Raw genomic sequence first — 57,671 nt, forward strand, 5'->3', positions numbered from 1 at the left:
ATTTTCAAAAATGCTTGACAGAATAATTCTTGTTATGGATATTGTATGATTGATTTATGATAATGTCTTAGTGTACCACAATTGATTATGTCCTATTTATTTTGAATAAATACATAGTTAATACTTGACAAAATAATATACCTGGTATACAATTTAATTAGGTGATCACATGAAGAATTATAAAAACATTATTAAACAATACTTTACATCCATGAAATTATTTGAAAAAATCGAAAAAACGCCTAAAGATTTTGGAACAGAAGATTTGTTATATGCATCTGAAATCCATACCATTGTTGCTATAGGAAAAAATCCTGAATCAAATATGACAGAGATTGCGAGGATTATGGATATAACAAAGGGAGGAGTTCAAAAATTTGTTAAGAAACTGTTAGCAAAAGACTTGATATATAAGACCCAACTACCTGACAATAAGAAAGAAGTTATTTATGGTCTGACCACGAGGGGGAAGATAGCATTTAAAGGGCATGAAGCTTTTGAAAAAAAGCGTTTTGGAGAAATTTATGGACTTATGGATTCCATGGAAGAAGAAGAACTTCAAGTATTGGAGAATTTTTTAACAAAATTAAATGAAATATTACGTGCCGGCGAGTGAGCCGGCAAAAAAACAACATATTGTATACCAGGTATATAAAAAGGAGGATTATATGTTACAAAAAAACGACTGGTGGGAAGTTATTACCACATATAACAAAAGTATTTTTCCATTACAATGGATTGCTTTGATAGTTATTTTATCTATTACAGCATATCTTATGTTTGGCAAAGAGAAGAAAGCTAATATCATGATAAAAACCTGCTTAACGGCAATGAACGTATTTATAGGTATAAGATTCTTTTTCTTTAGCGAAGGTTTTCCTTTAGGGCTTAGAGTCAGTCAAGGAGTATTATTTTTACTTATTGCTTTTCTACTGGGAATAGATCTAAAACTAAATAAATTACAATTTCAATTTCCTAAAGATGGATGGAAGCGAAGATTCTTTATAGGTGGCATTATTGCTATATTAGTTTATCCTTTTGTTGGTGGATTGCTTGGGAAAGAGATGTCTTATTGGATTATACCAGGAACACTTCCATGTCCTACAACAACATATGCTTTACTGCTTTTTATTACAGCAAAAAAGCGAAATAACAAATTTTTATTCTTTTTACTATTATTATGGGCAGTGCCATTTCCACCACTTGTACAAATACCAAAATACCAAGTATATGAGGATGGAATTATGTTAGTGATAGGTTTAATTGGCTTAATGGTTTTGGTAAAAGATATAATTACAAAAAATGACAGCTCTGAGTTATTGCAAAATAGTATAAATTTAAAAGCATATAAAAGGATTTTTGAAATTAAAAAAGATGCTGTGCTAGCAACCTCGTCAAATGAAGGTATCGTGAATATTGTGCCTATTCATTCAAAACATGTAATTGCTCATAGTAAAGTATTGATCAGTGACCAGTTTATGAACAAAACGAAGACTAATATAATCAATAATCCATATGCAACTTTATCAATTATAGATACTGGAAAAATTTATAAAATGAGCGGTAAATGTCTTTACAAAACTTCTGGATTCTTATACAAAATGGCAATTAGAGGAGCAAAAAAATATGCAAGGGAAAATGCACAGAATAAAAATATCAAGATAAATTGTAAAGGAATTATTCTAATAAAGGTTGATAAATTTGAAAAAGAGATTATTTAGGAGGGGTATTTTAATGAAAGAAAAAGAAGAGATTATTGAGTATATTAACTCTTGCGATAAATGTTTTGCGTCATTTAAGAGTAATATGAAGTATCCAGAAATTATATTTGTTAAATGGATTAAGATATATAACAATATAGTGGCTTTAGGTGTAAGTAAAAAGGATATAAAATCCTTTGACAATGCATCAAATAGTAATATTTCAGTTACTATATGGAATATATTAAAAGGTTATCAATTAAAAGGAGAAAGAATATTAGAAGATAAAGAAAAAAATACTTATGAAGTTGTAAAATTCAGGAAAGATTTAAAAATAGATGATGATAAAAATACTGAGATTGAGTTAGTTCTTTGTGATATTAAAGAAATATATCATGTGACCCCAGGAAAGTTTGCAGGAAAATTAATAACTATTTATTAGGATTTATTAAGGGGATAAATAAAATTATTAACAACACACACAATTGGCATGTGGAGTGTGTAGTAAGAATACAAAGGAAAGAACTATGAATTAGATACACTTAAATAATAACATGTCAGTAATTCCAAGTTATTTATAAATGATAACTAAAATAAAAGAAGTTGAGTGTTAGTATATAATAATACTACTCAACTTCTTTTAAAAATACTAACTTAAATCTTAAATATATTTATCACTAAGGTTCTATGTATCAGACTTAACATTCTCCGATGTATTAGAAGAAATATCTTTAGAATTATCCTTTGGAAGTATAAGATTTAGAAGTATAGCAACTAGTGTAGTTACGACAACAGAAGATTTTCCAAATATAGATATAAACCATGATGGAAATAGAGCAAGGGAATCAGGAACTTGTACGATTCCCATACCTAAAGCAACAGAAAGTCCAATAACTGCACAATTTCTCATGTTAAGATTACTGGCAGCAATCATTTTGATTCCTGTCATTGTTATTATGGCAAAAACTGATATAGTAGCGCCACCTAGAACACACTGAGGAATTGTTGTTAGTATAGATGCAAATTTTGGAATAAGTCCTGTTAAAATAACAATAAAAGATGCAAAAATGAATATCCATTTATTTATAACTTTGGTCACAGTGACTATACCGACATTTTGGCTATAGGTTGCAGTTGGCATACATCCAAATAGAGCAGAAATAATACCTGTAAAACCAGAACCTATAATTCCGTGAGACAGTTCTTTATCAGTAGGAAGTCTGTCCATACCACCGCCTGTTGTAGCAGATAAGTCACCAATAGCTTGAACAGAGTTTACAACATACATAATAACCATAGATATGATTGCTGTAGTGTTAAAATTGATACCAAAATGCATAAACCTAGGAGCTTGAAATAGACTTGCTTCCCGAACAGCATTAAAAGATACCATTCCAAGGAATATAGAAATTACATAACCCACAATCATACCTATTAGAATAGAGGCAAGTTTAAAAGTTCCTTTAGTGAAATGATTGAAAAATATTACAACTGCAAGAGTTATCATTGCAACTAGCCAGTTCTGAGGAGAGCCAAAATTAGGTGAACCGACACCACCTGCTATATATTTAATGGCAACGGGGTAAAGGGATAAACCTATTGATAGTATAACTGTACCTGTAACAAGAGGGGGAAACAAATAGGAGAGTTTTTTTAGAAAAACACCAAATAATATTGCAACTAAACCACCTACTATTTGTGAACCAAATATTGTAGCTATGTTGAATTCACCAGCTATAGCTGTTAATGTAGGCACATATGCAAAACTTACTCCCATAATTATAGGTAGTCTTGAGCCAATAACCCCACCTATTGGAAAAATTTGAATTAATGTAGCTATTCCAGAAAAAAATAATGAAGCTTGAACTAATAAAACTTTATCACTAGGATTGAGTACTGCAACACCTGCAACAATAAGGGCTGGGGTAACACAGCCTACAATCATTGCAACAACATGCTGAAGTCCTAATGGTGCAACATTTTTAAAAGACGGTTTGCCATCAAAACTGAATAGAATTGATTTTTTGTTAGTTTTCATAATAATATCCTCCCCAATTTGAAAAAAAAAATAGATAAAAAATTAATTATAAAAGACTTATTTGTATATATAATTTTATTTATTATATAAATTATACAATAAATAAAAGGGAATATAAATGGTTTTGATTAATTATTTTGACTTTTAATGAAAAAAAGAAAGGAAGATTGAAGAAAATGCATTCGCAAAAGTTAACTTGAAGAAACTTTTTCCATTACATTTCATGATATGGTACGTGGATAGATTATACAATTTTAATTTTTGATATGCATTGTATGATTGTGATACAATTTAGATGCAAATAAAATGTATTATAGAATATTAGTTAGTACTTATAGAGGGAGGTTTTCAAATGATAAAAATATTAATAGTGGAAGATGAAAGAGCTATATCAGACCTTATAGAGATGAGTTTGTCATGTGAAGGATATGAGTGCACCTGCGCCTATGATGGGCGATATGCAGCCGACATTTTAGAGAAGAAAAACTTTGACTTAGTATTATTAGATATAATGTTACCTTATATAAATGGGTATGAAATTTTAGAATATAGTAAAACGCTTTCAATTCCTGTTATATTTTTGACAGCAAAAGACGAATTAGAAGATAAGGTTAAAGGACTTAGAGCGGGTGCTGAAGATTACATAACAAAACCATTTGAGATATCAGAATTAATAGCTAGGGTAGAGACAGTACTTAGAAGATATGATAAGGCAGATAGTATTTATCAAATAGATGATATAAGTATAAATTTGTACTCTATGCAAGTAATTAAAAGTGGCAAATACATACAGCTGACAGCAAAAGAATTTTATGTATTAGTAATGTTTGCGAGAAATCCAAATAAAGCACTTTATAGAAGACAGATATATAGCCAAGTATGGAATGAGGTTTATCTTGGTGATAGTAGAACTGTTGATTTACATGTACAAAGAGTGAGAAAGAAATTAGGACTTGAAGATAAAATAGTATCTGTTTATAAGGTAGGCTATAGATTGGAGGTTTAAGTCTTGAAATTTTCAATAAAAGTAGTTGTAGGAGTACTTTGGATAGTGATTACTTGTTTTACATTTGGAGGATCATTTATAATCGATACAAATTTTCAAATGCTCTTATCGGAACAAAGAAATATATCTAAAAACATAACTGAAACCATATACAATTTATTGAAAAACGATACTAAAGGTTATAATTCAAAGACTCTTGGAAGTATAAACAATACGTATAAAGATTTTGTAATTCAAGAGATAGCTGATTCTATAAATATAAATGTAGAGGGAAAAAAAATAAATTTTAATATATTTTCTAAAACTAATATCGATTTAGATTGGTGGAGCGGTGAAAATTTAAACAGTGAATGGCTAGATAAATTAGAAATAAACAAAAGAGCATATACATTTGAAAAAGTTGGAGAAAAAAATTATATAAAGACAATCAGACCATTTGTTTTTTTAGAGAATGTGTACTATATATTTATATATAAAGATATAACGCACATATTTAAAAATCAGAAACAGCAATATGAAGTTTTAATTAAAACAACGATATTACTGAGTTTTATTTCAGTGATGATGTCTGTTGTATTTTCTAAAGTATTGCTTCACCAAGTTGTTGAATTGAACAAAGTAACTGAAGAAATGGGAGAAGGTAATATTCAAAAACGAGTAAAAGTAAATGGAAATGATGAATTAGCAGAATTGGCTAGAAATTTTAATAAAATGGCGGATTCACTAAAAAATTATGTAGAAATGGTAGAAGAAGAATCTCAAAACAAAGAAAATTTTGTTTCAGCATTTTCTCATGAAGTAAAGACTCCACTTACTGCTATTATAGGATATGCAGATATGCTACGTACTAATCCAAATGATATCAATCGAATACAAAAAGGAGCAGAGTATATTTTTTCGGAAGGAAAGAGATTAGAACAGCTTTCAAAAAGACTTTTACAAATTATGGCTATAAAAAATCAAGAATTGAAATTTGTTGAAGTACAAATAAAAATGTGGATAGAATCAATTTCAGAGAATCTAAAATATTATCTTAATCAGAGAAATATAAAACTGGAACTGAATATAGAAAATGATTTTTTAGTAATAGAGCCAGAACTCGTCAATATGGTGATTGTAAATATAGTAGATAATGCACAAAAAGCAAGTAAGGATGGAGAAAAAATATTTATAAATGGAAAAATAGAGGGGCAATATTACACTCTAAAAATTAAAGATAGAGGAATAGGGATTGATTCTAAAATATTATCAAAAATAAAAGAACCATTTTACAAGGCTGATCCATCTAGGGTGAGAAATAAAAATGGTGCAGGCCTAGGTCTGTCTTTAAGTCAAGTTATAATTGAAAAGCATGATGCGAAAATGAATATATATAGTGAAATTAATATTGGAACTACAGTTGAATTGGTTTTTAATAGGAGGAAAAGTAAATGAAAAAAATTAGAAGTTATTTAATTGTATTTGTATTATTTACTATTACAGCTCTAAAGCCTCTATTGACATATTTCAATATGGAAAATTTATATGAGAAAATAATTTTAGAAGAAATTAATTTCAATAATATAGAAGTATCATCTAATGAAGATATAAAAGGGTTAGGTATAAAAGAGAGAATAAAGATATTATCAGATGCAATGAATGATTTAGATGTGAATTTGATAGGAATAGAGTATGACAACATAAGAGAAAATGAAAAAACATCTGTAAAAAACAAGTTGATGGAACAGATAATAGTACTAAAAACTCTAGGTATTCTTCCAAATGAAAAAACAATAAATGTAGATTTAGAAAATATAATTCTTGACAAAATGACATATACAAGTTTAGAAAAATCTGATAAACAAGTGAATGTTTGGGAAGCAATCATAGACAATTCAAAATATCATATAAGCTTAATTTTTGATGCAGATTACTATGTAATATATCAATTCATTTATTTTGAAAAAGATCATAAAGGAGATGGCTATGCTAACAATTCTATTTATAATTTTTTTGATTATTTAGGATTTAGTAAAGAAAATTTTGTTGGAAAAAAAACAAGAAACGCATATTCATCATGTTTTAGTAATACAGATGAAGAAAACAAATTTGAATATTACTATGTAAATCAATTAATAAAAGGAGCTGATAAGACAACTTTAGATATCGAAATATCATTGATTCAACTATGATACAAATAATATGCAATTATGAATAAAAAATGATACAAATTTTTGATAAACTAACTTTGAAAAGGCAAGTAACATTATAATTACCAAGATGAATATTTACCAGAAAGAGGTGTAATGTTTTCAAGTTAGATGATGGTACAAGTTTGTATAGTGGTATTTAAAATAAGTGTTATAATTTTTTAATTGGTAAAATATTGAAGGAGATTAAAGAATATGAAAAAAATAATGTCTGTAATAATTGCATCTGTTTTGGTGATTTTAACAATGAGTGGATGTGGTCAAAGTGAAAAAGTGGAAAAAGTGGAAAAAGTGGAAAAAGTAGAAAAAGATAATATCAAGGTAATTGATGGATATACAGTCAACTCTGAATATGATTCGGAAAGTATGAAAAGTATTACAGGAAAAGAGTATGTAGCAAGAAAAAATAAAGCCACCTTGGTTAACAAACAAAGTGGAATTGGCATTACCATGACAGAAAAAATTCTTACTGAAAGGGAAAAAGAAAACTTTAAAACTGATATTTTCATTATGCAAAGAGGAATAGCTATGAACTATACAACAGAAAAAGCTAAATCCCTGATTCTTACTGATGAAGTTCTAGAAAAAATGAGTGATGAGGAACAAGATAAACTTTGGGAAGAATTTCATAAAAATACTTTTGATTTATTCGCAGTGGTACAAGAAGATCAAACAGACGATGAAAGCAAAACGTTCATTGAAGATTTAAAGAAAAAATTTAGTAATGTAGAAAAGTTATTTGAATTTGATGGTCATACTTTTTATTTTACATATAATGATGATATAAGTGAATGTGAACTGACAGATGAAGAAAAGAAAGAATTAAACGGATTCATCGATGAATTTGATTATATCAAAGATAATATATGTATATTCAAAGAAGTAGAAGAAGAGGATTTTCTGACGAATGATAAAGAGCAATCAGATGTTTTTGCAGGTACTATGACAAACTTCACGGCTAATACAATTGATGGTGCTGAATTGAGCCAAGATGTTTTCAAAAATTATGATATAACGATGGTTAATGTTTGGTCAACGTGGTGTGGACATTGTGTGAAAGAAATGCCAGAAATTCAAAAGCTATACGAAAGTTTACCAAAAAATGTAAATGTTATTTCAATTTGTACAGATGGGCATAGTGAAAATGAACTTGTAAAAAGCATAATAGATGACGCTGGTGTTAAATTTCAGACTATTATAGGCAATGAGAATTTGGAAGATACTTTTTATAAGTATATAGATGCTTTACCAACGACTGTATTTGTAGATGCTAGTGGAAATGTAATTGGTGAAGTTCAAGTTGGTGTTCCTGGAGAAAATGTTGTGGACGGTTATACTAATCTTATAAATAATGCACTTAAACTTATTGGAAAATAAGGAGGTATATAATGAAACTGACTAAAAAAAAATATAAATTAAATGCAGTGGTTTTAATCACTGCATTTACATTTATATTAATTGGAATTATAAGAGAGGAACACTTAGTGGTGTTGAAAAAAGCTACAAATATTTGTCTTGAGTGTATTGGTATTGGATAATGAATAAAAGGAATAAAGACGTAAAAAAACAATCAAGAGTTAGACTTATTATACAGATATTAGCAGCGGCTATTTTTAATGGTTATTTGATAGGTTTTTTTAAAGGCAAGATTTTTAAAGGCAATAGTAAGGGAGTTTGTGTGCCTATTTTAAACTGTCATTCTTGTCCTGGAGCTGTTGGAGCTTGTCCAATTGGATCTTTGCAAGCAGTACTTGGTGGTAATAGGCATAATTTTTCATTTTATATTTTAGGATTTATCATGCTATTTGGCATACTATTTGGAAGGTTTATATGTGGCTTTTTATGTCCATTTGGTTTGATTCAAGATTTATTGTATAAAATACCAGTGCCTAAAGTAAAAATACTGAAAATATTTGATAAACTATTACGATATATAAAATATATTATATTAATAATTTTTGTTATATTTATGCCTATATTTATTACAAATAAATTTGGAATTGCGCCCCCTTATTTTTGTAAATGGATCTGTCCTGCTGGAGTGTTGGAGGGAGCGTGGCCTCTTATAACAGCCAATGAAAGTCTTAGAGCTAATCTTGGTTTTCTGTTTAATTGGAAACTTGGAGTTTTAATTGCGATAGTTGTTGCTGCTGTTTTTACATACAGACCATTCTGTAAATATTTGTGCCCACTTGGAGCTATGTATTCATTGTTCAACAAATTTAGCTTTTATCAAATGAATCTTGATAGTAAAAAGTGCACAAATTGCAAACTTTGTGAAGAAAAATGTAAAATGGGTGTAGAAATAACCAAAAATATTAACAGTACGGAGTGTATTCGATGTGGTGAATGTAAGAATATATGTCCTAACGGAGCGATTTCAAGTGGTTTTATGAAAAATAGTTATATTAATTTAGATCGATAAGTAAAGGAAGACACATACAAGACAACCACTAGAACAATCAAACACAATTACAAGAAATACTAAGGAACCAAATAAGACAATAATAATGTAATATATAAGATGTAATACAATAGCAAAAAAGCTCTTGTGAGGAATAAGCCCTTACAGGAGCTTTTTCACATTTACCAACATTGTATTAAATTAAAAATAATGAAAGAGGTGAAAGTAATGGATTTTTCAAAAGAGAAATTTAAGCATCTAGATCAGTTCTTTGCTAAGAATCCTGATATTTGCTTAAGAAGTATGAACTTGTTGGACGAACAAGTGGTTTCTACCTTATGCTTTGACAGATTAAAAAAACATAAAGACCAGCTTATGCTTTTATTAAAAGCTTGGCAGCGATTACTAAAAATATTACCTGAAAGTCAAGATGAAGTTACAGTCATTAAGAATTTACTTAATAATAATCTGCATTCAGCAGTGCAGATTGCGTCCATACCTAAGAAACACTTTTTAAAAGAGTATGGGGATCTCTTTAATGATTTAGAAGAAGCAAATGCCATGTATCACAATGCCCAAATGGTGAGAAGTCAAATTGCTGTCAAATACATGAGGTTGAAGCAGAACCATGAACCTCATATTGAGGCTACTAGATTTCACCAACAATTATAATAAGAAAGGAGTGTTAAAAAATGAGTCAAGATAACAATACTGATTTTTCAAGTTATGAAAAAATCTTTGGAGAGATAGATTTCAGAGAAGGCGATGATGCTAGATCTGTTCTATCACCAGCAGCTTATTTAGCTGATTTGCTACAATTATATGAAGATGAATTTGATGAAGAAGCCGATAGTAGCTTATGGAATCTGAGAAGAGAAGATATTCTTCATATACTTCTAGACGAAGAAAATACTTTTACTATGGTTCCTTATCTAGATATCGTTAATGAAATATTGGAAGGAAGAGTAGAAGGAGATACTTATGAGGTATTAAAAGGAGCTAAACATCCGATTAATCTTCCATTCAATCTAGAACATGAGAAGATAAAAAACTATTTAGCACATATGGATATAACACAGGAACAATTATATAAGCTCTTTTCTATAGATAGTAATGAGGAATTACGTAATGAGAGCAATAATATTATAGCAAGAGAATATTTAGGACTATCAGAGGAAGCTTATAATCATATCTGTAATAATACAACTGAATTAATATCACTCTATGGTATTACTCAAGGAGATATTGACGAAGAAGCAGATGACTTAGAAGGTGACAATATAGATAACCTTTTGAAAAAAGATGTCAATACTCTACTTGCGAATGTAAAGAGATTCATGAGAAAGACTAAGATTACATTTAAAGAATTACTAGAATTACTATATGGAAATCTTAGTGACAATGAATCAGAATATGCAGGAAGCTTCTACTTGAATAATAGTTTATCAGGTTATGCTGTATTAGACGAGAAACAAGAAAAACTTATAGGTTTTAAAAATAATGAGGATATGCAGATATGGTTAAAACGTGCATATCTTTTTATTTATCTAGCTAAGAAGACACAAATATCATTTGTAGAATTAGATATGATTCTTAGGAGTTGTTGCAATAATATACTTGATGAAAAAGCTATTCTACATATGGCATATATCCTGAAATTACATAAAGATTATGAGTTGCCCATGGATATGACATGTGGACTACTTGTATCCATGAATACTCTAGGAACAGGTAATGAAGAGCAGCCTATTGATTTATTTAATAGAATATACAATGGTGATATTACTGCCATTGATAAAAATTACATCCCAGTGACAGATACTCTTCACCCTGAGTACGAGAACAGTGAATATACTAGAATCCTACCAGTTAATGAAGATGATCTCATGAGTGATGATAATATAGATTTTAGAGTAAGATTGTGTAAAGCTCTTAAGATGACAGAGGAAGATGTGGCAACTTTTATAACATGTTTCACTGATAGATTAGGAATTGAAGGTTTAAAAGTAACAAAGGATATGTTATTAACTAATTTAACCCTTCTCAATAGAGTAGCCACAGTGACTGAGTTCCTTGATATATCCGTAAAAGAACTATGCTATATATTAGATGTTATAACTGATGATCCTATTATAAGAGTTCATAATGTATTTGACAGGTTAATTGCTTATAATCCTAGTGCTAGGGACTGTTACACAATCTTCTCAAGCAATGATGTAACAAATAATATTTGGCTAATACAACTTATAGTATCTATTACTAAATGGATGCAGGAGAACGATTTTACTGGTGAAGAATTACGTCAGATAACTTTGCGATTTCAAGCTATTGAAGAGGATGAGTTAGACAATGACGAAGAAACAGAAGAAATAAAAGCTCTGAAAGAAGAGAAAAAAGCTAAGATAGATTTCTTGAATAATCTTTATACTCAGTTTAAAGCCTTACTATTTGAACCACAAGTATTAACAACTGATAATCGTGATGATAGAACTTCAAGAGCTATTTATCGTTATATTATAGGGTGTGATAGTAAAGTTGTTTCTCATGAGAATAGAGGTCTTATTCTTTGCAGTAAAGATAAGGATATAGAGAAGGTTTCTGAAGTTGTATATGCCGCTGTTAATCATTTGGATCTTCTAGGGCTAGAGGATTTTATTAATACTGGTTTAGAAGAGAAGATTCTTAAAAAACTAAAAAATAATCTGGTTTATAGAGGTTATATTAATACAAAAGGTGATATCAATGAAAATACTTGCCCAGAGAAGGAAAAAAATTTCCAAATCACTACGGATTTTAGCAAAATGAGGGATGATGTTTTTGACATAATAGCTAATATTTATGAAGAAGCTTTAAGTGAAGAGGAATCTAGTGAAGATGTATTAATGTCATTATATACATCTGACTTTGAGAAAATGAATTTATCAGAAGGTGAGCAACAGGAACTATATGATAATTTACTGTTCAATAATTATATAGATGAAGATAGTAATGTCATAGACCCTGAGTTCTTTGGATTTGTGGAGAACAAGTTATTATTTATGGTTAATGCTGATATAGCAGATTATGCTAAAGAGGTATATCAAGTTATAAAAGACAATATGCAGAAGTTTACAGATAAGGATATTGTTCTGGATAGTACTATCTTTTCACATTTACCTATAAGCGAATTGGATACAGAAAAGCTTATGACTAATCTACTATTTAACGATTATATAGATGATGAGCATATTATTAGGGATAAAGAAGAATTGCTTAATAAATCTATTGAGGATTTTAACTTAGCTATTTCTTATTATCCTTATCGTTTTGAAATACTGGATGCCATAAAAAAACATATTATAGAGGTGAAAGACTATTTTTATAATGTGGATGATACTATGCTTAGAGGAGTATCAGGTTATATTGTTGCATCAGATATATACAAAAATTTAGAAGGAAGATACTTACGAAATGGAAAGATAACTTCAGAAGGTTATAATTTCTTCAGTCAGAACTCCAACATGGAATGCTTCGAGCTTGGTGATTATTTCACTAATATCGAGGAAGAAATCATTTTCAATCATATGAGTAAAATAGTAGAGGTAATTGACAGATACAGAGTTAAGCCTGCTGCTTTAGAAGAATTAGGATTGAATGAGATGGAGCAAGAAGAGCTTGTGGAAATGTTGGAAACCTGTGAGTATACCTATGATTATAAGCTTAATAGACAAGAGATAGATTATTTCTTAGATGTGAATAATGCACTTATTTTCAAAATAGAGAGATTTGATGATTACAATAAGGATATCTTCTTCTTATTACATGATATAGCTAAGGAAATAAAACAGGAAATAGATGATATTACTCAGATTCTTATAGATCAGGCAATAATCCAGGAGGAGACATTACTTACTGCTTTACAAGATGTATATGGTATTGGAGCAGATGAGATTAGTGTTGTTATGAATAATATCATTGGAACCCATAATAGTTTAGTGGAACAATTCATGGGTCCTGTAATAGAAGCTGTTAATGTAAATGATAAGCTTATGTTAGAACCTAACAGCACAAGATTTAACAACCTCTATCGTAGAGCGAAACAGATTGCTATATTGATAGGAAAATTAGGGCTTACTACAGATCAGATAGAAGTAGCTTTTCATGACCAACAATTAACAGAGAAATTTCCAGAGCATTTAATTTTGCTAGAGGGTATTGATACATTTGATGTCATCTTAGAAGGGGTAGGCTCTATAATATATCTCTTTACTAAAGATAATTATTATGCATATTCTGCTGATGATTATACCTATGTAAGGGATATGGCTGCTACAGTTAAGGTTATAGAGGAACAAGATGAAGAAGATGAGTTGTATCAAGGTTTAACAGATATAGATAGATTCTATTATGAGTATAGCGAGCAAGGTGTGAACCCATTCTGTGTTGATGCTGCTTTTGTAGATTCATCAGGTACAATTCACATCATATCAGGAACTAATTACTATTGTAAAACTACCAATTCTGATCTATGGGAAATAAAAGAGAGACAATGGGGAAAAGTAGAAAATAACTTTTCTGATATTGACAAGATTGATGGAGCTTACGTAGATGAACAAGGAAAAACCTACTTATTTTCAAAAGGTCAATATATTAGATATTTATTGGACGTAAATATTAATGACCAGATTCAATATATGGATGAAGGCTATCCAAAAGATATTAATAAAAATTGGAAGGAAGAGTTTGGTAAAGAAATTCATCCGTTTTTTCATAAGTCTATAGATGCATCAATGGTGGGAATAGACCATAAAAGATATTTATTCAAGGATGATGTATATGTATCTTCAGATGATTATGTACATCCAAAAATGATTTTAGACCGTTTTGGACATGTTAAAAATAATTTCAATAGAATGAGACATATTGATGCTGCTTTCACTATGGAAGACAGATACTACTTATTTGCTGGTGACCAAGTTATATGCTATAGGAATAATATAGAAAATAATGGAGTATATGTGGAAGAAGGTTATCCTCTTACTATTGATACATGGATGCCACAATTACCTTATAATTTTAAAAAGAGAATAGATGTAGCTATTAACACAGACGATGGCATCTGCCTATTATCAGATGGTAAATCCATTAATATAACCTGTGATGATAAAGGATTCCATGTATCAGGCAGCGAGGAAGAAACATCTAAACAGTGGGGTATTGTTAAGAATAATATAATTGGAAATAGTAAAGTAGATGCAGCATTTGTAGGATTAGATGGTAAGGCTTATGTGTTTAGTAAAGACCAGTATTATCGCTATTCAGGTGAAGATTATAAGGTTGTTGATTCTGGTTATCCAAGATTTATAGAATCTGATTGGGATTCACTATTAGAGGTAACAGCGGCATTTGTACTAGATGGCAAAACCTACTTATGTGGTATGACAGATGGTGAGTCCATGAAGTATGTTAGATATTCTACTAATGATTATACCGTAGTGGATGAAGGCTATCCAAAGACTTTAGATGATAACTGGTGGAATTTGCCTTTTGCTTTAACAAAAACTGATCTACCAGATAGATATTTTGATACTATTGATGCTGTTTTTACTGACCAACAAGGACGTACTTATTTATTCTCAAGTAACAGATATATTTATTTTGATAATCAATATAGATGGTGGTCAGAACCTGTCTTGATGTCAGATACTTGGGGGGATATGCCATTTGAACATGTTGATGCAGCTTTTACGGGCAAGGATGGAAAAGTATATATCTTCTCTAATGAACATTACATAAGTTATAAGATTGAGGATTATTCAAAAATAGATAGTAATGTACCAATTAGAATCATGGACTTTTGGGGTAATGTAAAAAATAATATTGCAGATACAGGATTAGTGGATGCTTCTATGACCGTGAAAATACCTGATAATGATGAACTTAAAGAGCGTATTTATGTATTCTCCGGTAATCAATATTATAGATATACTCTACCTTTTAATATGAACAGATATGTAGATGAGGGTTATCCTAAGAACATAGCTGAAGAGTTATCTGAAGAACCAGGGTTTGAGAATCTGGATATAGACTTCTCCAATGGAATAGATAGTGCTATGGCTAATGGTAGGAATATGTACTTCTTCAAAGATGGTACTTGCACTATACTTGTAGAATCTGTATCACAAGTTCTAGATAAAACATATTCACTTATGGAGGCTGAAATACCTACATGTGTATTTACTCATGAAGGAAACATCTATATGCGTACTCAAAAGGATGGTAACTATAAACACTGCAATGATTTAGAAAGCTTGGATGGTATAAAGCTAACGGAAATTTTACCACCATTGCTTAGACCATTAGATGATAATGGTGACGGTAAGCTTATAGAAGATAATAGGAGAATATCTTCCATTCTTGAGGGAACAGATGGTAATACATATGCTTTCTATGATTTTAATAATAAAGATTCTGAAGATGATGCGGGTAATATAGAAGAAGATAATATGTATCATACATGTTACAACTTCTTATCCAAGCAAGAGTATAGTATAGCAGAAGAATGGGGATATGTAGATAATAATATTATTAAGAATAATCATATAGATGCAGGATTAGTTGGTGTTGATGGTAATACCTATTTATTCAGTGGGGATCAATACGTTATATATAATCATGAGTCATCAAAAGAATATGGTTATATTGATAAAGTACCAAAACTCATAGAAGAACATTTTGGATTAAAAAATGTAAATATCGCTTATGTCATAGAGGATAAAACTTTCTTATTAGAAAAACCAGATGAACAAGGAAGATTTAGATATGTTCAGTATTCCGGTAAGGATTATAGCAAACCTGATACAGGATTCCCTAAAACTGTTGATGAACAATGGTGGAATATACCAATGCAGTTTGTTATAGAGGGCTTTGATCAAGTTGATGCAGTATATGTAGAAGATGATAACATCTACCTGATTCATGGGGATAAACAGCTACAGTATAATTATGTAGAGGGAATATGGTCTTATCCAAAAGACATAAATAAGATGTGGAAGAATATACCACTAGATAAGATTACTACTCTGTTTAAAGGTGTAGATGATGCTATCTATTTCTTTGATGAAGATAAGTATTCTAGATTGGTAGATGGAGCCTTTGTCAATATCAACATAGACCCAATGGAGGGTGAGAACAGAAGGACTGATACATATGTAGAAAGCTTGAACAAGGTCTTTGGTAAGGTAGATAATAACATTGTTGAACTTAACAGAATAGATTCTTCTTTTGTAGATTCACATGGCATTACTTATTTATTCTGCGGGGATCAATATGTACGTTATTCATCAAGTGATTATAGATATATTGATTTTGGTTATCCAAAGAAAATCTATGAGAATCTACGTTTTGAAAAAGGTTTTGAAAATCTGGATCATAAGATTGGCAAGACAGATGATAATTATAATAAAGAAGTTATTATACAAGCAATAATAGCTAATATAGGCACTATTTACATCTTTATAGAAGATAAATGTATAGCTTTGGCACAAGGAGAAATCAGGGAGTTGCCAATAGGTCACTTAGGAAGAATCAGAAACAATCTGCTAGAAGAAGAAAAAATAGATGCTACCTTTGGAGATGAAAATAGAACATTCATTTTCTGTGGGGACCAATATATTCGTTACTCTCAAAAAACATACGAATACGTAGATGAAGGTTATCCAAAATCCATTACAGCTATAACTGACGAGGATTTGGGTATAGATGCAGCTACATTCCAAGGAATATTTACTTATGATTTGGATGCAGCTCTATACAAAGATGAGAGATTATATCTCTTCAAGGAGGACAAGTATTTTTATAATAATCAGATAGCAGAAATAGCTACAGCTTGGGGTAAGATTAAGAATACCTTTAACCCAGATGAACATCTAGATGATATGGTTGAAGTAGATGCTGCGTTCTTAGATGGAGAGGGTAAACTATTTGTTTTCAAGGATAATCAGTATATTCGTTATAGTAACTTGGATAATGAATATGTAGATGAAGGCTATCCTAGAGATATTTGCAATAACTGGGGTAACATGCCTATTAAATTTGAAGAATCCATTGATGGCGCATTCATATTTGATAACAAAACTTATATGATAAAAGGACAAGATTATATACGATACTCAGACCCTGCTTATAAAAAGATGGATCTTATATATCCTCAATCAATAATTAGCAGATGGGGAGAATATGCAGATTATCTATTAGCTGATATTAAGATTATCACTGATTATAAGTATATGGACCATATGTATATAGGAGATAATTATACCCTTACAGATTTTTTGCATCCACAGAAGCATATTATAGAAGAATCCTATGAAGTATTAAGTGATATATTTAAGTGGGATGCAGAAGAAATAAAATGGCTCAAGAAAAAACACGCTTTCTTGTTTAGTGGGTCACCTTATGAAGTAAATCTCAATATAGAGATACTCATTAAGATGCTATCCATCTTTAAAGTAACACAAGATATAGAGACTACACCATCTAAGCTTTATAGATACGTATGGTCATATATCTATGGAGACAATAAAGATTTGGATGAGGCAGCTGGATATCTTTACAAACAATTAGGACTAATGAATAGTCAGAAGGATTGGGCAATACTAAAAGAACAGATACAAGATGAAGAAAATATTATGAAACGAGATGTATTGGTACCTTATCTCACATATGTAGAAAATGATGTAAGTAACAGTAGAGAATTATATGAGAAGCTGTTAATTGATGTGGATATGGATAGCTGTGCTAGAACCTCTAGAATCAAAGAAGCCTTAGCTTGTATGCAATTATACTTCCATAGATACTTTATGGACTTAGAAAAACCAGCACTAGAGAATTTTGAAGATATGGATATTGTAAAAGATAAGTTGAAGTCCTATTGGGAATGGATGAAGAATTATCGTGTATGGGAAGCCAACCGTAAGGTATTTCTATATCCTGAAAATTATATTCGCCCTGAGCTTAGAGATACTAAGACAGAACAGTTCAAGACTCTTGAAGATGAAGTTATGCAAGGAGAACTGACAGATACATTAGTTGAACAGGCTTACAAGAATTATTTGGATTCCTATGATGACGTGTCTAGATTAACTGTTGCAGGTGGTTATCGCTATAATGACGATTCTACTAATGATGATAGAATCATTATTTTTGGACGCACAAAGACAGAACCAACAAAATACTATTATCGTACTGCTACATTTATTGATGGGGATACAGAGGCTGTTGAATGGGATTCATGGATTGATACCGAGCTTCAAATTGATTCTCAAAAGGTATATCCAGTGTATGCCTTTGGTAAAACATTTGTTTTCTGGCCACAAGTAGAGCTAGATAACAAAGAAAAAGAGAGCCAAAACGCAACAGCCAGTGAAAGTGGTGGAAAATATAATTTTGACAAAACTAAGAAAAATAATAAAGTCATAAAGATTAATTTTTCATACCTTAACTTAAATGGTAAGTGGGTTATACCTCAGACACTAGATCAAGAGATTAAGATATCAGATTTAGTAACTAAGTCCACTACAGAAGTGAAGAGTCCTGTAGGTGTAGAACTGTTTGTACAGAAATCTGACAAATTAGATTCAAACACTCATGACAATATTGTTATCAACTGTAGTTATAGTCTTCTTGACAAGGACTTACTTAATTACAATATTTTTAAATCATTTGATACAGGACATGATAGAAAGAATAAAACCTTCCTATTGACACCAGAACTATATACGGTAGTTAGTAATAACAATCCGGCTTATGAAAATATGGGACAATCAGTGTTTAAAACCTTATTTGAGGAAAATATTGCTATGGAAAATGCCGTTGCTTTTAACATAGGAAAAGCACCTTGGTTTGCCTTTGATCATAAGGGTGGTAGTTTCTTATGTAAGCCATCAATGCATAATCTGGATGAAAATGAATGGCCTAAGACTATAGATTACTCCAAGCTAGGTGAAGATGTAACACATATTGATGCATCTTTCCAAGTAGATGGTACTACCTATCTTATAGTTGGTGAAAGGTACTTTGCTTTTGATGGAGACTTCATGGATGAAGAAGGAAATATACTTGATAATTATGATAAAGGCTTTAACTATGAAAGATGGGGACATGCAGATCCGAGTGAAGCAAGTGTAAAAGTTAAAGCTGCATTTACCATTAATAATTATACCTATATCATTAAAAATGATAATTATTTGCGCTTTGAAAATGGTGAGTTCAGCCAAACACCGGTTAATTATCCAAAGAGTATTGATTTATTGGAAACGGATATAAAATCTGTCCTTGGCAATCAAGAATTCTATGTGAGTTTAAATGAGATCAACATTGATTCAGCTTTTATGAAAGATGGTATTCTCTATGTTATTGATGGAAAAGAAATCATAGTTGTCAATAGTGAATTAACAGCAGCAGAATTATTGACACATGAGTTTGTAAGACATTTAAAGACAGGTACATCAATAGGGGCTGTCTCTTTATCAGATAATGGTGTAATGGTATATAAACGAAACGATATGGTTGATTATAACTTCTACTTCTGTGAATATAATCTAAATACCAATAGCTGGGATTCACATGGATTACTTATTAGTGACCAAGATAATAATCCAGTAGATATTGATGCTAGCTTTAGATATAACGATGACCTATATTTGATTAAAGGTAATGAGGTTATGCAACTTAATGATGCACCTACATCAGATACTAGTTGGGTAACTACACAAACTATTGCTGTTAGTAGATTCTGTGATATGAGTAGTGTAGAATCAGCCATTGTAGTAGATAATAAATATCTGTATATGTTTAGTAGTGATTTATATATCCGTTATACATTGGTTAACGGTAAATTACCACAATACATGGATATGGGATATCCACAGCCTATTGATTTGATACCTACACATGCTTCATTTACATTAGATTCAAAGAGTTATATCTTCTATAAATGCTATTATAAGAAATTAAATATAGACAAAGGAGAAATTACAACTACTGATCCATTTGGTTATAAAAATATGGCTGGAAGTTTATTAAACATACCAAGTGAATTCTTAAATGGTATTGATGCTGGTGTTAATACAGGTAATTATTTGTATATATTTAAAGATAATGCTTATGTTAAGTACGACATTAATAGTGATATTAGACCTTATGAGGTGGAAGATGTACCTTATGATATCATCAGGCTTACCTCAAGTACTTCTTATAAGTTGAGTACCAAGTTATTTACAGAAGGATTAGAAGCTTTTTTAGACCTAAGTACCCAGCAAATAGGTGAATTACCTAAGTTTGATGCTAATATAAGTAATACTACTACTATTAAAATAAATAAAGATAGAATCAAGATATATCCAATATCAGAAACTCTTGATTTTGATAGTGCTAATAGTAGTTATTATTGGGAATTATTCTTCCATGTACCATTCTTCTTGGCTCAGACATTAAATACAGCTCAGTTGTTTGAAGAGGCAAAAAAGTGGTATGAATTCATATTTGACCCAACAGAGGCAATTTGGTGGAAGTTCTTACCGTTTATAAATGCATCTACAGATGATCTATATGGAATAGAAGAAGATGATGATCAAACTCAGATTAAGAAATATCTGGAAGACCCATTTGACCCTCATGCCATAGCTGATTTACGTATTGTTGCTTATGAAAAGGCTTTGGTAATGAATTATATTGATAATATTGTTGATTGGGGAGATTTACTCTTTGGACAATACACAAGAGAATCTATTAATGAGGCACGTATGCTATATATCTTAGCCTATGATTTGCTTGGTGAAAAACCAGAAGCTTTAGGGGAGAGAGTATTAACTGATGATGTAGATTATGAAACACTTACAAAAGAAGCTACTAATAATGAGGATAGATACGAATTCCTATTAGATCTTGAGAATACAAATAATCTTAGCCGTAATACTTTAATACACTTATTCTCTGGAGGTACAGTTAATGATAGCTTAGTTAATCCATATTTCTTTATACCTGAGAACTGGAATTTTATTAATTATTGGAATACTGTTGAGGACAGATTGTATAAGATTAGACATTGTATGAATATCATGGGAATCAATCAACCGTTACCATTATTCCAGCCACCTATTGATCCTATGGCTCTTGTACAGGCAGTAGCAGGTGGAATGAGTTTATCACAGGCAATAGCTGTTAGTGATGGAAGTACTCCACACTACCGTTTTAACTTCATGATAAATAAGGCTAGCGAGTTAGCATCTAAGGTTAGTCAATTTGGTAATGACCTATTAGCTACTCTTGAGAAAAAGGATTCCGAAGAGCTTAGTCTCTTACAGCAAAAGCAGGAGAATACTATCTTGACTATGACTCGCAAGATTAAAGAAAGTCAGCTACAAGAAGCTATAGAAAATACAAAATCATTAGAGGAGAGCCTAAAGAACTCTGAAGATACTATCAAACATTATAAAGATTTAATAAATACAGGGTTCATACCAGCAGAGATAGCTCAGATAAGTCTTATGTCTATTGGTGCTGCATTCATGACAACAGCTTCTATTGCCAAATTTGTTAATATGGGTGTTTCACTCATTCCTAAGGCTATAATAGGAACATTCACTTATGCAGAAGTTAATACAGATGGATTACTAGAAAACTTCTCAGAAGCTACAGAGACCTCAGGTGAAAGCATTAATATGCTAGGCGAGATTGTAGGTATGAAAGCTAATCTGGAACGTATGAAAGAGGATTGGCAATTACAACTTAAGATGGCGAAAAGTGAAAAGATACAATTACAGCATCAGATTAATGGATCAAAGTTATCACAACGTATAGCTGAGACTGAGATTGATATTTTGGAAGAAGAAATTAGACAAAATGATTCAGTCAATACATTTATGAAGAACAAATTTACGAATAAAGAGTTATATAACTGGATGGCAGGCAAATTATCTACACTATATTTCAAGACTTACAAGCTTGCACATAAAATGGCAAAATCTGCTCAAAAAGCATTCCAATACGAGAGAGGTATGAAGGAAAGTGAAGTGAATTATATCTCATCCATGTACTGGGATAGCTTAAGAAAAGGGTTGTTGGCAGGTGAGAGTTTAGGCTATGATTTAGACAGAATGGAACAGGCATATATTGAGAGCAATAGTCGTGACCTGGAGATAGCCAAACCTATATCTCTACTAGAACTTGACCCATTTGCACTAGTTAGTCTTAAGGAAAAAGGAGTTTGTGAGTTTAATTTGACAGAAGCTCTATTTGATTATGATTTCCAAGGACATTATGGTAGACAAGTAAAGACCATATCAGTTGTATTTGATATGGGAGAAGGTAAAGCACCTGTTAATGCTACCTTAACACAGCTAAGCCATAAGGCTATTATTGAACCAGATGTAAAAGCCGTTAAGTACATGATTGATCCAAAAGATGTTCAGCCTACTTCTATTCGCTCAGATTGGAAGGTTAATCAGCAGATTGTCTTATCACCAAGAGGTGAGTATGAAGAGAATAACGGATTATTTGAGCTTCGATATGATGATGAACGTTATTTACCATTTGAAGGTACTGGTGCAGTATCGAGATGGCGACTAGAACTTAATGGGAAAAAGGGTTCATATGATCCTAAGGACTTAAAAGATGTTATTGTCAACCTTAAGTATACAGCAAAACAAGGTGGACAAAGCTTTGGAGATGCTGTTAGAGGTATATTAAAGCCATATAATACTTTGCATTTTGTAAATATGTCAGAAACATTTGGTGATAGCTGGACTGATTTCCTACAAAGTGATGATGAGCTGGCTGTGACAATAACTAGAGATATGCTACCTAATATGGCAGGAAGCAAGATTGATGGTATCTACATGGTAAGTGACCTTTATGAAGAAGGTAAGTTAGGTATGATACTTGATAGTGGTAAAACATATAACCTAGAAAGTGGTAAGTATGTTGAGACAAGCGGTTTAAGTATCAGTAGTAGAGGTTCACAGTGGAGCTTTACTCTAAAAGGAGATAAGCACAATGTTAAGAATGTAGGACTTATCATAGGATATAAGGTTTCAGTATAATAGTTGCTGATAAGAGAGAAAACTGCCAAGTTTTTTCTCTTGTTTTTTTATAAAAAAAGGAGAGTGAAATTATGCCAAATGAAGTATTTGATAGTTTATTAAGTTGGTTAGAGCAGTGGATGCAAGTGGTAGATGGTAAATTTACTACAGATGAGGATTATGCAAAGTATGATTATAATCGTAAGATTAAGGATATATATAATCTATACAAGGTGAATGTACCTGAGTATGATGAACCAAAAACATTAACAGATAGTGAGAAAGAAACATTCAAAAATCAATTAATAGCAGTTGAGACCAAGTTCAAAGGACTTAGAATGTATGGACAAAGTTCAAAAACAACAATTAAAAAAGCTCTTAGAGCGGGGAAAAAAGATTTTGCTTATTTTGTAAGAGATAAAAGGAGTAAAAAAATAGAACAAGGAAATTCGAGGATTACATTAAGTTTTGACCCTAAGAAAGCCAAAGAGGCTTTTGAATTATTGGCTACGTATATAGAGGATATAAAAAGATCTCCTGAAGCATCATATATTAATGCTTTCAAAGTTTTAGGACCTAATCATCAAGGAGTAAGAACGGATAGTGCAATTATGTATCTATCTACTAGTGACAAGGAAATAATAGATAAGATTGTCAAAGAACTAGATGATAGATTTAAAAAAGCAGGTATAGAAATGTATGACCATGCACCTTTTGGAATGAAAAAATGGTCATCAGGATTTTCATTTTCACAACAGGGTCCTTTTAGTTCAAGTCATGGTATGGCTAGGTCAAAGATCATAAATGATGCCACAGATATTTTGGTCAAGGATGTTGATTCTGATTTAAGTAAAGAAGCTATGAAAAAAGCGCTGCAAGAGTCATTAAAGATGAATGGCTATGATACAGATAAACCAGAATTTCTTGATATTATTAATTTTGTAGAGAATATTGAGACCACTGATACTGATACGGAGACTAAGCGTGATATCCTAAAACGCTATATACTTAATAATAAAGATAAAGGAGTAACTAAAATAATTTCTGCCAATAAAGAAATGTTTAAAAATGAATTAAAGCAGTTGGATAAAAAATATAAAGACGATAAGAAAAGAAGTCCAGCAGAAGCTTCTTATTCTGTTAATGACAAGGTTCTTAGTTTAGAAGAAGATTTTGGTGATGATGGAGATGAAATTGATGTAAATAGTACTGTCGTCGAAAAAGATATCACAGACGCAATGGTATACGGTAAGATTATGAGATTCAGAGATCTATTTGGTGCCAATAAAGAAGTAGAAGATATACTGGAAAGTCATATAAGGAATAAATGCGAAGAGCTTGAAAAAGAAGATAGACTGTTTATGTTAGCAATGGAAAAAGTCGCTTTGTCTGTAAAAATGGATAAAGCAGCTGATATATGGCCCAAAGAAGAATCCGACAAGACTATCAAAGCATTAGAAGAACAGATGACTACTATTGAAAAAGAAGTAAAAGAAATTAATGATCGTATAGTCGTTATGAGAAGGGAAAAAGAAGCAATAGATAAGAATATTAAAAAAGTAAGAGAAGACATAACTAAGAAACGACAACAACCAAGAGTTCCTATTAAGAACCCTCAGGATGATAAGAGTAAAGAGTCAAGTGTTGTTGATAATAAAAAGGGTAGTGGTGATTCAGCTAGCAGTGTCAGTGAAGCTAGTGGTTCTGACAGCGATAAGAAATCTAAGTTACATAGACGTAGGAAAAGCAGTCATAAAAAATAAATTATTATTAATAGGAGGAGATTTTTATGAGTATGGAACAAGTATTACAAGTTATTCGTCCTGAATTATTAATAGTTGTGGTGGTATGTTATTGTCTAGGGTTATTCCTTAAGAATATTCCACATATAAAAGATTGGGTTATCCCATTTGCACTACTAATTAGTTCTATTATTATGTGTGTATTATATATGGGACTAGTGATAGAGAAAACATGGAGTTTTGATATTGTTTTCATTGGTATTATGCAAGGTATTTTATGTGCAGCTGTTTCGGTATTCGGTAATGAAATATTGAAGCAGGTTACCTACAAAAGAGATATTGACAAAAGAAGATCATAAGAACTACATGGAGGTGATTCCAATGAACATTATTGAAGATTTCATACCAAGTAATAGACCCAATAGACCAGGAGTTATAATAACACCCACTAGCATTACTGTACATAATACTGGGAATACTCGTAAGGGTGCAGATGCAGCTATGCATGCATCGTATATTAAATCAACTAATGATAAAGTATCTTGGCATTATACAGTTGATGATTATAATGTGATTCAACATATACCTATAGATGAGATGGCATGGCATGCTGGATGTAGAAAAGGTAATGATACAAGTATTGGAATCGAGATATGCATGCATCAAGGTATTAATATGGTAATGGCAGAAAAAAATGCACAACAGCTTATTGCTTACCTGATGGCAATAACATCTATTGATGATATTAAAAAACATCAGGACTGGACAGACAAGTACTGCCCAGCTGTACTTCTTAAGGAAGGTAGATGGGAACAATTTGTCCGTGGCTGTTATTGTTCATTTGAAGAAAAGAAAAACATAAAAAAAGAACATTGGGCTAAGACATATTATCAACAGCTCATTAACAGAGGAATGATTATTCATGAAGAAAGATTTGATGATTCAATAACTCGTGGAGAATTATTTGCTATATTATGGAGACTGTTAGAGTTATAGCTAAAAGGCACTATTTGTAATCATTACAAATAGTGCCTTATTTTTAGTTGGAATATTAATATCTAATATAATTCAATTAAATAAATTGTTATCTTATTGTTATAATTATAGATTAAAATAGAATTATGACAGCTTTGGTGAGAAGAATTAATATAGTCCTAATATGAATTGGCTGTAAGTCATTCGTTGAATAAGAATGTGAAAATTTAATGCTTATCTTATCTTAGTAGACAATTATCTACAATTAATGGACAAAAAAAGGACAGATAAGAGAATAATACAATAAAAATAAATGGTATTATTAAGAAAATAATATATATTCTAAATAAACTATATAGATTGAAATTTAAAAAGTTAATTAAATAATAAATTGTTTAATGTGTATATAACTTATAGGGCTAATGAAGCATTAGTTTTTACAGCTTAAAAACATTATTTAGGGAGGTTGTAATTTGAAGTATATAAATTTAATCGAGGATCTACTCAAAAATTATGAGTACAATAAGGTAAGAGTGACATTTTTAAGGAATCAAATACAACGATTATCAAGTGAAGAGGAAAATGAATATATACGGTCTAAGATGCTTAAAGGGGAATATTCAGGTAAAGTTACACGTTTTGTCATTGAAAAAGGTAAGGAGGTTGCTATATTAAATCATGTAGAAGCGACTGCTGATAATTATAAAGAAAAGATTGAAGAAGAATATAAAATGGTTCTTCGTGAAATAGAACAAGAAATAAAACAGTTAAGTTACGATATAAGTATTATTGATGATTCTTTGGAATTGATAAAAGGAATAAATGAAAAATATTATATAATACTTAAGCAAAACTATGTTCATAAATGTCCTATGGAGATTGTTGCAGAGAGCATGCATATGAGTAGAAGTAGATGTTACGAACTTAGAAAACAAGCAGTAGAGTTAATTGTAAGAATCGTATACGGTGAACGATTATTATTACAACAAATGGTAGAAAATAAATAGATGGAAATGATATTGATATACTCTTTTTATAGCAGACAGTTGAAATAATAGAACTGTCTACTATAAAGGGAATTGCTTCTAGTAGTTACATTTGTTTATCGAAATATCTTAATGCAAACAATTCTATAGCGTTGCGAAAACCAACGAATAATAAGCCGTAAGTTAATGCTCTATTGAAGGTGAAGGTTATTTGAATATCCCTAAATAGCGTTATCGCTTCTCCGAGAGCTAAAAATACTATCAAGATATAGTTTGAATAATTTGCAGCATTGTTTGCTTTGTTCTGAATTAATTGCCAACGTTCGTCTTTTCTGTATTCGATTTCCTTCTTAGCCTTCCACACATAAAGAAAAAGTGTAATGCCAAGACCAAAAATAAGTAAAAATGAAATAATAATTTGTTCATTCATCCGTTTAACCCTCCTTGTGTTCAAAAACTTTATTGATTGATACATTAAATACTTCTGCAATTTTGAAAGCTAATTCTAATGAGGGAGTATATTTATACTTTTCAATTGATATAACCGCTTGACGAGAAATACCTACCTTTTCAGCTAAATCAGCTTGTGTCCAATCTCGTTCTGCTCTCAAAACCTTAATTCGATTCTGTACCAAGGTAATACCTCCTTAACAAAATGTAACTTGTTGTTTACATCTATAATGTAACACACTGATTACATTTTGTCAACAAATGTTAACGTAGATATTGCTGAAAATGTATTTTTTGACTTGTGATTAATACGTTGAAAATATTAAAACAGTTTAGTATTCAATATACAAAGGAAAGAATCTATGAAATAGCAGTATTTACACTACCAATAGATTAATGTAGCACTTGATTTATATTAAATAGTGTGATATTGTAAAACAACATCGTAATGCGAAGAAGGAAACAAGTAGAACAGGTAAAGTTTTATAGAGAGCGTCCGGTTGGTGAAAGGATGTAAACTTACTGTCTTGAATACATTCTGGAGCAGCTGCCTGAAAAAATTTTAGTAGGGTAAGACGGGTATGCCCGATATAGCTTGCGTGTGTGTAAGCACACAAAGAGAAGTATTTTCAATAATACTTGAACCAGAGGTGGTACCACGAAATTTTCGTCCTCTGTCCCTTTTTTTTGTTAGGGACAGAGGACTTTTATTTTAGTTCTACTTTTCTATTACGAAAGAACCTAAGTTTGTGTTTAGTGGACTATTGTTCTTTAAAACTATATGAATAAAACAAATTGATGAGGAAACTAATTTAGGAGGCGCTTTAATGAGTATTGAAAAGAAACAAAAATCGGGAGGATTTCGCAGTCGCTGGGGATTTATTTTGGCATCTGTGGGTTCTGCTGTAGGAATGGCAAATGTATGGGGATTTCCAAATAAATTGGGGAGCAATGGTGGCGGTGCATTTCTGCTAATATATCTATTTTTTATTATTATTTTTAGTTATGTAGGCTTACCTGCAGAGTTTGCTATTGGACGTCGTTCCAAAACAGGTACTTTGGGTTCTTATGAAAACGCATTGAATACACGAAGTAAAAGAGCTGGAAAAATAGGTGGAATTCTCGGCTGGTTGCCTTTAGCAGGATCAATGTGTATTGCGATTGGTTATGCCGTTATTGTAGCATATATATTTAAGGCTTTGGTTAATTCCGTAACAGGTAATTTAATGACTGTAAACACTGGTAAGTGGTTTGAATCCTTTTCACTTACGTCACATTCTGTAATACCATACCATGTTATTGTAGTAATAGGCACTTTGTTAACGCTATTTTTAGGTGTAAAGAGTATTGAAAAGACAAACAAAATTATGATGCCTTTATTTTTTATAATATTTATTATTTTGGCAGTACGTGTTGCAATGCTTCCAAATGTAATGGAAGGTTACTTGTTTATGCTTATTCCACGATGGGAGGTACTCAAAGACCCAATGGTGTGGATTTGGGCGATGGGACAAGCCTTATTTTCACTGTCTATCACAGGGAGTGGCATGATTGTTTATGGTGCTTATTTAGGAGAAAATGAGGATGTAATTGCTGTGGCTCGCAAAACTGCCCTTTTTGATACCATTGCTGCACTGATTGCAGCCTTGGTCATTATTCCTGCATGTTTCTCTTATGACCTTGATGTTGGAGCAGGTCCAGGATTACTTTTTGTTACACTACCGACCATTTTGCAAGATATTCCTATGGGTCGTATTTTTGCAATTATTTTATATGTTGCTATGATTTTCGCAGGTATCAGCTCTTTGCAAAATATGTTTGAAGCAGTTGGTGAATCTTTACTACATAAATTTCCGAAACTCAATCGTAAAGGAGTTCTATGCATTCTGTGTTTAATCTGTTTGGGATTTGGAATAAATATGGAAGCTATCTTCCAGTGGGGTCCATGGATGGACTTTGTATCAATTTATATTATCCCCATTGGTGCAACATTAGGTGCTGTTTGTTGGTTTTGGGTGATGAAAAAAGAAGACTTATTCATTGAAATCAATAAGGGTAGCACTAAAAAGCAGAGAAATACATGGTATTTTATAGGTCGCTATATCTATGTTCCCTTTGTCATTATCCTTTGTTGCGTAGCTTTATTTATGAAAGTAGCATTTTAATTAAAATTAATTTTAACTTAAATAAGATATTTGATATTAAATAGATAAATAATATTATAGTGTGTAAAGTCAGCTGTATTAGCTGGCTTTATCATTATTCCACTTTATAAGCATATGCAAATCCATTATACTCAATTTCAGGTTTTGCGAAAAGATTGCTGTGGACTGCATTGATTCGCTTAAATCCATAATGCTCATAAAAGCCATAATTACATCCAGCATCTGTCATTAAGATTATATTTTTAATACTTCGGTTCTTACAGTAGTTAATATACCTATTCATCAGTTTTTTGCCTAATCCATTCCCTCTGGTATTTTCATCCACAAAAAACAAGGTGATTTCATTATCGTATCTATTTGCATCTTTCATTATTTTTTTATTATCTTTCACCATGATAGAAGTAGTTTTTAAAGCGCGTATTCTTTTGCCGAATTGACCTGTTAACCACCTATATATAACATTTATCCCTAATCCTATATGCTTTAACGATAACTTTTGTTTAATTGGTCCAGCCATTAAAAGTCCTACTAATCTATCGTTTTCATCTACAATTAAATCACAATAATTACTGACCATTATAGAATACGTAAAAAATAATTTGTAGAAAAAAATGTTATCTTTCATACCTTCAAAGTATTTATCATAATGCCATGTTTTTCTCATCATTCTTGCCGCATCCAATGTATATGAATTTTTATATTTCACAAACTTGAATTTCATGTAATCCCTCCTGAATTTGTAAATTATTTGATTTTAAGTTCTTCATCTACCTCCGATTTAAAATGCTGTGTTAGAATAAGTAGCATTTCATTAAATTTTTGTATATCTTCTTTTGAATAGAGTTCTTCAATTTCCTTAATAGCATGTTTAAGTGATCGGTCATATATTTTGCATAAATCCTTTGTTTTATGAGTAGTTGTAAGATAATAAGTTCTTTTATCCTGTTTACTCTGTTCTTTTTCTATCAGTCCATACCTTTCCAATTCTTTAACTTTAAGAGTTACAGATGATTTTGCAATATGTAGTGCATTTGCAATATAGCTAACGGTACAATTTGCAGTAGAATCTATAAGATCGAGATAGAGTAAACTGTTATAAGTGATTTTATTGTCAAAGTTGGAACTGTTCATTAGTTTTAATTCATTTAAAATACAATCTTGATAGAACTTATTAATATTGGTTCTTAAGTTCATAATCATCCTCCTTTTAGTTAGGCTAATATAATTATAATAGCCTAACTAAATACAATTGTCAATCTTTAGTTAGATGTAACTTTCTATAATCAGTCGGGGACATATTCATATGTTCATTAAATACCTTCGTAAAATAACTAGAACTGTTGAAACCAATCATTTCAGCTATTTGAGTCATGGAGTAATTTGTCGTTAATAATAGTGAAAGGCTAATTGATATACGATACTTCATAAGATATTTTACAGGTGGTGTATGGATGATATTTTGAAAACATCTGGAACATTCTCTGGTACTGATACTGGCGAAATCAGCAATATCTTTGATAGATAATAGTTCTGAATAATTATCATGAATAAACTGCATCATGCGCTGAGTACGACATTCTTGTAATGGGTTAATAGGCACACTCTTTAATTTTTTGTATACTATATCATTTAGAATGAATCGCCAAATACTCGAAAGATTTTCGCATATAATCAATTCTTTACAAAAAAGTTCTTTAGTAAAAGCAGAATAAATCTTTTTAATGGCTAAAATGATCTCATTTTTCCATGTGGAAGTATTGGAAAAGATATAGGTTGCTAATTCTGCATTATCATAAATCAGTGTAGTCATCTGACGATAAAGGGAGGTGGCTTTACCACCAGTAAAAATAGACGGTGAAAAAAGAATTGTGATTAGTTCACAGCCTTCACCCTCAGCTACTTCCATTGAATGTAAAATATTCGAATTAACAAAAGCTCCTTCATTTTCATGGATGATATATTCCTGACTACCTAAAAGCATTCGAAGACAACCTTTAGTCACCACAAATATTTCTATCTCTTCATGCCAATGCCACGGTACACTACCCAGTGCATATTTTGCTATATCAGCAAAGAAAATTGCAAATGGGAAATCTTCGGCAACATATTCTAATATTTCCATACCTTTTTCGTTAATAGGAATAATATCTCTCTGCATAGTTATGCCACCTCTCTTGTCTCAAATTTACAAATTATAGTCTTGAATATGATATAATATAACGCTGTTTGGCTATATAATTATAACATAACCAATTAGTGTCAACTATAGGAAGAATGAATAATACCCATAAAAGATATTAGGAAAGGATTATTTATTGTGATAAAAGAATTTTTTTGGAAAAGGTTAGGTATGGTTATATCTGGGATTATAGGTACTGCTATAGGATGTGGATTATTAAAATTTGCAGATCTAGGAATTGATCCTTTTAATGCGTTAGTAACTGGAATGGCAAATCTTAGCTGTATGCAGTATGGAATGATATGTATGCTAGTGACAGGTGCTTTTCTGGTTATCACATTGATTTTTGATAGACATTACATAGGTATTGCAACCATTTTCAGTCTTTTTTTATTCGGATATATGGTTGAGTATACGTTGGAACTATTAATTGTAATTTTCCCAAATGCAGATATGTTTCTTAGAGTCATTACATTGATGTTGGGATTACTGATTATTAGCGCATCATCTTCTCTCTATTTTACTGCAAATATGGGCGTTTCTACATATGATGCAATATCTTTGATCTTAGCAGATAAATTGCCGATTCCATTTCGCATATGTAGGATTATTTCGGATGTTCTTTGCGTAATTATAGGATTTATTTTTAATGCCACGATTGGGATTGGAACTATAATCACTGCATTTTTCCTTGGTTCTGCAATTGACTTCTTTAACAAACGTCTTGCCAAACCGTTACTCTATGGAAAGTGTCATTGTAAAACAACAAACCATTTGAATAAAGAGATGAAACAAAATAGGAGGATTATATGAAAACACAAGGTATTATATTTGATTTTAATGGTACTATGTTCTATGACAGTAAAATACAAGAAAAATCTTGGAAGACATTTTTATATAAAAAAATAGGCAGAGAAATAACAAATGAAGAATTTCAGAAATATATCCATGGTTTTCATGCTGAGGTTTCATTTTCATATTTTTTGAAGAATAGATTAAGTAAAGAACAAATCGACCAACTAGCAGAAGAAAAAGAAGTTGTTTACAGGCAATTATGTCTTTTAGATAAGCAGCATTATCGATTGGCGAATGGTTTAGTTGAGTTTTTGGATTATTTAAAAAGGCAACAGATACCTTTTACCATTGCAACAGCATCTGGTCTAAATAATCTTAAATTCTTCTTTCAAAATTTAGATTTGGGAAAATGGTTTAACATAGAACAAGTAGTTTATGATAACGGACTTATTCCAAGTAAACCTGAACCGGAGATATACAAAAAAGCAGCTCAAAATATAGGTGTATTGCCTAGTGATTGCATTGTATTTGAAGATGCTATGTCAGGTATTGAAGCTGCCCATAGAGCAGGAGTAAGTAAAATTATAGGAGTTGCATCCACATTATCTAAGGAACAGCTCCAGCAAATACCTGATATCTCTATGGTAATAGAAGATTACAAAGATGTAAAAACCTTGATTAATTTTATGGAACAGATTTGAATTTACATTGAAGTGTGTACTTGACTTTACCCGTAGGGCAAGGTGTAAGATAAAGGTAAGCATATAGGATACACTATAAGGAGGGTAATCTATGTTATCTATTGGAGAGTTTTCAAATATATGTAAAGTATCTACAAAGACGCTACGTTATTATGCAGAAATAGGGCTGATTCTACCTGCTGAAATTAACCCTGAAAATGGGTATAGATATTATTCTGTTGAACAATTAGAAACGATGCTATTTATCAACCGCCTAAAATCATACAAATTTTCTTTAGAGGAAATTAAAACAGTTCTCAAGTCAGAAGAATTACAGGACGAAAAACTTTACTTGGCACTTACCAAAAAGAAAAAAGAAATTGAGAATCAACTACAGGAATTAAAAAATACTTCTGACCAACTAAATAATGATATCCTTAATTTGAAACAAGGAAAATCTATTATGTCTTATCTGGAAAATATTAATGTTCAACTTGTAGAGGTACCAAAAATGTATCTTCTATTTTTACGAAAAATGGTTCATAAATATGAATTTGCTGAAGAATATAGTAATAACTTTACTAAATTAGTTAAGAGAATTCAAGACGACAAATTAACAATACTTGCTCCACCAATGGTACTTTTTCACAGTGCAGAATTTAGTCCATCTGGTTTGGATACTGAATTTGCTATTCCAATAAAAGAATATGTTACAGGTACAAGAGATTTTCATCCAGGATTATGCTTAAAAACAGTTCTGTGTGGTTCTTATTCTAACCTGTCTTCTATATACACTAAGCAACGTGAATGGGTAGAAAAGGAAGGCTATGAATCTAACAATGCACTTTATGAAGTATATGTAACTGACCCTTCTCAAGTTCAAAAAGAAAGTGAGCTTATAACTGAAATTTATTATCCTGTCAAAAAGAAAGTGTAAAACTTTCATATTATCATATTGAACTAAGAAAAGCCCATTTACCTAGAAACACAGTAAATGATAAAGGAGAAAATTATATGAATCAAGAAAAAGTAACAGAGTTGGAAAAGAAAATAAAGAATGATTATAGCAATATTGCAGGTATGGTTGTATTACAAGATGGTAAAACATTATATGAAAATTACTTCAATGAATGTACTGCTACCAGCCGAATTCATGTTTATTCAGTAACAAAAAGTATTATTTCCATATTGATAGGGATTGCCGTAGATAAAGGGTATATCAAAAGTATCAACCAGAAAGTATTGGATTTCTTCCCAGATTACGTAGTTAAAAAAAAAGAAAAAACAATACAGAATGTTACACTTGAAAATTTGCTGACAATGACAGCTCCATATAGATATAAGGCTGTTGTACCCTACATAAAGTATTTTACCAGTAATGATTGGGTAAAATTTACACTTGATTTATTGGGGGGCAGAGGGAAGATAGGGGAATTTAAATACACTCCACTCATAGGACCAGATATCTTGTCAGGGATACTTGTAAAAGTAACTGGGCAATCTGTGTTAGATTTTGCAACAGAAAACTTATTCTCACCACTAGGAATTACTGTTGAGAGTAATGTGATTTTTCATAGTAAAGAGGAACAACTGGAATTCAATAAATCTAAGAGTATCAGCGGATGGGTTGCTGATGGGGCTGGAGTAAATGCAGGAGGATGGGGGCTTACTCTTTCTCCTAGAGATATGGCAAAAATAGGTCAATTATACTTAGATGGTGGAATGTGGAATGGAAAACAAATTGTTTCAACAAGATGGATGAACGAGAGTATAAAGGAACATAGCCGATGGGGAAAAATCAATCTTGCGTATGGTTATTTATGGTGGATTATTGATGAAAAAGAACAGACCTGTGCAGCTATGGGAGACGGAGGAAATGTGATTTATTTCAATGCAAAGAAAAAAATAGTAGTTTCTATTGCTTCTTTTTTTAGGCAAAATGTAACAGATAGGATAGAATTTATAAAAGAATATATTGAACCAATATTCAAGAAAGAATGAATAGGGCTATGAAAATGTTTTAGTAGCTAAAATATATTGACAAATTTTTATTCTCATGATATATTTTAGTTACTAAAACAATAATGGATAAAATTGTTAGGTTTTTATAGTTATGTGATTAACTAAATATCAAAAAAGGAAAGGGGGAGAAATTATAGAAATAATCAAATTAAAATTAAGTGCAACAATGTGTTATCTAATTCCCATTAAGAATAAGTATTTACTTATAGATACAGGCTATGAAAAAGACAAAGCATTGTTTTACAGAAGCTTATCAAATCTAAATATCAGCATCAATGATATTGCTTATGTCTTATTAACCCATCACCATGATGATCACGCAGGTCTATTAAATGAAATAAAGAATTGCAATAAATCTTGTCAAATTATTATGCATGAAAAATGTGTAGCTCTTGTTGCAAAGGGAAAAAACGATATGCCTTCTGGTTGCGGATATATTAACCGTAGAGTCAATATGACAATAAAAATGTTTAAGAAATTAAATAAAGAATGGGACTCTACTTTTCCAGCTTATAAAGTAGACAATAATGATATTATAATTAGTGAGGAAACAACATTAAGAGAAATTGGAATAGATGTTCCCGGAAAAATTATTTATACACCAGGGCACACAGTTGATTCAATTTCACTACTACTCAATGATGGGATTTGTATTGTAGGTGATGCTGCTGCAAATATGATGAATTTTATGGGAACAAGATATTGTGTTATTTTAATTACTGATTTGAAACAATACTATCAAAGCTGGGAGAAGCTTATTAAGGAAAATGTCAAGACGATATATCCTGCACATGGGGAAATTTTTGAAATAGAAAAACTTAAAAAGAATATTTACAAAAATAAGAAAGAAAATATGGTAAAAGCTACAGAGTAATATTTATAAATTTAAAAGGTGTTTTACAGTACATACTTGACTAAAAAAACATGTCTACATACGGTATCACAGTGTGAGAAAATGAAGAGATAGGATTTGAGTATATTAATCAGATGCCTATTTCTTTTTATGTTTTAAGAGAAGAATATTTTATATGATGATGCGGTTTGAGGGAGGTTAATTTTGAGATTAATTAAATATATTTTTGAAAATAAGATTTCATCTATTGTAATAGTAATTTTAAGTGTATTGTTAATAATATTTAGCTCAAAATATTATAAGTTGAAAAGTTATGTTGATTCTAATATTACAATTGAATCATGGGGGTTTGCAGTAGATAATTGTGGAATCATTGAGTTGTTAGAACAAGACAACATGCAAGAAGATAGGGACAAAAAAATATATAAGCTTGGTTTTGAAATGTATGATCATTACAACGAGTTATGTAGTGCATATAGAATATCAGGTGTATCGGGTAAGAAAAATACATTTGATAATAGATTAGTAGAAATACTTCAGGATGATTTAGAGGACTTTAATTATTCTGAAATTTTAAAGATACACAAAATGATAGAGGAAATATTGATAGAACATAAAGTATGCTACAAAGATTTAGAAAATTATATGAATACAAATGAAGTAGACTACAATAGATTACTTGTTAAGGAATGGAAGGAAATAATAATTAAGTTGAATTCATTAAGACTCTAAAGATGTTATCCTCATTCAAATATAAATAGTACTACAGACCCGAAAAGTCATAATGAGATAGAGCATTTTACATTGAAATGGAGTGGAAAGGAAAATTCATATACTATATAATGAATGATATTAATTTATTTAAGAAAGGGAAAAATATGGCAGGGATAGAACAAATGAATGCAGGTGCATCCGTATCAATTATAGAAAATGAGGTGTCTAGAGTTAGTATTATAAGAAATGAGACTGGTGAAGGAGTAATGACATCTTATGAAATATTGGATGGTATCTACCTGATTTTAAGTGACATTCATATGAGTAGTTTAGAGAGTGAATTGGAGCATAATGCAGATGTATTCTGTCTGGATTACTGTTATGAAGGTAGACTTGAAGTACCACTGGAAAAAGGAAAGATATATTATCAAAAACCAGGTGATATGATTATGGATAGTCGTGAAAATCCCATACGTAAGTATATTTTTCCATTGAATCATTTTTATGATATAACTCTATGCTTTTTCTTGCCTAGTGCTCAAGAATCGATTACCCAGAATTTTTTGGATTTTCCTGTGGATCTGGAACAGATGCGTAGAAAGTTTACTGCTCATTCATCACCTTATTTCGTTAGAAATCACCCTGTGGTGAACCAAATTTTTTCTAATATCAGACATTCTAAGAATCACCATAAAAATACATATATCATATTGAAAATTATGGAACTTTTATTATTACTGGATTCTTCGGATATCCATGCAGTTAATGAGGTGGATGAATGTTTTTATAAACTCCATATTGAGAAAGTGAAACTGATCCATCATACCATAACCGGCGACTTGGAGCACCGTTTTACCCTTAAGGAGCTATCAGATAAATACAAGATTCCCCAAACAGCTATGACCAACTGCTTTAAGGGGATGTACGGTAAACCCCTTAATACATATATGCGTGAATACAGAATGAACTATGCAGCCAAAAAGTTAATGCTCAGTGACTTTTCCATCGCTGACATAGGATTGATGGTTGGTTATACTAATCCCAGTAAGTTCTCCAGTGCATTTAAAGAGGTCATAGGAAAATTACCAAAAGAATACAGGAAAACCAGAATAGATGTTTCGGATAAAGGATGATGAAAAGTGCATATGACTTTAATTAAAATAAAAGAATAGAAAAGGAGTTAAAAATGAAGTTAGGACATGTTATATATAAAGTAAATGACTTGGAGGAGGCTGTAAAAGAATATACTAATAAAGGTTTTACAGTTGAATATGGCAAGAATAAAAATTCTTGTAATGCCTTAATATATTTTGCGGAAGGACCATATCTTGAATTATTACATAATACAGGTGTACCTTCCTTTGCAAAGAAAATATTTAAGTTCATTGGTAAAAAAGCTTTTGTACATAGACTTAATACCTGGGATGATTCCAGTGAAGGATTGATTGGAGTTGCCATAGAAAATGATAGGTTTGATGTGGATATTGAGCAACAAATCCTTGATAAAGCAAATCTAAAATATTTGAAGGCAAAATCAGGGAGGACAGACGCTAAGAATAGAAAATTGCGGTTTAAAGGTATCTTTCCTAATGATCTGGAAATTCCAGTTTTGGCAACCAAGTTTAACATCAATGTAAGACCTCCAAAGGATTACGTGCATCCAAATGGAGTGAAACGGATAAAAAGTGTTTCTTTCGGGACTAAAGAGGAGTTTTTCCCTGTTATTAAACAGTTATGTGACGATGAAAGACTTAAGTTGTTTGTAGGCGTAGGAGTTAAAGATTTAGAATACGAGTATATGAAATTAAATTAGTACTTAACTAAAAAAATATGTCTACACACGGTACCTCAGTGTGAGAAAACAAAGAGATAGGATTTGATTATATCAATCAGATGCCTATTTTTTGTGTTTTACGAGATGATTCAGTACGTTTATTTTTATTATCAAATGCTAAAATATATATTTTAATTTTAAAAATTATTAAATATTTAAAATATGTATATTGAAATTATTATATTAAAGTTGGTGCTATGTTTAACATTAAAATGTACAATAATAATAGCGCTTAAATTAAAAATATTAAGAATAATATATATTTGCTATAAATCTACAAATTATTTAAATAATTTATTGTATAATGTATTAATGAAAGGAGTGATAAAATATAAATATCTAAATTGACATTTAGAGATACAGTTAATTTACAAGAATCAACATAAATATAACATATATAGCAAATTAAAATGTAACTGGCAACAATAGGTTATGTTATAAAGTAATAAATAGAATAGGGAGGAAAAAATAAATGAAAAAAATATTAAGTTTATTATTAGTAGCATGTTTATTTATATCCACTACAATAGTTAGTAATGCAAGTGATTTGGGAGTATATCTTTTAACTAAGGAGTGCCCTCAGAGTATACATAATTATGTAAATAATAATATTGACAATTTTCTAAACTCAAAACACAATGAGGGTGAAATTAGTTTAGAAGATATTACAATAGGACAGGTATTTAGTATAGAAAAAGAAAAAGAATCCGATCTTGATGTGTTTTATTTCCCTGTATTTCAAAAAGGACAACTTAAATATACATTTAGGGTATATAAGGTAGATGGAAATATTACAGGCATATTATCTCCTTACTTAGTAAATGAGCTTTTAAGTGTTAGTGGAAAAACAACAACAAATAGTCCAGCAAGATTAGCTATGAATAATGGAAATGTAGTAACCGTAATTAAGGATAAGGTTACTACAATTAAAAAAGATCCTCTAGGTAGAAGTGCTAGTAATTACTCAATAAATAATAAGGATCATAATAATATTACAATAAACATAAATGAAAAAAATAATAAAAATATTATTAAAGGTCTGCATAGTTCAAGAAGACGATTATTTTCTATAGACAGTGTATCATCAAATAATTTATCCCTTGATTTAGCCGAGGTTCAAGGGCGACAATCATGGTGTTCCGCCTTTGCTGGAGCTGCTATAATTAGATATAAAACTAATACTAATGTATACGCAAAAGATATAATGACATATTATCATCCAAATAGCGAAAAATTAGAAGATGAGTATATTACTAATTATCAACTTATTAGGTATGCACAGAGGAAAGGTCTTTATCCAAGAAGGAGATCATATACACTATCACTTAGTTCAGTAGTTTCACAAATAGACAATTCTCAGCCAATGTATATAGGATGCGAAGGCAGAGGGGATTACGAAGGAGCTAGACATGCATTAGTGCTTAGAGGTTATGATAAAGTTAACAATACGTATTCAATATGGAATCCTTGGTATAAATACTATGAAACAATGCCAATGGATACTCAAGTATATACAGTAGACCCTTCAGCAAGTTTTAAGTGGGATACCACAATATATGATTGGAGTAAATTATAAAAGCTGTTAAAAAGCCATATGTAATGTATGATAGTAACCTATATGGAATATCTTCAGAATTACCCAAATCATACCCATATAGTAATATGGTTAAATCAATAACATATGTAGGTACAATTATTAAAATAATTAATAGCTGTAAAATGCCAACAGAAGAGTTTCAAACAAATAAAGATGGATATAAGAATACAAAAGTTTATGTAGATGAAGATAAGAGTAGAATCTATCTTAGATTTAACGAAGGTCTTGAAAATGATGAACTGATAAGATTCGAAAAAGATAAAAAAGCAATATAGAATAGATAATTAAATTTTTATATCTAAATAACAGTCCCAACCCCAAATATAGTGAATCACTTATGTTTTTTAAGACAATGGTGGTTCACTTATTATTTGTATCTATCATCCATAAAATCATGGATTCTACAAATTTCTACAAAATAACAGGCTAAATTCTTAATAACTATTGTGTTCTTTGATTTTTGCAGGTATAATGTTAGTGATATACAAATAAGGAAATTACAATTGAATATATAGTATATTAAGGTGCCTTAGCAATAAGGAGAATAGGAAAGTCAGTTAAAGGCTGACGCGGACCCACCACTGTAAGTAGTGATGATATTTATATTATATACTACGAGTCAGGAGACCTGCCTTAATAGGTATTAGATTAGTCGAAAGGGGATTAAAATTCGTACTTATCATTTTAGTTGCTTTTATAAATGGGTTAAAGGCCTCTTAACGTTTGTTAGGGGCTTTTTTTATTTAAGAATTAAATTGTTTGTTATCCTCTTTTAGTAGATTGTTTTAATATGGAGTTACAATATTTAAATAAGGAGTCCATATAAAATATAAAAAATAAGGAAGAGGAGAAAACAATGAAAAAAAGAGCAGTATTAGTAACTTTTTTGGTTCTCATTATAATGATTACAGGATGTAAGAGTAATCAAGACATAAAAGGAGATCAAAATCTACAAGAAGAACAAAAAGCAGGAGCAGCAAATGTAGATAATGGTACGGCTAAAGATAACACAGATTCAGTGAAGCTGGTGGATGAAGAAGTGTTAGTTGACCAATCCAAAGAGATTGTACTAGCAGGAACGAGGAATATTGCACCGGGAGAAAAAGATGCCTATTACTGTAGTTCTGCATTGATGGTATGGGAACCGCTTATTACAAAAGGTTCAGATTATGGTCCTAAGCCAAAACTTGCAGCGAGTTATTCTGCAAACGAAGATTATACTGTATGGACATTCAAGTTAAGAGAAGGTGTTTCGTTCCATGATGGAGAAGTATTTAATGCAGATGCTGTTATTGCGAATTTCAACCGAATGAAACTAGGGAAAAAGTCTTCAAGTTTTTATGGAATGGATGTTAACAGAACATATCCTGGGTTACTTGAAGTGAATAAAAAAGATGATTATACCATAGAGTTAGTTTTTGAAAATCCTTTGCCAACATTGGATTATTCAATGACTGATTTTGGTAGTGCTATGTTTAGTCCTAATAATTTTGATGAGGAAGGTAATTTCAATGGTTTCCCTATGGGAACTGGTCCTTTCAAATTAACTGAAAATGTTCTTGATGAATATTGTGTAATTGAGAAAAATAATGATTATTATGGTGAAAAAGCATTAGCAAAAAGAATTAAAATAAAAGTAATCCCATCACCAGATACACGATTTGCAGCATTAAAAGCAGAAGAGGTAATGGGTGTTATTGATCTTGGGGCTATTCAGCCTGTAATGGCTATGGAACTAATTAAAGACAATCGATTTGGCATATCACACACACCAAGTACAATTACTCACTATATACTTTTGAACGGTAACAAAGAGCCTTTTAATGATCTAAGATTGAGACAGGCAGTCAGTTTATTAATTGATAGACAATTGATTATTGATAGTTTTTATGCAGGTTTAGGTGAACCTACAGTAAATGTACTTAATGCATGTACTCCTTTCTATAAAGAATTTGAAATTGAACAGGATGTTAAAAAAGCAAAAGAATTGGCAAAAGAAATTCTCGGTGATGAAAGAGTAAAAGTTTCTTTCGTGTTAAGACAAGGAGAGCTAGATAGATATCCAAACAAAGAAGAAGCCCAGTTATTGCAGGCTCAACTTAGTGAACTGGGAATAGATGCTGAGATTACAATTCTTGAAAGTTCAGCATGGAATGATGTGGTAAAAGCAGGTGATTTTGATATTAGTTTGAAGATAAAAGGATTATCCAGTGCTGAGCCAAACACTCTGTTTAAAACTATGATGAAAACTGAAAATGGTTTGAACAAAAGATGGAATTTTGGTTATTCCAATAAAGAAGTAGATACATTAATTACTGACGTTGAAAATGAAATAGATATGGATAAGCGTAAAGAAATATATAATAAGATTCAAGCATATTCCGTTAATGAATTTCCAGCTGTTCCATATTTTAATGATGTAAACTTAATTGCTTATAATAAAAAGATTGAAGGTTATGAAGCTATGTATTACGGCGTGTCTCTTGAAAAGACGAAATGGGCTGACTAATGGGTGGTTATATATTAAAAAAAATGCTAAATGTGATTCCTGTACTTATAGGTATCACATTGGCAGCTTTTCTACTAGGTGTATTATCTCCAGGAGATCCTGCCTATATTGCTCTAACAAGAGATGGTATAACAGAACCTAGTGATGAGGAAATAGTAGAAAAACAACATGAACTTGGTTTGGATCTACCTGTACACATACAATATTTTAATTGGATAAAAAAAGTGATTAAACTTGATTTTGGAGAAAGTATATATACAGAGGAGTCCATTGGTGAAGAATTAGTGCGGAGATTGCCCGTTACGCTTAAGCTTGCCACGTATGGGTTTATACTTACTAGTTTCTTTGGTATCTTGATTGGCGTTATCATGACGTTATTTAAAGGCAGTTTCATAGATGGTTTTTTAAGATTCTTTTGTACATTTATATCATCTATACCAAATTTTTGGCTTGCAATAATTCTTATTACCATATTTGCTGAAACATTACATATTCTGCCAACAAGTGGTTATGAATCAGAGACATCATTAATCTTACCTTCAATTGTTGTATCCCTTTCAAGTATTGGTTTTATTGCAAGGCTTACAAGAGCCAGTTTTTTAAAAGTATTATCAAAAGAATTTATTGTGCTTGCAAATGCCAAAGGGCTTAGAAGTTATACTATAGGCATTATCCATATCTTTAAAAATGGAATTATACCAGTTTCTACTTATCTAGGCTTATATTTTGCATCTATACTAGGAGGTTCAAGTATTGTTGAAAGTATTTTTGCTCTTCCAGGAATCGGTAGTTATGCCATTGAATCCATCTATGCAAGGGACTACTATGTTATTCAGGCATACGTCATATTGACAGGAACAACCTATATATTTGTGAACTTTGGTCTTGATCTGTTATACTTCGCTATTAACCCTAAAATTAAAGAAAGTGAGTGCTAATATGAAAATAAAAATACCTCTTAGTGTTTTGATACTGATTATTTTATTGAGTATATTAGCACCAATAATTGCTCCATACGACCCCTTGGCAATAGACATGACATCAAAACTTGAATCACCAAGTCAGACACATTTGTTGGGTACAGATTCCTTGGGGAGAGATACCCTAAGTCGAGTATTACATGGTGGTAGACAGTCTCTTTTACTTGCATTGATTGCAACGGTATTATCCATGTGCCTTGGTATAATTATTGGTGCTTTGGCAGGATATTATGGTGGTACATTAGATGGGTTTATTACATCTATTTCAAATATATTTATGGGATTACCTGGGACAAGTATTATGATTGCTCTAGTAGGTATACTTGGACCATCCATGAGAAGTTTGATCATAGCCATTGTGGTCAATTCTTGGGTATCATTTTCAAGGCTTATAAGAGCAGAGGTTATGAATGTTAAAAACGAGTACTATGTTGATAACCTCAAGAACATAGGAGGGTCTGACATACTGATAATCTTAAAACATATTTTGCCTAATATATCCGATAGCTTGATTATTGTTTTTGTATCAAAAATAGGCGGAGTTGTTCTAGGGGTAGCCGCTCTTAGCTACTTAGGATTAGGTTTAAGTCCGCCACTACCTGATTGGGCTATTATGATTAATGATGCAAGACCATATTTTAGAAGTCATTTACAACTGGTTTTAGCACCAGGGTTTTGTATTATAGCATTTGTATGGTCAGTACATAGTATAGGTGACGGAATAAGAGATCGAATGGATGTAGGAGGACTTAGAAATGAAGACTTCTAATATTGATATAACGAATCTTAGTGTTACTTTTGATACTAAATATGGAAAAGTACATGGTGTTGATGATGTGAGTATAACTTTCCCCAAGGATGTTGTAACAGGAATAATTGGTGAAACGGGAAGCGGCAAATCATTATTAGGTATGTCCATACTACGCTTATTGTCCAATGAAGCAATTGTTACAGGGCAGTGTTTTTATAATGGACAAGATCATATGAAACTATCAAAGGCACAAATGAAAAAAATACGAGGTTGTCAGATAGGGTTTATTCCTCAAAATCCAGATTTATCATTAAATCCCATATTGACGGTTCAAAGACAGCTCATAGAATCCTTGTTGACCCATACCAATATAAGTAAAGAAGAGGCTAAGGAAAAAGGCAGATCATACTTGAAACAATTTGGTTTTAAGGATATTGATAAGATAATGAAATCCTATCCCTTTCAGCTTAGTGGAGGTATGAATCAGAGAATATTATGAATCATCGGTATTATCTGCAATCCTGAATTTGTCATTGCTGATGAACCCACAAAAGGTCTTGATGCCAAACTTAGAAAAATAGTCTATGAAAATCTTATAAAGGTGAAGTTGCGTTATACATCAAGCATGATTGTCATAACTCACGACTTGTATTTTGCAGGAAAATTCTGTGATGAAATTGTTGTGATGTATAAGGGACAGGTTGTTGAAACAGGGTATAGCAAAGACGTTATCAATAATCCGAAACACCCCTATACAAAAGGATTGATTGGTTCAACAATAAGAAAAGGTATGGTACCAATTAATCCCCCAGATAGCATGGAAAATCCGTCTAAGTGCAAATTTTATACAAGATGTAATCAACGAAATACCAAATGCATAGATTCAACGATTGAGATGAAAAGAATTCCCGGTGGAAAGGTACGATGTCATGCATATGATTAAAGTAGAAAATGTATCCATGAGATTTAAGAAAAGAGAAGTATTAGAAAATATTAATTTTACTGTTGAACCGGGGACTAAGGTTGGAATCGTTGGTGATAGTGGAAGTGGTAAATCTACATTAGCAAGGCTGATTACTGGACTTGCCATACCGACAAAAGGGCAGATCTATCTCAATGGTGTGAAAACCACAGAATATAGAAGAAAAGAAAAAAGCAAGGTTGTGCAGATGATTTTTCAGCACCCTCAGAGCAGCTTTGATGGAAAAAGGAAAATAGGTTATCAGCTAGAAGAAGTTGGACGTATTCACAATAGAGATTACCTTGAAGAAATCAAGAGGTTACTTAATACATTTTTAGTGGATGATAAGTTAATGGACCGTTATCCATATCAGATTAGTGGGGGAGAAGCACAGCGGCTTTCAATTATAAGATGTTTATTACTTAAACCTAAAGTATTGATTTTGGATGAACCTACATCAATGCTGGATGTATCTGTTCAAGCAGAGATTATTGATTTTCTTCTAAGCGTTCAAAAATTAGAGAAAATGACATTTGTTTTTGTATCCCATGATATTGAGTTAGTCAGTCATGTGTGTGATAAGATTATTATTATTGACAACAAGCAGATAATAGAAGAAGGCACCATAGAAGAAGTTATTGAACAACCTAAAAGTACCTATACAAAAAATCTAATCGAGAGTTTTGAATATTTTTACTGATGGAGGTTTTGATGAATCATAGTTTATATATAAGACAATTGGAAAAGGATACTAATGATATGTGGTTAGAAACACTTGGATGTAGCAGTGAAACCGCATATAAGAGAGCTTATGATGACCAGATAGAAAAGGAATTTTGGGAAAAGTATTCCCTTATTTATGATACCATTCCATCATTGTATGATTATTGGCCAAAAACTTTTGACAAGTTGGTGGATATCATCGGTACCCAAAAAGAAGTTATAGAATTTGGAGCAGGAACTGGTAAATTTACATTACCAATGGCATTAAAGCAAAAGCAAGTAACAGCCATTGATTTTTCAGAAGATATGCTACAGAAGTTACAATGTAAAATTGGAGATTTAACCAATGTTCATACGGTACATGGAAAAATAGAAGATATGGAAAACTACAACGTGGATAGCATATATTCAGTAAACGCTATATATAGGATATCTGATATGAAAGAAGCCATCAAAAAAATACGTTCTTTTGCAAGAGAAAAAGTTGTTTTAGTGTGGACAATGCAGCGAAGTAAATATGATGAAATATTGAATAGTACTAACAAAAAAGGTATTTTCAGGCGTCAAGAGTACATCCATATCATGAATGTTCTCTATGACTTAGGTATTGATGGCAATTTGGAAATAATGGATGTTCATAAAAAGATTAAGATTGACCACATTCAATCTAATTATGAAGAACTAAAAGAAATTGCTGGAAATTATGATTTGGACGCTGATTATCTGATAGATACCTTTAATCAACGTGTTATAGAAGAAAATGGGATTATATACTATCAATGGTTTCAAAAAGTTGCATACATTTATTTTGATGGATGTGCCAGTTGTGATTAAAGTTTTGCCATAATAATAAAAGTTTTTTTGCGAGAGAGATAGAATTTGATTATATCAGTCAAATACCTATCTCTTTTTGTATTTATAGATAAGTGAAATTGCTACCTGTGAAAGGTAAAACATAAATAGATAAAAATATTTAATGATATTGACATTCATTTTCAAATATGTTAATATAGCACCGATATATATCAGTGCTATATTTTGATTTTATTGAAAGACATCCTTTATCTTTATCAGGAGGGCAAAAACAAAGACTTTCAGTAGCAATAAGTAAACTATCTGATAAAAAGATTATTGTTTTTGATGAGCCAACAAGTGGGCTTGATCTAAAAGGAATGTATCAAGTATCTAAGTTGATGAGTTCACTAGCTGAAAAAGGAAAAATCGTATTTGTTATTACACACGATTATGAATTGGTTATGTCAAGTTGTACTAGAGTTATAAATCTGGCAAAAGGTAAGATAAGTTTTGATACAACAGATAAAGAGATATTTGCAAAAGAGATTATCAAAGGAGGCTGGCATGAACTGTAAAAAGATGATATTTGGGTTAATAATGACATGCATGATGTTCAATTTATTTTGTATGGTTGCTGGGGCTTCATATGGTGAGGCTGATTTTAATAAAATAGATGAAATAGTGAAGGAACATATAGGAAATGATGTGCCAGGAGCGTGCATTATAATCAAAAAAAATGGCGAAACCATGTTTCAAAAGTCTTATGGATATGCAAATCTAGAGGATAAGGTAAGTATTGAGTTAGACAAGACAGTATTTGAATGGGGTTCAATATCAAAGACCTTCATATGGATAAGTTTAATTCAATTAGAAGAGAAGGGTAAGATAAGGTTTGATGAAGATGTAAGAACATATTTACCAAAAGATTTTCTGAAAAACTTAAAATATGAATCAAAAATTACAGTACCTGATTTAATGAATCATACAGCTGGATTTGAAGATTATTTTACTGATATCAGAATGAAAGAAAGTGAAGCCCTTCAACCCCTAGCAAAGACATTAATGGATAAACAGCCTCTTCAGGTATATAAGCCAGGTGAATTAAGTGGGTATTCTAATTGGGGTGCGGCATTGGGCGCATTGATAGTAGAAAGAAGCTCAGGAATGGAATATTCGGAATATGTAAGAAAAAACATACTGGTTCCTTTAGAATTAGAAGAGGTGAGTATACATCCATTTGGAAAAGATGTATCAGGGTTATATGAAGCCAAAGCTACAGGGTACAGTAAAAAGAAAAACGGGTTAGAAGATGCTGGGTGGATGCATCTAAGTGTCTTTCCAGCAGGGTCATTTAATGGTACTGCATTAAATTTGGCAAAATATGCAGATGCTTTAGTTAATCGTTCGGAGTTACTATTCAAAGATAACAAAGTATTTTTAGATAAATTATTATCTAGTGTTACACTAACTGGTCTAGGTGAAGTAAAATATGGTTTTTGGAGATATCCAGGAAAAGATAGTTTATATGGACACGAAGGCGGTACATATGGTTTTAAGACGCAAATTTGGTTTGATTTGAAAACGAAGGAATCTATAACAATTATAGTAAATGTAATGGATTCACCAATTTTTTCAGAGATAATGACTTCATTAGAACCAATAGAATTATACGAAAACAACAGGAGCATATCTCTTGACAAAAGTGATATTAAGAATATAGTAGGTGATTATATACCAGCAAGATCGGTATATTCAAATCCTACTAAGATATACGGAGATTTGCAGTTCATAAGCATTAGGCAGGTGGATGAAAAGCAAATCAGTCTTAAAATGCCATTCTTCAAGAAAAAAGCTATATATGATTATATGGGTAACGGTATTTTTTATAATGCTAATATGCCGTTACAAGAACGTATAATTTGTTTCAAGAAAAATGATGACAAGATGATTATGAACTATCGGATAGCCCATGATTATGTACCATCACCAAATAATAGAACGTTTTTTTATATTATATTGAGAATAGTGATACTAAGTATTAGCATTCTATATTTTATTATATCATTTATAGTTGGAGTCAAAAAATATAGAGGAAATAGAAACAGTAAGCAAAAAAGAAAATGCTTGTTTAGAATAGCCATATCTATTATATTTATTATTATGGTATTGCAGTCAGGATATTTTTTCTTTGGATGTTTATCCACTTATAGTGTTCAATCTATCCACTTGACAGTTATGAGGTATAGTAATACTGTGTTAAGTTTGTTAGGATTATTGTTTGCAATATTATACATGTACAAAAACCCTAAAATCAAAAAAAATGATGTGCTAGCTATGGTTTTGTATATTATATCAATATATATTTTTATTGAATATAAGTTTTTGATAATATAAAAGATACAAGTTTGGTGTGAAAATTGATATAATGATATAAATAATTGGATTGAGATATTATTATCAAACAAGGAAAGCAAAGTGCAATTTTTATGTCTATTATTGGACTTGCTAGTGAATATTGTTGTAGGTGGTTGCAACCATTTATCAGTAGAGATAAGTGGTTGCTTTTAAATAAATACAATATGTGATATATTCACACTAACTCATTTGATTTTACAATCATCAATAATTAATTTTGAAACTTTGGTTTTTAGTTCATTCATTTTTGTTAGTGCATAGTTCATATCAGTTTGATTATCATTACTTTTACTTAACATGTAGTGATAATATAGTCCATAATACTGGATAGATGGGTTAATTGAGTTCAATAAAGGTACTATTACTTCTTCATCTGGAAGGGAATTCTCGCCATTTATCATAGAGTTCTCAGTTATTAAGAATAATGCTTTTTCTTCAGCAGCTTCTTGATTTCCTCGTTTGAGTCTTATCCATCTTCCACCATCAGTGTAAAGGAACCCTGTTTTTAAGGGTAAAGGAAATCCACTAACTATGCCCATACTTATTGGCATAAATACTAACATGCTGAAAAATAAATTTCCAGTAATAATGGCTATTGGAATCATTGTAATTCCTATAATTATTGATGCTATAGGACCTGCAATGAGTACTTTTGACCATATTTTTAAATTGTCTTTGCTGGTGTTGATAGGATATGAACCACCCATTCCTCCCCACATCATAATATTTTTCTCCAAGAAGAACCGTACTTTTTCATTTGGTTTCTCTCGTTTCCATTCAAAGGGACCGATGACTAACATATAAAACTTCCATCCATTCATTAATCCCATTACTATATGCCCTAGTTCATGAATAAGCCCTGATATGATATAACAAATAACTGCACAAATTAATACTTGAAAGATTGTCATTTAACAATATCTCCTATTCTATTAGTTGGATTTAAATAAGCATTTTTAGATTTATAACTTGAAAAAAGAAATTAATTCCATGGATTATCAGCACAAGGGTTACAAAATAAGTTAATTTAATTATATGTTTTGTGATAATATATCATTTAATGATATGGGTGTCAATAGAGTGTGTCAATAGAATGGAAAAATAATATAAAAGATACAAATTTGGCGTGAAAATTGATATAATGATATAAATGATAAGATTGAGATATTATTAAATATAGAAAGGAAGAATACTAATGCAACTAACTGTAATTGGAGTAGGACCTGGAGATAGTGAATTATTAACAATAAAAGCAGTACGTATGATTAAAGAAGCAGATGTTATTCTAGTACCAGTCAAAAAAGAAGGATCAACTAATAGTACGGCTCTTAGTATTGCAAAACCATATATAGAAGATATGGATAAGGTACAGTATTTACATTTTCCAATGATAGATTTTGAGGAAAATAAAAACTATGTTGATACTATTTTCAAAGAACATGGGGGGAAAATTAATCATCAGTTACAGGAAGGTAAGAAGATGGTTTATCTTACCCTTGGTGATCCTATGATCTACAGTACATTTACATATATCAGTCAGTATTTAGATGGGGTTCAGTATATTCCTGGTATACCCTCATTCCTTAATGGAGCTGCGTTAAGTAAAAGTCCCCTTTGCATAGGAAAAGAATCAATGGCTGTTGTTAATATGACAGATGATGAAGATACAATAAAAGAGATTTTCAATCTTCATGATAGTATTGTTGTAATGAAGGTATGTACTAATCAGGAATTATTAAAAAATTTAATCAAGCAAGGAAAACGAAGTGCAATTTTCATGTCTAATATTGGACTTGCTAATGAATATTTTACTACAGATATTAATTATCTGAATGAAAAAGTACCGTACTTTACAATAGGAATCATTCGATAATGAAAATAGCAATAGTACAAACAAAGCCTTTAATTAATGAAATTGAGAATAATGTGATGACCATACTATCATTTATTGATGAAGCCAAAGAACAAGAAGTTGAACTAATATGTTTTTCAGAAATGGCATTCAATGGTTATAACTTTGATAACTTGGAATGGCAAGTGAATGAACAGAAAAAGTATTTGAACCTATTACAAGGACAAGCAAAGATGAATAATATGACTATAGTTGTAGGTGGTATTGAGAAGGTGGAAGATAAATACTATCTAGCTCAATATGTCATAGATGACTCAATAAGAAGTTACCACAAGATTCATATAGGCTCTAAGGAGAGTCGTTTTGTTTCGGCAGGTGAAGACATCAAAGTGTTCACTAAGAAGGAATTGACTTTTGGAATTATGATGTGCTACGATACACATTTTCCTGAACTATGTACTTATATGGCATTATCAGGCGCAGATTTAATCTTAGCTCCCTCTGCAGTGCCAAATGACCCTTCTAAAAGGGTAGAAACATGGAAGAAATATCTAGTTGCAAGAGCATATGACAACCGTGTCTATATTGCGGCTAATAATCTTATCTCTCATCAAGGTGGTGGAGGTATGATTTGTTATAATCCCAATGGAGATATGATTGATTGCAGTTCTAGTAATAATGAAGATATGTTGATATTTGAAGTAGAAAAACAAAATTATTCAAAAACATCAATGAAACAAAGAAGTTTCATATTGAATAGGAAACCTGAAGTGTACAAAAAATATAATTTCTAATATTAATTTGTAGGCTTTGATAAAAGCTTGAATTTTGAACTATATGAAAGTGATAGATTAAATTATAAGAGGTAAAAAATGATAAATAATAATCTAGAGCAAGTCATGAATGATCCTATGTTATTTAAATTATATGATATCAAAAATGTAACGGGAGATATAATAGAATGTATAGTAAAAGAACAATATGGTAAAGGTAAGATCCTTTTCATTACCATTGAAGAAGGGGTTTTTGTCGAATATTCAGATTGCTATTTTAAGTATATTGATAACTCTGATGTAAAGTTTAATAAAGACATAATAACTATGTATCAAATACTTGAAGGAAATGCCATAATGAATATTAATGACAAGAAGTCTATAATTGTTAAAAAAGGTGATATATTTAATTTTGCAGGTAATAATCAGTTTTCTAGTTTTGATGGAGATCATAAAAACTTGGTTTCAATTAGTATATTTGGATATTATGAGTGTATTCAAAAGTTCTTTCTAAACTTTTTTAATAATGATACGATTGTCAACGATTACTATTCACAAATGAAAGAAATAGATGGCGGATTGGTTTATAAAAATGATTTAAAATTTGAAAAGTTGTTTTTGGAATTATTTGAGAGCGTTAAAGACAATAATAACTATTTAATCAAGTTAAAAGCTTTAGAAATATTGTACCATGGTATGACACATCATTCCAAATGTGTTGATATAAAAAGAAGAGAGTACGATCAATACTATATTAAACGAGTATATGAAGTGAAAAATTATTTAGATGAGAATTGGAATAAAAAGATTAGCTTGGAAGAAGTTGCCCTACTTCATAATATTAATAAAACATATTTGAAAGAGATATTCAAAGACTCTTTTGACATTTCACCTCATAAATATGTAATAAAAACACGGCTTAATAAGTCAAAAGAATTACTGGACAATAGAAATTTAAAAATAACTGAAATTGCAAGTATGACAGGATTTTCATCAGCCAGCAGATACTCGGAAAGTTTTAAGAATTTTTTTGGGTATTTACCTTCTAGTTATCGAAAAAATTTCAGTTCAAATAGGGAGCAATAAATACACAAATTAGTTTCGGCTAAAATGTGTATTTTTTTTGCTCTTATGTGGTATAAATGATAATGGATATCAATTATAATTGATTTATGAATGTTAATATAAAAAATGAATCATGATTTGAATTATTATTAATGATATTTAGATGATAATTATTTGTTGTATTATTGATAACAATTTAAGAAAAGGGGGACATTATATGAATACTTTCTTAGTAGAGAAATTCGGAGAAAATAAGGGTAATGATTTGTTTTCTCTTCAACAAGTAAGATTAGAGAAGCTTCTAAACAAGACATCAGGAAAAACTAAGAAACAGATGAAAACACTCAGAAATACGATTATGCCAAGAATCGCACTTTATCAGATATTGCAGGAATCAGGTATTGGGCAACAGGAGTCTTATGATATTGTGAAAGAGTATATGGTAGATGTTGTATGTGCAAGAATGAAAAAACAATTTAGGAAAATGGAAAAAATACCTTTCTTTTATAGAATATTCAAGAAAAATATTATTAACAGTCTTCTGAAAGGTGGAAATTGGGAATCAGAATTGATTCATGATGATAGCAAGAGTTTCACTGCTTATGTCCATAAGTGCCTATGGCATGATGCTACTGTAGAGAACGGATGCCCTGAGTTGTGTAGAGCTTTCTGTGAATGTGATGACATCAACTTTGATGTATTTACAAAGATTGACTTTTATCGTGAAGGTGCTCTTGGAATGGGAGCTGATAAATGCGATTTTACTTTTAAGAAGGCGGCTAAGTAAAAGTATATAAACATAGAAAGATAAGTTAGAGTATAAAGAAATATATATAGGATAATCATTCAATAGATTGATGAAAAATTGTCAACTACTGATGGTTATCCTTTTTTTGTTGAATGTTTTTAGGTTTTATATATAATTCTTGCAAAAATAAAAAAATGTTGACTTAGTAGTAAAAGCATACTATTATATAACTAGTTAGTATTAATATACTACTAACTACCTTTTGAGAAAGGAGAAACTTTTGTATGAATGAAGAAAATCATGAACAAGAATTTTTAATTACTTATAATAAAGAACAGTATGAGAAACCTTCAGTGACAGTTGACCTATTGATTTTTACAATAGAAGATGATGAATTGAAGATTGTTTTAATTAGAAGAAATGAGATGCCTTATAAAGATTCCTTGGCATTACCAGGAGTGTTCGTAAGAATTGATGAAACATTGGAAGAAGCAGCATACAGGACAATCAAGGAAGAGATAGGTAGCTGTGATATCTATTTAGAACAGTTATTCACATGGGGGGATATAGATCGTGACCCTAGGATGAGAATTATATCAATTTCTTATATGGCAATAGTATCTGCAGACAAGCTTAAATTAATTAAAGGCCAGAGAGTATCAGAAGTTAAGCTCTATTCAGTTAATAGGCTTATTGATAATAAAGAAATCTTAGCCTTTGACCATATGAAGATGATTAAATATGCTATGGAGAGAACTAAAAACAAGGTAGCATATACAAAAATAGCTTTTGAATTTGTTGAAGAGGAATTTACATTACCTCAGTTACAGAAGATATATGAAATACTTCTTAATAAAGCATTATATAAGGCTAACTTTCGAAATAAGATAAAGGGATTAGTTGAAGAGACAGATAAGATGACAGAAAACAAACCACACAGACCAAGTAAATATTATAGATTGAGGGAGACAGAATATGAACAGAATAAAGGGATTTTTAAAAGATGAGCTTACAGGATGGAAAAAATGGGAAGTAGTATGGATGGTGTTTGCAGTTGCTGTAATTGTTTCACTATCATTATATTGGGGGGATAATGCAAGAGGTATTATTGCAGGAGTTACTGGTGTAGTTTGTGTAATACTAACAGGAAAAGGTAAAATGAGTTGTTACATATTTGGGTTAGTAAATACAATACTCTATGCATGGATTGCTTTTGAAGTAAAATATTATGGTGAGGTTATGTTGAATGGATTATACTATGTACCTATGCAATTTGTAGGTTGGTTCATGTGGAGAAAACATATGAACCAAGAAACAAAGGAAGTTGAGAAAACAAAACTGACTGTAAAATGGGAAGTTATTTTAATACTTATATCAGCTGCTTGTATATATGGTTATGGACTTATATTGAAGAGTTTAGGAGGTAATCTTCCTTACTTTGATAGTATCTCCACCTGCCTAAGTATAGTTGCCATGATTTTAAGCGTTAGAAGATTAATGGAACAGTGGATAATATGGATTCTTGTAGATTTAGTGACTGTATATATGTGGGTAATTGATTATATTAATGGTGGAACAGATATTGCGACTTTACTCATGTGGATTGTCTATCTTCTTAATGCAGTTTTCATGTTCATTAAGTGGTTTAAGGAGAGCAGGAGGATAAGTAATGAAATATGATGTTGGAATGTACGGAGGTTCCTTTGATCCATTACATATAGGTCATATACATGATATCATTAGAGCCGCATCGATGTGTAAGAAATTGTATATCGTAATTAGTTGGTGTGAAGGAAGAGAATCCACGAGCAAAGAGCTTCGTTATAGATGGATAAATGATAGTTGTAGACATCTATCCAATATAGAGCTTATTTTGATAGAAGATGAAGCTGTGGATAAAGAGGATTATAATACTGATTACTATTGGGAGAAGGGAGCAGAAGATATAAAAAGAGCGATAGCCAAACCTATTGATGCAGTATTCTGCGGTACAGATTATCTAGGCACAAATAGATTTGAAAGCCTTTATTCTCCTGAAAGTGATGTAGTATATTTTGATAGAAATGAAGTACCAGTAAGTTCAACAGATATTAGAAAATGGGTATTTGATAACTGGGATTACATACCGAAAGTCTGTAGACCTTATTATACAAAAAAAGTATTGATTGTTGGAGGTGAGAGTACAGGTAAATCAACATTAGTCCGTAATCTGGCTTTAGCCTATAATACAAATTATGTAGAGGAAGTTGGACGTGATATCTGTGGATTTGCAGGAAATGAAGAATTGATGATAATGGAAGATTTCAATGAAATACTTTTGCGTCATAAAGTTAAAGAAATGGATGCAATCAAGGAAAGCAATAAAATACTTTTTGTTGATACGGATTCAATTACTACAATGTTTTATTCAAAATTTCTATTGACTAAAGAAGAGGAGATTGCTAAATGTAATTTACTAGCAGATGCAATCACTAATATAAATATGTTTGATTTGATAATATTTCTTGAACCAACTGTAGATTTTGTACAGGACGGAACACGAAGTGAGATTATTGAAGCTGACCGTGAAAAATATAGTAATCAAATAAAGGAATTATTAGATATCCATAGTTTCAGATATCATTGTATTTCAGGAGATTATGTGGAAAGATTCAATGGAGCTAAGAAATTGATTGAAGAACATTTAGGGTTGATAGAAACAAAGTTTGCTATTGATGATTACCAAAGAATAAGTAATTGGTACATAAAAGACTAATTTGATAGAAAAATACTACATTTTAAGCATATGAAATAAAAATATTTTCATATGCTTAAAACACCCTTTCTAATATATAACTAGTTTAATAGCCATAGTACTCTTCATCAGCTTCTGCATCTGCTTTAGTTTCATGAACTGTACCACGTGGATGCTCAGGTGGTGCATAGATTGCATACAGCTTAAGTGGTATGTCACCGGTATTGGTTACATTGTGCCATTTGCCAGCAGGTACCATAATAGCATAGTCATCATATACATCTTGCTGAAAATACAACATGTCTTCAGTATCGCCCATTTCAACAAGTCCTTGACCTTCTTCTATTCGTATGAACTGATCAACGGTAGGGTGAACTTCTAAACCTATGTCATCATCAACATCAATGCTCATTAAGGTAACTTGAAGATTTTCTCCTGTCCATAAAGCGGTGCGGTAAGTGTTGTTTTTCTTAGTAGCTTTATCAATATTGACTACAAATGGTTCTGGTCCATAATCTTTGTACTTAGTAAATGGTCTCTCTGAGTTATACATTAGTGTGTTGACCCCGTATGGAGAAGGATATGGTTCATAAACATTATACACTTTGGAAGAGTTATAAATGGGTATGTCAACCCAGTAAGGAGGTGGATATGGTTCATAATATTTATATATAATGCTCATTCCTTTATTTACTTTACAATATCTTATGATTTATGTTTAACGAAGGTGATTAGTATAGATTGTATTAAGGCTTTAAAATTAATTCTGCTTAGAGATAAATGTGTTAATCATATTAATATAGTTTTGAGGGTTTACAATTAGAGCGAGATGTCCGCCATCTATATTTTTAATAACTGTTGACGGTGGCATCAATCGTATTAAAGCATCATTCAGTTCATCACAAAAAATAGTATCTTGTTCTGAGAATATAAGCATTACTTCATTTTGAAAAGTCTCAAAATCATTTGGCTTATG

At 31.1% G+C, this 57,671-nt stretch carries 51 protein-coding genes, 1 riboswitch and 1 other annotated feature (1 of these 53 running past the window's edge); of the genes, 42 read left to right on the forward strand and 9 right to left on the reverse strand.

Annotated features, from left to right (window positions below; all coding sequences use genetic code 11):
* The first annotated feature begins 169 nt into the window (after window positions 1-169).
* The 3 genes from ACX6CF_RS09155 to ACX6CF_RS09165 are packed head-to-tail and all read left to right on the forward strand — an operon-like array spanning window position 170 to window position 2,142.
* Window positions 170-616, forward strand: a complete 447-nt coding sequence (locus ACX6CF_RS09155; protein WP_458785023.1) for a MarR family winged helix-turn-helix transcriptional regulator — start codon at window positions 170-172, stop codon at window positions 614-616.
* A 52-nt stretch (window positions 617-668) separates the two neighbouring features.
* Complete coding sequence (locus ACX6CF_RS09160; RefSeq protein WP_458785024.1) at window positions 669-1,721, forward strand: DUF6064 family protein; 1,053 nt, start codon at window positions 669-671, stop codon at window positions 1,719-1,721.
* 13 nt (window positions 1,722-1,734) lie between these two features.
* Window positions 1,735-2,142 carry a hypothetical protein gene (locus ACX6CF_RS09165; protein ID WP_458785025.1) on the forward strand — a complete coding sequence of 136 codons (408 nt, stop codon included), beginning with the start codon at window positions 1,735-1,737 and terminating at the stop codon, window positions 2,140-2,142.
* Window positions 2,143-2,385: 243 nt separating this feature from the next.
* On the opposite strand, the gene ACX6CF_RS09170 is transcribed toward ACX6CF_RS09165, so the two are convergent.
* On the reverse strand, window positions 2,386-3,738 hold the full coding sequence (locus ACX6CF_RS09170) for a uracil-xanthine permease family protein (protein ID WP_458785026.1): 1,353 nt from the start codon (window positions 3,736-3,738) through the stop codon (window positions 2,386-2,388).
* Window positions 3,739-4,090: 352 nt separating this feature from the next.
* On the opposite strand from ACX6CF_RS09170, the gene ACX6CF_RS09175 reads away from it, so the two are divergent.
* From ACX6CF_RS09175 to ACX6CF_RS09230, 12 genes are all read left to right on the forward strand, one after another.
* Window positions 4,091-4,744, forward strand: coding sequence for a response regulator transcription factor (locus ACX6CF_RS09175; RefSeq protein WP_458785027.1), 654 nt, complete (start codon window positions 4,091-4,093; stop codon window positions 4,742-4,744).
* A gap of 3 nt (window positions 4,745-4,747) precedes the next feature.
* Complete coding sequence (locus tag ACX6CF_RS09180; protein ID WP_458785028.1) at window positions 4,748-6,178, forward strand: sensor histidine kinase; 1,431 nt, start codon at window positions 4,748-4,750, stop codon at window positions 6,176-6,178.
* The gene (locus tag ACX6CF_RS09185; RefSeq protein ID WP_458785029.1) at window positions 6,175-6,915 is read left to right on the forward strand and encodes a hypothetical protein; all 741 of its coding nucleotides are present in this window, start codon (window positions 6,175-6,177) and stop codon (window positions 6,913-6,915) included. The genes ACX6CF_RS09180 and ACX6CF_RS09185 overlap by 4 nt, the downstream gene beginning before the upstream one ends.
* 213 nt (window positions 6,916-7,128) lie before the next feature.
* Window positions 7,129-8,310, forward strand: coding sequence for a TlpA family protein disulfide reductase (locus ACX6CF_RS09190; protein WP_458785030.1), 1,182 nt, complete (start codon window positions 7,129-7,131; stop codon window positions 8,308-8,310).
* An 11-nt stretch (window positions 8,311-8,321) separates the two neighbouring features.
* Complete coding sequence (locus ACX6CF_RS09195) at window positions 8,322-8,471, forward strand: CD1871A family CXXC motif-containing protein (protein ID WP_458785031.1); 150 nt, start codon at window positions 8,322-8,324, stop codon at window positions 8,469-8,471.
* Window positions 8,471-9,358, forward strand: a complete 888-nt coding sequence (locus tag ACX6CF_RS09200; protein ID WP_458785032.1) for a 4Fe-4S binding protein — start codon at window positions 8,471-8,473, stop codon at window positions 9,356-9,358. Before ACX6CF_RS09195 ends, ACX6CF_RS09200 begins: the two co-directional genes overlap by 1 nt.
* 207 nt (window positions 9,359-9,565) lie before the next feature.
* Complete coding sequence (locus ACX6CF_RS09205) at window positions 9,566-10,009, forward strand: hypothetical protein (protein ID WP_458785033.1); 444 nt, start codon at window positions 9,566-9,568, stop codon at window positions 10,007-10,009.
* Window positions 10,010-10,029: 20 nt separating this feature from the next.
* Window positions 10,030-23,418, forward strand: a complete 13,389-nt coding sequence (locus ACX6CF_RS09210; RefSeq protein ID WP_458785034.1) for a Tc toxin subunit A-related protein — start codon at window positions 10,030-10,032, stop codon at window positions 23,416-23,418.
* A 71-nt stretch (window positions 23,419-23,489) separates the two neighbouring features.
* The gene (locus ACX6CF_RS09215; RefSeq protein WP_458785035.1) at window positions 23,490-25,160 is read left to right on the forward strand and encodes a T3SS effector HopA1 family protein; all 1,671 of its coding nucleotides are present in this window, start codon (window positions 23,490-23,492) and stop codon (window positions 25,158-25,160) included.
* Window positions 25,161-25,186: 26 nt separating this feature from the next.
* Window positions 25,187-25,498 carry a phage holin family protein gene (locus ACX6CF_RS09220; protein WP_458785036.1) on the forward strand — a complete coding sequence of 104 codons (312 nt, stop codon included), beginning with the start codon at window positions 25,187-25,189 and terminating at the stop codon, window positions 25,496-25,498.
* A gap of 22 nt (window positions 25,499-25,520) precedes the next feature.
* Window positions 25,521-26,135, forward strand: coding sequence for a peptidoglycan recognition protein family protein (locus ACX6CF_RS09225; RefSeq protein WP_458785037.1), 615 nt, complete (start codon window positions 25,521-25,523; stop codon window positions 26,133-26,135).
* A gap of 452 nt (window positions 26,136-26,587) precedes the next feature.
* Window positions 26,588-27,121 (forward strand): hypothetical protein, encoded by a 534-nt coding sequence (locus ACX6CF_RS09230; protein ID WP_458785038.1) that lies wholly within the window; start codon window positions 26,588-26,590, stop codon window positions 27,119-27,121.
* An 85-nt stretch (window positions 27,122-27,206) separates the two neighbouring features.
* On the opposite strand, the gene ACX6CF_RS09235 is transcribed toward ACX6CF_RS09230, so the two are convergent.
* Window positions 27,207-27,530, reverse strand: coding sequence for a hypothetical protein (locus ACX6CF_RS09235; protein ID WP_458785039.1), 324 nt, complete (start codon window positions 27,528-27,530; stop codon window positions 27,207-27,209).
* A gap of 4 nt (window positions 27,531-27,534) precedes the next feature.
* Window positions 27,535-27,735 carry a helix-turn-helix transcriptional regulator gene (locus ACX6CF_RS09240; RefSeq protein ID WP_339362816.1) on the reverse strand — a complete coding sequence of 67 codons (201 nt, stop codon included), beginning with the start codon at window positions 27,733-27,735 and terminating at the stop codon, window positions 27,535-27,537.
* A gap of 259 nt (window positions 27,736-27,994) precedes the next feature.
* Window positions 27,995-28,228 (forward strand) — a binding site (T-box leader).
* Window positions 28,229-28,377: 149 nt separating this feature from the next.
* Here ACX6CF_RS09240 and ACX6CF_RS09245 point away from each other — a divergent pair.
* Window positions 28,378-29,715 (forward strand): sodium-dependent transporter, encoded by a 1,338-nt coding sequence (locus tag ACX6CF_RS09245; RefSeq protein WP_458785040.1) that lies wholly within the window; start codon window positions 28,378-28,380, stop codon window positions 29,713-29,715.
* A gap of 94 nt (window positions 29,716-29,809) precedes the next feature.
* Here the strand turns inward: ACX6CF_RS09245 and ACX6CF_RS09250 are convergent, their stop codons facing one another.
* The 3 genes from ACX6CF_RS09250 to ACX6CF_RS09260 are packed head-to-tail and all read right to left on the reverse strand — an operon-like array spanning window position 29,810 to window position 31,873.
* Window positions 29,810-30,436: a GNAT family N-acetyltransferase gene (locus ACX6CF_RS09250; RefSeq protein ID WP_458785041.1), complete on the reverse strand. Its 627-nt coding sequence runs from the start codon at window positions 30,434-30,436 to the stop codon at window positions 29,810-29,812.
* Between the two features lie 23 nt (window positions 30,437-30,459).
* The gene (locus ACX6CF_RS09255; protein WP_458785042.1) at window positions 30,460-30,909 is read right to left on the reverse strand and encodes a MarR family winged helix-turn-helix transcriptional regulator; all 450 of its coding nucleotides are present in this window, start codon (window positions 30,907-30,909) and stop codon (window positions 30,460-30,462) included.
* A gap of 58 nt (window positions 30,910-30,967) precedes the next feature.
* The gene (locus ACX6CF_RS09260; RefSeq protein WP_458785043.1) at window positions 30,968-31,873 is read right to left on the reverse strand and encodes an AraC family transcriptional regulator; all 906 of its coding nucleotides are present in this window, start codon (window positions 31,871-31,873) and stop codon (window positions 30,968-30,970) included.
* 159 nt (window positions 31,874-32,032) lie between these two features.
* Here ACX6CF_RS09260 and ACX6CF_RS09265 point away from each other — a divergent pair, with 159 nt between their 5' ends.
* From ACX6CF_RS09265 to ACX6CF_RS09355, 19 genes are all read left to right on the forward strand, one after another.
* Window positions 32,033-32,707 (forward strand): YczE/YyaS/YitT family protein, encoded by a 675-nt coding sequence (locus tag ACX6CF_RS09265; protein WP_458785044.1) that lies wholly within the window; start codon window positions 32,033-32,035, stop codon window positions 32,705-32,707.
* The gene (locus ACX6CF_RS09270; protein ID WP_458785045.1) at window positions 32,704-33,390 is read left to right on the forward strand and encodes an HAD family hydrolase; all 687 of its coding nucleotides are present in this window, start codon (window positions 32,704-32,706) and stop codon (window positions 33,388-33,390) included. Before ACX6CF_RS09265 ends, ACX6CF_RS09270 begins: the two co-directional genes overlap by 4 nt.
* A 91-nt stretch (window positions 33,391-33,481) precedes the next feature.
* Window positions 33,482-34,306 carry a MerR family transcriptional regulator gene (locus tag ACX6CF_RS09275; RefSeq protein ID WP_458785046.1) on the forward strand — a complete coding sequence of 275 codons (825 nt, stop codon included), beginning with the start codon at window positions 33,482-33,484 and terminating at the stop codon, window positions 34,304-34,306.
* 77 nt (window positions 34,307-34,383) lie between these two features.
* The gene (locus tag ACX6CF_RS09280; protein WP_458785047.1) at window positions 34,384-35,370 is read left to right on the forward strand and encodes a serine hydrolase domain-containing protein; all 987 of its coding nucleotides are present in this window, start codon (window positions 34,384-34,386) and stop codon (window positions 35,368-35,370) included.
* A 187-nt stretch (window positions 35,371-35,557) separates the two neighbouring features.
* Window positions 35,558-36,265: an MBL fold metallo-hydrolase gene (locus tag ACX6CF_RS09285; RefSeq protein ID WP_458785048.1), complete on the forward strand. Its 708-nt coding sequence runs from the start codon at window positions 35,558-35,560 to the stop codon at window positions 36,263-36,265.
* 183 nt (window positions 36,266-36,448) lie between these two features.
* Window positions 36,449-36,976 carry a hypothetical protein gene (locus ACX6CF_RS09290; protein ID WP_458785049.1) on the forward strand — a complete coding sequence of 176 codons (528 nt, stop codon included), beginning with the start codon at window positions 36,449-36,451 and terminating at the stop codon, window positions 36,974-36,976.
* A 146-nt stretch (window positions 36,977-37,122) separates the two neighbouring features.
* Window positions 37,123-38,091: a helix-turn-helix domain-containing protein gene (locus ACX6CF_RS09295; protein ID WP_458785050.1), complete on the forward strand. Its 969-nt coding sequence runs from the start codon at window positions 37,123-37,125 to the stop codon at window positions 38,089-38,091.
* A gap of 53 nt (window positions 38,092-38,144) precedes the next feature.
* Entirely contained in the window at window positions 38,145-38,771 is a 627-nt protein-coding gene (locus ACX6CF_RS09300) for a VOC family protein (RefSeq protein WP_458785051.1), read from the forward strand.
* Between the two features lie 493 nt (window positions 38,772-39,264).
* Complete coding sequence (locus tag ACX6CF_RS09305) at window positions 39,265-40,368, forward strand: C47 family peptidase (protein WP_458785052.1); 1,104 nt, start codon at window positions 39,265-39,267, stop codon at window positions 40,366-40,368.
* Window positions 40,369-40,391: 23 nt separating this feature from the next.
* Window positions 40,392-40,664 (forward strand): hypothetical protein, encoded by a 273-nt coding sequence (locus tag ACX6CF_RS09310; protein WP_458785053.1) that lies wholly within the window; start codon window positions 40,392-40,394, stop codon window positions 40,662-40,664.
* A gap of 230 nt (window positions 40,665-40,894) precedes the next feature.
* A riboswitch (cobalamin riboswitch) is annotated at window positions 40,895-41,039 on the forward strand.
* A gap of 206 nt (window positions 41,040-41,245) precedes the next feature.
* Window positions 41,246-42,898, forward strand: a complete 1,653-nt coding sequence (locus tag ACX6CF_RS09315) for an ABC transporter substrate-binding protein (protein WP_458785054.1) — start codon at window positions 41,246-41,248, stop codon at window positions 42,896-42,898.
* Window positions 42,898-43,836, forward strand: coding sequence for an ABC transporter permease (locus ACX6CF_RS09320; protein WP_458785055.1), 939 nt, complete (start codon window positions 42,898-42,900; stop codon window positions 43,834-43,836). Before ACX6CF_RS09315 ends, ACX6CF_RS09320 begins: the two co-directional genes overlap by 1 nt.
* Window position 43,837: 1 nt before the next feature.
* Window positions 43,838-44,647 (forward strand): ABC transporter permease, encoded by an 810-nt coding sequence (locus ACX6CF_RS09325; protein ID WP_458785056.1) that lies wholly within the window; start codon window positions 43,838-43,840, stop codon window positions 44,645-44,647.
* Window positions 44,634-45,128 carry an ATP-binding cassette domain-containing protein gene (locus ACX6CF_RS09330; protein WP_458785057.1) on the forward strand — a complete coding sequence of 165 codons (495 nt, stop codon included), beginning with the start codon at window positions 44,634-44,636 and terminating at the stop codon, window positions 45,126-45,128. The genes ACX6CF_RS09325 and ACX6CF_RS09330 overlap by 14 nt, the downstream gene beginning before the upstream one ends.
* A gap of 108 nt (window positions 45,129-45,236) precedes the next feature.
* Window positions 45,237-45,572 (forward strand): oligopeptide/dipeptide ABC transporter ATP-binding protein, encoded by a 336-nt coding sequence (locus tag ACX6CF_RS09335; protein ID WP_458785058.1) that lies wholly within the window; start codon window positions 45,237-45,239, stop codon window positions 45,570-45,572.
* Window positions 45,565-46,290 (forward strand): ABC transporter ATP-binding protein, encoded by a 726-nt coding sequence (locus ACX6CF_RS09340; RefSeq protein WP_458785059.1) that lies wholly within the window; start codon window positions 45,565-45,567, stop codon window positions 46,288-46,290. Before ACX6CF_RS09335 ends, ACX6CF_RS09340 begins: the two co-directional genes overlap by 8 nt.
* A gap of 11 nt (window positions 46,291-46,301) precedes the next feature.
* The gene (locus tag ACX6CF_RS09345) at window positions 46,302-47,147 is read left to right on the forward strand and encodes a class I SAM-dependent methyltransferase (RefSeq protein WP_458785060.1); all 846 of its coding nucleotides are present in this window, start codon (window positions 46,302-46,304) and stop codon (window positions 47,145-47,147) included.
* A gap of 194 nt (window positions 47,148-47,341) precedes the next feature.
* Complete coding sequence (locus ACX6CF_RS09350; protein ID WP_458785061.1) at window positions 47,342-47,683, forward strand: ATP-binding cassette domain-containing protein; 342 nt, start codon at window positions 47,342-47,344, stop codon at window positions 47,681-47,683.
* Window positions 47,673-49,502 carry a serine hydrolase domain-containing protein gene (locus ACX6CF_RS09355; protein WP_458785062.1) on the forward strand — a complete coding sequence of 610 codons (1,830 nt, stop codon included), beginning with the start codon at window positions 47,673-47,675 and terminating at the stop codon, window positions 49,500-49,502. Before ACX6CF_RS09350 ends, ACX6CF_RS09355 begins: the two co-directional genes overlap by 11 nt.
* Window positions 49,503-49,708: 206 nt before the next feature.
* On the opposite strand, the gene ACX6CF_RS09360 is transcribed toward ACX6CF_RS09355, so the two are convergent.
* Window positions 49,709-50,434, reverse strand: a complete 726-nt coding sequence (locus ACX6CF_RS09360) for a site-2 protease family protein (RefSeq protein WP_458785063.1) — start codon at window positions 50,432-50,434, stop codon at window positions 49,709-49,711.
* 284 nt (window positions 50,435-50,718) lie between these two features.
* On the opposite strand from ACX6CF_RS09360, the gene cobI reads away from it, so the two are divergent.
* The 7 genes from cobI (at window position 50,719) to ACX6CF_RS09395 (ending at window position 56,716) form a co-directional block, all read left to right on the forward strand.
* A complete protein-coding gene (gene cobI / locus ACX6CF_RS09365) occupies window positions 50,719-51,396 on the forward strand; it encodes a precorrin-2 C(20)-methyltransferase (protein ID WP_458785064.1) in 678 nt (225 codons plus the stop codon).
* A complete protein-coding gene (locus tag ACX6CF_RS09370; RefSeq protein ID WP_458785065.1) occupies window positions 51,396-52,169 on the forward strand; it encodes a carbon-nitrogen hydrolase family protein in 774 nt (257 codons plus the stop codon). Before cobI ends, ACX6CF_RS09370 begins: the two co-directional genes overlap by 1 nt.
* A gap of 78 nt (window positions 52,170-52,247) precedes the next feature.
* On the forward strand, window positions 52,248-53,234 hold the full coding sequence (locus ACX6CF_RS09375) for a helix-turn-helix transcriptional regulator (RefSeq protein WP_458785066.1): 987 nt from the start codon (window positions 52,248-52,250) through the stop codon (window positions 53,232-53,234).
* 196 nt (window positions 53,235-53,430) lie between these two features.
* Window positions 53,431-54,000, forward strand: a complete 570-nt coding sequence (locus ACX6CF_RS09380) for an L-2-amino-thiazoline-4-carboxylic acid hydrolase (protein ID WP_458785067.1) — start codon at window positions 53,431-53,433, stop codon at window positions 53,998-54,000.
* A 245-nt stretch (window positions 54,001-54,245) separates the two neighbouring features.
* The gene (locus tag ACX6CF_RS09385; RefSeq protein WP_458785068.1) at window positions 54,246-54,968 is read left to right on the forward strand and encodes an NUDIX hydrolase; all 723 of its coding nucleotides are present in this window, start codon (window positions 54,246-54,248) and stop codon (window positions 54,966-54,968) included.
* Window positions 54,946-55,641 (forward strand): nicotinamide riboside transporter PnuC, encoded by a 696-nt coding sequence (gene pnuC / locus ACX6CF_RS09390; RefSeq protein ID WP_458785085.1) that lies wholly within the window; start codon window positions 54,946-54,948, stop codon window positions 55,639-55,641. Before ACX6CF_RS09385 ends, pnuC begins: the two co-directional genes overlap by 23 nt.
* Window positions 55,631-56,716: an AAA family ATPase gene (locus ACX6CF_RS09395; RefSeq protein ID WP_458785069.1), complete on the forward strand. Its 1,086-nt coding sequence runs from the start codon at window positions 55,631-55,633 to the stop codon at window positions 56,714-56,716. The genes pnuC and ACX6CF_RS09395 overlap by 11 nt, the downstream gene beginning before the upstream one ends.
* 85 nt (window positions 56,717-56,801) lie before the next feature.
* Here the strand turns inward: ACX6CF_RS09395 and ACX6CF_RS09400 are convergent, their stop codons facing one another.
* Both ACX6CF_RS09400 and ACX6CF_RS09405 read right to left on the reverse strand, forming a co-directional pair.
* Window positions 56,802-57,248 (reverse strand): cupin domain-containing protein, encoded by a 447-nt coding sequence (locus tag ACX6CF_RS09400; RefSeq protein WP_458785070.1) that lies wholly within the window; start codon window positions 57,246-57,248, stop codon window positions 56,802-56,804.
* A 207-nt stretch (window positions 57,249-57,455) separates the two neighbouring features.
* Window positions 57,456-57,671, reverse strand: partial view of an alpha/beta hydrolase gene (locus tag ACX6CF_RS09405; RefSeq protein WP_458785071.1) — the 3' portion only. 666 nt of this gene lie beyond the right edge of the window; the window shows 216 of its 882 coding nt (coding positions 667-882); its start codon lies beyond the right edge, outside the window; its stop codon occupies window positions 57,456-57,458.

The organism is Vallitalea sediminicola (assembly GCF_054408565.1).

Coding starts and splice junctions, on each gene's coding strand:
- ACX6CF_RS09155 (WP_458785023.1), top strand. CDS start 170: ATGAAGAATTATAAAAACATTATTAAACAATACTTTACATCCATGAAA.
- ACX6CF_RS09160 (WP_458785024.1), top strand. CDS start 669: ATGTTACAAAAAAACGACTGGTGGGAAGTTATTACCACATATAACAAA.
- ACX6CF_RS09165 (WP_458785025.1), top strand. CDS start 1,735: ATGAAAGAAAAAGAAGAGATTATTGAGTATATTAACTCTTGCGATAAA.
- ACX6CF_RS09170 (WP_458785026.1), bottom strand. CDS start 3,738: ATGAAAACTAACAAAAAATCAATTCTATTCAGTTTTGATGGCAAACCG.
- ACX6CF_RS09175 (WP_458785027.1), top strand. CDS start 4,091: ATGATAAAAATATTAATAGTGGAAGATGAAAGAGCTATATCAGACCTT.
- ACX6CF_RS09185 (WP_458785029.1), top strand. CDS start 6,175: ATGAAAAAAATTAGAAGTTATTTAATTGTATTTGTATTATTTACTATT.
- ACX6CF_RS09190 (WP_458785030.1), top strand. CDS start 7,129: ATGAAAAAAATAATGTCTGTAATAATTGCATCTGTTTTGGTGATTTTA.
- ACX6CF_RS09195 (WP_458785031.1), top strand. CDS start 8,322: ATGAAACTGACTAAAAAAAAATATAAATTAAATGCAGTGGTTTTAATC.
- ACX6CF_RS09200 (WP_458785032.1), top strand. CDS start 8,471: ATGAATAAAAGGAATAAAGACGTAAAAAAACAATCAAGAGTTAGACTT.
- ACX6CF_RS09205 (WP_458785033.1), top strand. CDS start 9,566: ATGGATTTTTCAAAAGAGAAATTTAAGCATCTAGATCAGTTCTTTGCT.
- ACX6CF_RS09210 (WP_458785034.1), top strand. CDS start 10,030: ATGAGTCAAGATAACAATACTGATTTTTCAAGTTATGAAAAAATCTTT.
- ACX6CF_RS09215 (WP_458785035.1), top strand. CDS start 23,490: ATGCCAAATGAAGTATTTGATAGTTTATTAAGTTGGTTAGAGCAGTGG.
- ACX6CF_RS09220 (WP_458785036.1), top strand. CDS start 25,187: ATGAGTATGGAACAAGTATTACAAGTTATTCGTCCTGAATTATTAATA.
- ACX6CF_RS09225 (WP_458785037.1), top strand. CDS start 25,521: ATGAACATTATTGAAGATTTCATACCAAGTAATAGACCCAATAGACCA.
- ACX6CF_RS09235 (WP_458785039.1), bottom strand. CDS start 27,530: ATGAATGAACAAATTATTATTTCATTTTTACTTATTTTTGGTCTTGGC.
- ACX6CF_RS09245 (WP_458785040.1), top strand. CDS start 28,378: ATGAGTATTGAAAAGAAACAAAAATCGGGAGGATTTCGCAGTCGCTGG.
- ACX6CF_RS09250 (WP_458785041.1), bottom strand. CDS start 30,436: ATGAAATTCAAGTTTGTGAAATATAAAAATTCATATACATTGGATGCG.
- ACX6CF_RS09255 (WP_458785042.1), bottom strand. CDS start 30,909: ATGAACTTAAGAACCAATATTAATAAGTTCTATCAAGATTGTATTTTA.
- ACX6CF_RS09260 (WP_458785043.1), bottom strand. CDS start 31,873: ATGCAGAGAGATATTATTCCTATTAACGAAAAAGGTATGGAAATATTA.
- ACX6CF_RS09270 (WP_458785045.1), top strand. CDS start 32,704: ATGAAAACACAAGGTATTATATTTGATTTTAATGGTACTATGTTCTAT.
- ACX6CF_RS09275 (WP_458785046.1), top strand. CDS start 33,482: ATGTTATCTATTGGAGAGTTTTCAAATATATGTAAAGTATCTACAAAG.
- ACX6CF_RS09280 (WP_458785047.1), top strand. CDS start 34,384: ATGAATCAAGAAAAAGTAACAGAGTTGGAAAAGAAAATAAAGAATGAT.
- ACX6CF_RS09285 (WP_458785048.1), top strand. CDS start 35,558: ATGTGTTATCTAATTCCCATTAAGAATAAGTATTTACTTATAGATACA.
- ACX6CF_RS09295 (WP_458785050.1), top strand. CDS start 37,123: ATGGCAGGGATAGAACAAATGAATGCAGGTGCATCCGTATCAATTATA.
- ACX6CF_RS09300 (WP_458785051.1), top strand. CDS start 38,145: ATGAAGTTAGGACATGTTATATATAAAGTAAATGACTTGGAGGAGGCT.
- ACX6CF_RS09305 (WP_458785052.1), top strand. CDS start 39,265: ATGAAAAAAATATTAAGTTTATTATTAGTAGCATGTTTATTTATATCC.
- ACX6CF_RS09310 (WP_458785053.1), top strand. CDS start 40,392: ATGTATGATAGTAACCTATATGGAATATCTTCAGAATTACCCAAATCA.
- ACX6CF_RS09315 (WP_458785054.1), top strand. CDS start 41,246: ATGAAAAAAAGAGCAGTATTAGTAACTTTTTTGGTTCTCATTATAATG.
- ACX6CF_RS09320 (WP_458785055.1), top strand. CDS start 42,898: ATGGGTGGTTATATATTAAAAAAAATGCTAAATGTGATTCCTGTACTT.
- ACX6CF_RS09325 (WP_458785056.1), top strand. CDS start 43,838: ATGAAAATAAAAATACCTCTTAGTGTTTTGATACTGATTATTTTATTG.
- ACX6CF_RS09330 (WP_458785057.1), top strand. CDS start 44,634: ATGAAGACTTCTAATATTGATATAACGAATCTTAGTGTTACTTTTGAT.
- ACX6CF_RS09340 (WP_458785059.1), top strand. CDS start 45,565: ATGATTAAAGTAGAAAATGTATCCATGAGATTTAAGAAAAGAGAAGTA.
- ACX6CF_RS09345 (WP_458785060.1), top strand. CDS start 46,302: ATGAATCATAGTTTATATATAAGACAATTGGAAAAGGATACTAATGAT.
- ACX6CF_RS09355 (WP_458785062.1), top strand. CDS start 47,673: ATGAACTGTAAAAAGATGATATTTGGGTTAATAATGACATGCATGATG.
- ACX6CF_RS09360 (WP_458785063.1), bottom strand. CDS start 50,434: ATGACAATCTTTCAAGTATTAATTTGTGCAGTTATTTGTTATATCATA.
- cobI (WP_458785064.1), top strand. CDS start 50,719: ATGCAACTAACTGTAATTGGAGTAGGACCTGGAGATAGTGAATTATTA.
- ACX6CF_RS09370 (WP_458785065.1), top strand. CDS start 51,396: ATGAAAATAGCAATAGTACAAACAAAGCCTTTAATTAATGAAATTGAG.
- ACX6CF_RS09375 (WP_458785066.1), top strand. CDS start 52,248: ATGATAAATAATAATCTAGAGCAAGTCATGAATGATCCTATGTTATTT.
- ACX6CF_RS09380 (WP_458785067.1), top strand. CDS start 53,431: ATGAATACTTTCTTAGTAGAGAAATTCGGAGAAAATAAGGGTAATGAT.
- ACX6CF_RS09385 (WP_458785068.1), top strand. CDS start 54,246: ATGAATGAAGAAAATCATGAACAAGAATTTTTAATTACTTATAATAAA.
- ACX6CF_RS09395 (WP_458785069.1), top strand. CDS start 55,631: ATGAAATATGATGTTGGAATGTACGGAGGTTCCTTTGATCCATTACAT.
- ACX6CF_RS09400 (WP_458785070.1), bottom strand. CDS start 57,248: ATGTATAACTCAGAGAGACCATTTACTAAGTACAAAGATTATGGACCA.